Annotated in this window: 55 protein-coding genes, 4 tRNA genes and 1 pseudogene (1 of these 60 only partly in view); 25 read left to right on the top strand and 35 right to left on the bottom strand. The window is 44.9% G+C overall.

Going from position 1 to position 57,291, the window contains the following annotated elements:
* Nucleotides 1–650: the 5' portion of a glutathione S-transferase family protein gene (locus ABUE20_RS17115; protein ID WP_408621167.1), read on the bottom strand. 19 nt of this gene lie to the left of the window's left edge; 650 of the gene's 669 nt are visible here — the first part of the coding sequence; its start codon is at nt 648–650; its stop codon lies beyond the left edge, outside the window.
* Between the two features lie 285 nt (nt 651–935).
* On the opposite strand from ABUE20_RS17115, the gene ABUE20_RS17110 reads away from it, so the two are divergent.
* On the top strand, nt 936–2,279 hold the full coding sequence (locus tag ABUE20_RS17110) for a DEAD/DEAH box helicase (protein WP_408621166.1): 1,344 nt from the start codon (nt 936–938) through the stop codon (nt 2,277–2,279).
* 61 nt (nt 2,280–2,340) lie between these two features.
* Here the strand turns inward: ABUE20_RS17110 and ABUE20_RS17105 are convergent, their stop codons facing one another.
* Complete coding sequence (locus ABUE20_RS17105) at nt 2,341–3,168, bottom strand: ion transporter (RefSeq protein ID WP_408621165.1); 828 nt, start codon at nt 3,166–3,168, stop codon at nt 2,341–2,343.
* 176 nt (nt 3,169–3,344) lie between these two features.
* Between ABUE20_RS17105 and ABUE20_RS17100 the strand changes: the two genes are divergently transcribed.
* A complete protein-coding gene (locus ABUE20_RS17100; protein WP_408621190.1) occupies nt 3,345–4,994 on the top strand; it encodes a mechanosensitive ion channel family protein in 1,650 nt (549 codons plus the stop codon).
* Here ABUE20_RS17100 and ABUE20_RS17095 read toward each other — a convergent pair.
* On the bottom strand, nt 4,983–5,939 hold the full coding sequence (locus ABUE20_RS17095) for a sensor domain-containing diguanylate cyclase (protein ID WP_408621164.1): 957 nt from the start codon (nt 5,937–5,939) through the stop codon (nt 4,983–4,985). The two genes, ABUE20_RS17100 and ABUE20_RS17095, sit on opposite strands and share 12 nt — an antisense overlap.
* A gap of 332 nt (nt 5,940–6,271) precedes the next feature.
* The gene (locus tag ABUE20_RS17090) at nt 6,272–6,538 is read right to left on the bottom strand and encodes a DUF5062 family protein (RefSeq protein ID WP_408621163.1); all 267 of its coding nucleotides are present in this window, start codon (nt 6,536–6,538) and stop codon (nt 6,272–6,274) included.
* A gap of 114 nt (nt 6,539–6,652) precedes the next feature.
* Here ABUE20_RS17090 and ABUE20_RS17085 point away from each other — a divergent pair, with 114 nt between their 5' ends.
* Nucleotides 6,653–7,639: a DUF2333 family protein gene (locus ABUE20_RS17085; protein ID WP_408621162.1), complete on the top strand. Its 987-nt coding sequence runs from the start codon at nt 6,653–6,655 to the stop codon at nt 7,637–7,639.
* Nucleotides 7,632–8,150 (top strand): RNA methyltransferase, encoded by a 519-nt coding sequence (locus ABUE20_RS17080; RefSeq protein ID WP_408621161.1) that lies wholly within the window; start codon nt 7,632–7,634, stop codon nt 8,148–8,150. Before ABUE20_RS17085 ends, ABUE20_RS17080 begins: the two co-directional genes overlap by 8 nt.
* A gap of 148 nt (nt 8,151–8,298) precedes the next feature.
* Here ABUE20_RS17080 and ABUE20_RS17075 read toward each other — a convergent pair whose 3' ends face one another.
* Nucleotides 8,299–9,114, bottom strand: coding sequence for a CLCA_X family protein (locus ABUE20_RS17075; protein ID WP_408621160.1), 816 nt, complete (start codon nt 9,112–9,114; stop codon nt 8,299–8,301).
* 351 nt (nt 9,115–9,465) lie between these two features.
* Between ABUE20_RS17075 and ABUE20_RS17070 the strand changes: the two genes are divergently transcribed.
* Both ABUE20_RS17070 and ABUE20_RS17065 read left to right on the top strand, forming a co-directional pair.
* A complete protein-coding gene (locus ABUE20_RS17070) occupies nt 9,466–10,047 on the top strand; it encodes a TetR/AcrR family transcriptional regulator (protein ID WP_408621159.1) in 582 nt (193 codons plus the stop codon).
* Nucleotides 10,048–10,065: 18 nt separating this feature from the next.
* Nucleotides 10,066–10,770 (top strand): YjjG family noncanonical pyrimidine nucleotidase, encoded by a 705-nt coding sequence (locus tag ABUE20_RS17065; RefSeq protein WP_408621158.1) that lies wholly within the window; start codon nt 10,066–10,068, stop codon nt 10,768–10,770.
* Nucleotides 10,771–10,800: 30 nt separating this feature from the next.
* Here the strand turns inward: ABUE20_RS17065 and ABUE20_RS17060 are convergent, their stop codons facing one another.
* Complete coding sequence (locus ABUE20_RS17060; protein ID WP_408621157.1) at nt 10,801–11,514, bottom strand: MaoC family dehydratase; 714 nt, start codon at nt 11,512–11,514, stop codon at nt 10,801–10,803.
* Nucleotides 11,515–11,843: 329 nt separating this feature from the next.
* Between ABUE20_RS17060 and ABUE20_RS17055 the strand changes: the two genes are divergently transcribed.
* On the top strand, nt 11,844–12,338 hold the full coding sequence (locus ABUE20_RS17055; protein WP_408621156.1) for a glutathione peroxidase: 495 nt from the start codon (nt 11,844–11,846) through the stop codon (nt 12,336–12,338).
* On the opposite strand, the gene ABUE20_RS17050 is transcribed toward ABUE20_RS17055, so the two are convergent.
* Entirely contained in the window at nt 12,328–12,954 is a 627-nt protein-coding gene (locus ABUE20_RS17050) for a riboflavin synthase subunit alpha (protein WP_408621155.1), read from the bottom strand. The two genes, ABUE20_RS17055 and ABUE20_RS17050, sit on opposite strands and share 11 nt — an antisense overlap.
* A 9-nt stretch (nt 12,955–12,963) precedes the next feature.
* Nucleotides 12,964–13,419: a DUF6942 family protein gene (locus ABUE20_RS17045; protein WP_408621154.1), complete on the bottom strand. Its 456-nt coding sequence runs from the start codon at nt 13,417–13,419 to the stop codon at nt 12,964–12,966.
* Between the two features lie 438 nt (nt 13,420–13,857).
* Between ABUE20_RS17045 and ABUE20_RS17040 the strand changes: the two genes are divergently transcribed.
* Complete coding sequence (locus tag ABUE20_RS17040) at nt 13,858–14,346, top strand: Lrp/AsnC family transcriptional regulator (protein WP_408621153.1); 489 nt, start codon at nt 13,858–13,860, stop codon at nt 14,344–14,346.
* Between the two features lie 47 nt (nt 14,347–14,393).
* On the opposite strand, the gene ABUE20_RS17035 is transcribed toward ABUE20_RS17040, so the two are convergent.
* From ABUE20_RS17035 to ABUE20_RS17025, 3 genes are all read right to left on the bottom strand, one after another.
* Nucleotides 14,394–15,584, bottom strand: a complete 1,191-nt coding sequence (locus tag ABUE20_RS17035; RefSeq protein ID WP_408621152.1) for an ATP-binding cassette domain-containing protein — start codon at nt 15,582–15,584, stop codon at nt 14,394–14,396.
* Nucleotides 15,581–16,381 (bottom strand): hypothetical protein, encoded by an 801-nt coding sequence (locus tag ABUE20_RS17030; RefSeq protein ID WP_408621151.1) that lies wholly within the window; start codon nt 16,379–16,381, stop codon nt 15,581–15,583. The genes ABUE20_RS17035 and ABUE20_RS17030 overlap by 4 nt, the downstream gene beginning before the upstream one ends.
* Before the next feature lie 74 nt (nt 16,382–16,455).
* Nucleotides 16,456–16,971 carry a YbaK/EbsC family protein gene (locus tag ABUE20_RS17025; RefSeq protein ID WP_408621150.1) on the bottom strand — a complete coding sequence of 172 codons (516 nt, stop codon included), beginning with the start codon at nt 16,969–16,971 and terminating at the stop codon, nt 16,456–16,458.
* A gap of 88 nt (nt 16,972–17,059) precedes the next feature.
* On the opposite strand from ABUE20_RS17025, the gene ABUE20_RS17020 reads away from it, so the two are divergent.
* Nucleotides 17,060–18,247, top strand: coding sequence for a class I SAM-dependent rRNA methyltransferase (locus ABUE20_RS17020; RefSeq protein ID WP_408621149.1), 1,188 nt, complete (start codon nt 17,060–17,062; stop codon nt 18,245–18,247).
* Between the two features lie 61 nt (nt 18,248–18,308).
* Here ABUE20_RS17020 and ABUE20_RS17015 read toward each other — a convergent pair whose 3' ends face one another.
* The 3 genes from ABUE20_RS17015 to ABUE20_RS17005 are packed head-to-tail and all read right to left on the bottom strand — an operon-like array spanning nt 18,309 to nt 20,982.
* On the bottom strand, nt 18,309–19,610 hold the full coding sequence (locus ABUE20_RS17015) for a peptidoglycan DD-metalloendopeptidase family protein (RefSeq protein WP_408621148.1): 1,302 nt from the start codon (nt 19,608–19,610) through the stop codon (nt 18,309–18,311).
* A gap of 5 nt (nt 19,611–19,615) precedes the next feature.
* Nucleotides 19,616–20,530 carry a CobW family GTP-binding protein gene (locus ABUE20_RS17010; protein WP_408621147.1) on the bottom strand — a complete coding sequence of 305 codons (915 nt, stop codon included), beginning with the start codon at nt 20,528–20,530 and terminating at the stop codon, nt 19,616–19,618.
* Entirely contained in the window at nt 20,530–20,982 is a 453-nt protein-coding gene (locus ABUE20_RS17005; RefSeq protein ID WP_408621146.1) for a Fur family transcriptional regulator, read from the bottom strand. The genes ABUE20_RS17010 and ABUE20_RS17005 overlap by 1 nt, the downstream gene beginning before the upstream one ends.
* 224 nt (nt 20,983–21,206) lie before the next feature.
* Between ABUE20_RS17005 and ABUE20_RS17000 the strand changes: the two genes are divergently transcribed.
* The 8 genes from ABUE20_RS17000 to ABUE20_RS16965 all read left to right on the top strand — a co-directional run bounded on the left by ABUE20_RS17000 (nt 21,207) and on the right by ABUE20_RS16965 (nt 27,604).
* Nucleotides 21,207–21,282: transfer RNA gene (locus tag ABUE20_RS17000), tRNA-Phe, on the top strand.
* A 4-nt stretch (nt 21,283–21,286) separates the two neighbouring features.
* A tRNA-Asn gene (locus ABUE20_RS16995) sits at nt 21,287–21,362 on the top strand.
* A gap of 464 nt (nt 21,363–21,826) precedes the next feature.
* A tRNA-Phe gene (locus ABUE20_RS16990) sits at nt 21,827–21,902 on the top strand.
* 4 nt (nt 21,903–21,906) lie between these two features.
* Nucleotides 21,907–21,982: transfer RNA gene (locus ABUE20_RS16985), tRNA-Asn, on the top strand.
* 143 nt (nt 21,983–22,125) lie between these two features.
* Nucleotides 22,126–23,577, top strand: coding sequence for an ATP-binding cassette domain-containing protein (locus ABUE20_RS16980; protein WP_408621145.1), 1,452 nt, complete (start codon nt 22,126–22,128; stop codon nt 23,575–23,577).
* A 379-nt stretch (nt 23,578–23,956) separates the two neighbouring features.
* A complete protein-coding gene (locus ABUE20_RS16975; RefSeq protein WP_408621144.1) occupies nt 23,957–24,493 on the top strand; it encodes an AAA family ATPase in 537 nt (178 codons plus the stop codon).
* A 377-nt stretch (nt 24,494–24,870) separates the two neighbouring features.
* Nucleotides 24,871–26,019, top strand: coding sequence for an iron-containing alcohol dehydrogenase (locus ABUE20_RS16970; RefSeq protein WP_408621143.1), 1,149 nt, complete (start codon nt 24,871–24,873; stop codon nt 26,017–26,019).
* Nucleotides 26,020–26,395: 376 nt separating this feature from the next.
* Nucleotides 26,396–27,604, top strand: a complete 1,209-nt coding sequence (locus tag ABUE20_RS16965) for an MFS transporter (RefSeq protein ID WP_408621142.1) — start codon at nt 26,396–26,398, stop codon at nt 27,602–27,604.
* Nucleotides 27,605–27,721: 117 nt separating this feature from the next.
* On the opposite strand, the gene ABUE20_RS16960 is transcribed toward ABUE20_RS16965, so the two are convergent.
* From ABUE20_RS16960 to ABUE20_RS16935, 6 genes are read right to left on the bottom strand one after another with little or no spacing between them, the layout of a single operon-like run.
* Nucleotides 27,722–28,402, bottom strand: coding sequence for an HAD family hydrolase (locus ABUE20_RS16960; RefSeq protein WP_408621141.1), 681 nt, complete (start codon nt 28,400–28,402; stop codon nt 27,722–27,724).
* Between the two features lie 55 nt (nt 28,403–28,457).
* A complete protein-coding gene (locus ABUE20_RS16955) occupies nt 28,458–29,477 on the bottom strand; it encodes an ABC transporter ATP-binding protein (protein ID WP_408621140.1) in 1,020 nt (339 codons plus the stop codon).
* Between the two features lie 9 nt (nt 29,478–29,486).
* Nucleotides 29,487–30,269, bottom strand: coding sequence for an ABC transporter permease (locus ABUE20_RS16950; RefSeq protein ID WP_408621139.1), 783 nt, complete (start codon nt 30,267–30,269; stop codon nt 29,487–29,489).
* A complete protein-coding gene (locus ABUE20_RS16945) occupies nt 30,259–31,098 on the bottom strand; it encodes an ABC transporter permease (protein ID WP_408621138.1) in 840 nt (279 codons plus the stop codon). The genes ABUE20_RS16950 and ABUE20_RS16945 overlap by 11 nt, the downstream gene beginning before the upstream one ends.
* Nucleotides 31,083–31,913 carry an alkaline phosphatase family protein gene (locus tag ABUE20_RS16940; protein ID WP_408621137.1) on the bottom strand — a complete coding sequence of 277 codons (831 nt, stop codon included), beginning with the start codon at nt 31,911–31,913 and terminating at the stop codon, nt 31,083–31,085. Before ABUE20_RS16940 ends, ABUE20_RS16945 begins: the two co-directional genes overlap by 16 nt.
* A 9-nt stretch (nt 31,914–31,922) precedes the next feature.
* On the bottom strand, nt 31,923–32,960 hold the full coding sequence (locus tag ABUE20_RS16935; RefSeq protein WP_408621189.1) for an ABC transporter substrate-binding protein: 1,038 nt from the start codon (nt 32,958–32,960) through the stop codon (nt 31,923–31,925).
* Nucleotides 32,961–33,193: 233 nt separating this feature from the next.
* Between ABUE20_RS16935 and ABUE20_RS16930 the strand changes: the two genes are divergently transcribed.
* Nucleotides 33,194–33,934, top strand: a complete 741-nt coding sequence (locus ABUE20_RS16930; RefSeq protein ID WP_408621136.1) for a UTRA domain-containing protein — start codon at nt 33,194–33,196, stop codon at nt 33,932–33,934.
* A gap of 28 nt (nt 33,935–33,962) precedes the next feature.
* Here the strand turns inward: ABUE20_RS16930 and ABUE20_RS16925 are convergent, their stop codons facing one another.
* The 4 genes from ABUE20_RS16925 to ABUE20_RS16910 form a co-directional block, all read right to left on the bottom strand.
* A complete protein-coding gene (locus tag ABUE20_RS16925; protein WP_408621135.1) occupies nt 33,963–34,904 on the bottom strand; it encodes a DUF4340 domain-containing protein in 942 nt (313 codons plus the stop codon).
* A 10-nt stretch (nt 34,905–34,914) separates the two neighbouring features.
* Entirely contained in the window at nt 34,915–37,785 is a 2,871-nt protein-coding gene (locus ABUE20_RS16920; RefSeq protein WP_408621134.1) for a Gldg family protein, read from the bottom strand.
* The gene (locus tag ABUE20_RS16915; RefSeq protein WP_408621133.1) at nt 37,775–38,722 is read right to left on the bottom strand and encodes an ABC transporter ATP-binding protein; all 948 of its coding nucleotides are present in this window, start codon (nt 38,720–38,722) and stop codon (nt 37,775–37,777) included. The genes ABUE20_RS16920 and ABUE20_RS16915 overlap by 11 nt, the downstream gene beginning before the upstream one ends.
* A gap of 571 nt (nt 38,723–39,293) precedes the next feature.
* The gene (locus tag ABUE20_RS16910) at nt 39,294–40,883 is read right to left on the bottom strand and encodes a methyl-accepting chemotaxis protein (RefSeq protein ID WP_408621132.1); all 1,590 of its coding nucleotides are present in this window, start codon (nt 40,881–40,883) and stop codon (nt 39,294–39,296) included.
* 278 nt (nt 40,884–41,161) lie between these two features.
* Here ABUE20_RS16910 and ABUE20_RS16905 point away from each other — a divergent pair.
* From ABUE20_RS16905 to ABUE20_RS16890, 5 genes and pseudogenes are all read left to right on the top strand, one after another.
* Nucleotides 41,162–42,004 (top strand): annotated as a pseudogene (locus tag ABUE20_RS16905) (GTP-binding protein); the annotation flags it as partial.
* Nucleotides 42,005–42,025: 21 nt separating this feature from the next.
* Nucleotides 42,026–42,313 (top strand): EF-Tu/IF-2/RF-3 family GTPase, encoded by a 288-nt coding sequence (locus ABUE20_RS19190; RefSeq protein ID WP_498038929.1) that lies wholly within the window; start codon nt 42,026–42,028, stop codon nt 42,311–42,313.
* Nucleotides 42,314–42,693: 380 nt separating this feature from the next.
* Entirely contained in the window at nt 42,694–44,157 is a 1,464-nt protein-coding gene (locus tag ABUE20_RS16900; protein ID WP_408621130.1) for a RimK family ATP-grasp domain-containing protein, read from the top strand.
* A complete protein-coding gene (locus ABUE20_RS16895; RefSeq protein ID WP_408621129.1) occupies nt 44,154–44,642 on the top strand; it encodes a GNAT family N-acetyltransferase in 489 nt (162 codons plus the stop codon). Before ABUE20_RS16900 ends, ABUE20_RS16895 begins: the two co-directional genes overlap by 4 nt.
* A 248-nt stretch (nt 44,643–44,890) precedes the next feature.
* Complete coding sequence (locus ABUE20_RS16890; RefSeq protein WP_408621128.1) at nt 44,891–45,220, top strand: hypothetical protein; 330 nt, start codon at nt 44,891–44,893, stop codon at nt 45,218–45,220.
* Here ABUE20_RS16890 and ABUE20_RS16885 read toward each other — a convergent pair whose 3' ends face one another.
* Nucleotides 45,221–45,454: a hypothetical protein gene (locus tag ABUE20_RS16885; RefSeq protein ID WP_408621127.1), complete on the bottom strand. Its 234-nt coding sequence runs from the start codon at nt 45,452–45,454 to the stop codon at nt 45,221–45,223.
* Nucleotides 45,455–45,918: 464 nt separating this feature from the next.
* On the opposite strand from ABUE20_RS16885, the gene ABUE20_RS16880 reads away from it, so the two are divergent.
* Nucleotides 45,919–47,106, top strand: coding sequence for an MFS transporter (locus ABUE20_RS16880; protein WP_408621126.1), 1,188 nt, complete (start codon nt 45,919–45,921; stop codon nt 47,104–47,106).
* A gap of 63 nt (nt 47,107–47,169) precedes the next feature.
* Here the strand turns inward: ABUE20_RS16880 and ABUE20_RS16875 are convergent, their stop codons facing one another.
* The 9 genes from ABUE20_RS16875 to ABUE20_RS16835 all read right to left on the bottom strand — a co-directional run bounded on the left by ABUE20_RS16875 (nt 47,170) and on the right by ABUE20_RS16835 (nt 53,983).
* A complete protein-coding gene (locus ABUE20_RS16875) occupies nt 47,170–48,090 on the bottom strand; it encodes a metal ABC transporter substrate-binding protein (RefSeq protein WP_408621125.1) in 921 nt (306 codons plus the stop codon).
* 13 nt (nt 48,091–48,103) lie between these two features.
* Nucleotides 48,104–48,970, bottom strand: a complete 867-nt coding sequence (locus ABUE20_RS16870) for a metal ABC transporter permease (RefSeq protein WP_408621124.1) — start codon at nt 48,968–48,970, stop codon at nt 48,104–48,106.
* On the bottom strand, nt 48,967–49,707 hold the full coding sequence (aztA, locus tag ABUE20_RS16865; RefSeq protein WP_408621123.1) for a zinc ABC transporter ATP-binding protein AztA: 741 nt from the start codon (nt 49,705–49,707) through the stop codon (nt 48,967–48,969). The genes ABUE20_RS16870 and aztA overlap by 4 nt, the downstream gene beginning before the upstream one ends.
* Nucleotides 49,708–49,990: 283 nt before the next feature.
* A complete protein-coding gene (locus tag ABUE20_RS16860; protein WP_408621122.1) occupies nt 49,991–50,572 on the bottom strand; it encodes a PhnA domain-containing protein in 582 nt (193 codons plus the stop codon).
* A 283-nt stretch (nt 50,573–50,855) separates the two neighbouring features.
* Nucleotides 50,856–51,089: a hypothetical protein gene (locus tag ABUE20_RS16855; RefSeq protein ID WP_408621121.1), complete on the bottom strand. Its 234-nt coding sequence runs from the start codon at nt 51,087–51,089 to the stop codon at nt 50,856–50,858.
* 10 nt (nt 51,090–51,099) lie between these two features.
* On the bottom strand, nt 51,100–51,813 hold the full coding sequence (locus ABUE20_RS16850; RefSeq protein WP_408621120.1) for an HI_1241 family integral membrane domain: 714 nt from the start codon (nt 51,811–51,813) through the stop codon (nt 51,100–51,102).
* The gene (locus ABUE20_RS16845; RefSeq protein WP_408621119.1) at nt 51,810–52,478 is read right to left on the bottom strand and encodes a M15 family metallopeptidase; all 669 of its coding nucleotides are present in this window, start codon (nt 52,476–52,478) and stop codon (nt 51,810–51,812) included. The genes ABUE20_RS16850 and ABUE20_RS16845 overlap by 4 nt, the downstream gene beginning before the upstream one ends.
* On the bottom strand, nt 52,475–53,608 hold the full coding sequence (gene dapE / locus ABUE20_RS16840) for a succinyl-diaminopimelate desuccinylase (protein ID WP_408621118.1): 1,134 nt from the start codon (nt 53,606–53,608) through the stop codon (nt 52,475–52,477). Before dapE ends, ABUE20_RS16845 begins: the two co-directional genes overlap by 4 nt.
* An 18-nt stretch (nt 53,609–53,626) precedes the next feature.
* Nucleotides 53,627–53,983 carry an ArsC family reductase gene (locus ABUE20_RS16835; protein WP_498038928.1) on the bottom strand — a complete coding sequence of 119 codons (357 nt, stop codon included), beginning with the start codon at nt 53,981–53,983 and terminating at the stop codon, nt 53,627–53,629.
* A gap of 788 nt (nt 53,984–54,771) precedes the next feature.
* Here ABUE20_RS16835 and ABUE20_RS16830 point away from each other — a divergent pair.
* Entirely contained in the window at nt 54,772–55,299 is a 528-nt protein-coding gene (locus ABUE20_RS16830; protein WP_408621116.1) for an REP-associated tyrosine transposase, read from the top strand.
* Nucleotides 55,300–55,342: 43 nt separating this feature from the next.
* Here the strand turns inward: ABUE20_RS16830 and ettA are convergent, their stop codons facing one another.
* Nucleotides 55,343–57,007, bottom strand: a complete 1,665-nt coding sequence (gene ettA / locus ABUE20_RS16825) for an energy-dependent translational throttle protein EttA (protein WP_408621115.1) — start codon at nt 57,005–57,007, stop codon at nt 55,343–55,345.
* Between the last annotated feature and the right edge of the window lie 284 nt (nt 57,008–57,291).

Raw genomic sequence — 57,291 nt, 5'->3', positions numbered from 1 at the left:
AGCTGTTCCACGGATTCAATGACTTCAACTTCTTGGTAGGCATCCGCTAGCCATTCATCGACAGCCGGTGTTTTACGCAGCATATTACAATAACTTGCCAAGGGTTCTTCAATTTCAACGCCGTATGTTTGAAGTCGCAGAACCACTTGTGCATACATACAGTCGGCGATCGAAAATGCACCTAATAACCACGGGCCGCCACTCGTATCCAGAGCTTGTTGCCAGAGTTCTTCGATTCGGATAATTTCATTCGCCAAGGCTGTCGGCATATCGGGAATTGCAATTCGGGCCCGGCAATTCATTGGCATCAGGCGGCGCATCATCATAAAGCTGGAATGTATTTCTGCACACATGGAGCGGCCTAAAGCGCGTAAATAGGGACGGGCCGGCCACGCCTGACCATCCAGACACGATTCATTAATCCATTCACAAATAGCCAGTGATTCCCAAATGGGATGATTATCGGACCAGAGTACCGGTACCTGTCCTGTAGGGGACAGATCTTTGACCTGATTTTTAAAATCAGCTGAGGCTAAACTAACTTGCTGTTCGATAAACGGAATATCGAAATAGCGCAGTAACAGCCAAGGGCATAAGGACCAGGATGAATAGTTCTTATTGCCAATGACTAACCGCAAGTTTTGATTCATTTTCGTCTCCGCCAGCTATTTACGACCATAATTTGAAGTGTGTATTGAGTATAGACAATATTTATAAAAGTTACTGGTTAAGACCGGATCTCCGCCAATAGCTCGCATATGGGTTCCCGGTGTGTTGAAGCTGAACTGAGGTTGGCTTCGCATAGCTTATTTGAAACGATAAATCTGTTTTTGGGGTCAAAAGATAGGGCATTTCGGTGAGAGTGACGTGATTTTCTGTACACCTTGTGGCAACTCGCTATAATTCACACTCTGCTCATCATGAAGGTATATCTCTTGCAATTTAGTGAATTTGGTCTTGATGCTCGGATTATCCGGGCCATTCAGCATTTAGGATTTAATGAACCGACTGAGATCCAGTCTGAAGCCATTCCTGCGGCTATGGCTGGGCGGGATCTGATTGCATCTTCTAAGACCGGTTCTGGTAAAACACTTGCCTATTTGGTTCCTTTGATGCAGCGTTTGTTCCGGGTGCGGGCATTGAGTCGTCGCGATCCTCGGGCCGTGATCTTAACGCCAACCCGGGAGTTAGCCCGGCAGGTCTATGCACAGTTGCGATTATTTCTGAGCGTTGGGCAAGGGCGTGGAATTTTACTGTGTGGCGGGGAAAATTTTAATGATCAAGCCGTTGCATTGCGACGTCAGCCGCATGTGATTGTGGCTACCCCGGGACGACTGGCCGATCATCTGTTGCAGCGTCATCTGTATTTAGAAGGATTGGAACTGCTGATTTTTGATGAAGCGGATCGGATGCTTGATCTGGGATTTGCGGCGCAGCTTAAAATGATTTCTCAGGCTGCCAGTCATCGGAAACGACAGACTCTCATGTTTTCAGCAACGCTGGATAACTTAGAGCTTAATGAAATGGCGTTGGAACTTCTTAAAGAACCGGAACGGATTGCGGTAGGGATCGGTTTTGAAGGCAATACGGATATCGTCCAGCAGTTTTATTTGTCAGATCATCTGGATCATAAAGAAGCATTACTTAAAGCATTGATGGGACGGTTGCAGGATGAGCAAGCGATTGTCTTTACGGCGACCCGACAGGATACGTCCCGGCTCGCTGATTTGCTTGAACAACAGGGATTGCGCTGCGCGGCATTAAGCGGAGAGTTAAATCAGGGAACGCGTAATCGAATTATGGATCAATTTGCCCGGGGCCATCAGCAGGTGCTGGTGACGACAGATCTGGCCTCTCGAGGACTCGATATTTCGAATGTGGGGCTGGTGGTGAATTTTGATCTGCCAAAACATGCGGAAGAATATATTCACCGAGTGGGGCGGACGGGCCGAGCGGGTCGTCAAGGGCTAGCTTGTTCGCTGGTTGGACCTAAGGATTGGCCTCAATTTTTATTGTTGAAGCAGTTTTTAAATCGGGATCATATCCAGTTTTCCACTCTTGAAGGTTTAGAAGGTAAGTTCAAGGGGCTTAAGCCTAAAGCGACGCGTCACAAAGCTATTACGCAACATCGCACCTTGAAGCAGAAACCGGTGACTAAATCTTTCAAAGCGAAAGGAGAACGCAATCGGGTTTATCATGAGGGGGTTGAGATCGGTGATGCACCGATGAAACGTAAACCTAAACCCATCGTAGAAGATCCCTTAGATTCGGATGAATAACGCCGTTTAAAGATACGATGGTCTATTGTGATCGGGGGCATGCTCCGATCAGCGTTCTGCATTAAAGTTTACTTCCACAGTATTTGCAGAAACGGGCATCCGTATCGTGCCCTTCTGCACTGCAGTTAGGGCAGGCCTGAGTGGATACTTCTTTGTTTTGTTGTCGCTGTGCCTGACTCAGTTCTACGGTCACGATCCCCGTAGGTACGGCAATAATCCCGTAACCGATAATCATGATCAGGGATGCGATGATTTTCCCCAAAACGGTCATGGGAGCAATATCACCATATCCCACGGTAGTCAGTGTTACGATCGCCCAATAGACCGCTTCCGGGATATTGTTAAAGCCGTGTTCAGGCCCCTCTATTAGATACATGACACAGCCGAGAATAATAACCAGTGAAAAGACGGCTAATAGAAACACACTAATTTTGTGGCTACTGGCTGAGAGGGCCTGGCGGAGTGTTTTGGCCTCTCGCAGATACTGTGCGAGTTTAAGTATTCGAAAAATCCGGAGTAAGCGTAGGATCCGAATGCTGATCAGGTAGTGCGAGCCGACAAAGATGAATCCAATATAAGTGGGTAAAATCGAAAGTAGATCGACAATGCCGAAAAAACTGCGCATATAAAGCCAGGGTCTTTGAACACTAATCAGCCGCAGAATATATTCAATGGTGAATGCAACGGTAAATATCCACTCAAAAACATGCAGTATTGTCCCAAATTCCATACGGACTTGTTGGACACTCTCTAGCATGATAACGATGACACTGGTGATGATCCCGATGATGAGAATAATGTCGAATAGTTTTCCGGCTGGAGTATCTGCTTCGTAGATAATTTCGTGTAAATGCTTTTTCCAGGGTGTTTGTGAAGGGGTTATAGCCACAGTGTATTTCCCGAATAGCTGACTGATAGGAATAACAAAACTTATATCAGAGCATAGCAAATGAATTGGTATCTGGATTGTTTTATAAATAGATTCTTAAATAGGCATAGGGATCTGAAAAGGCCTGTGCTAGGCTGATATTCCAGTTTTAAATGGCTTATTGAGTTTAAATCGTGATGCAATCCTGGCAAAAATTTGGGTTATTCGGTCTGTTTTGTTTGATGCTTTCGATACCGGTGAGGGCTGAAGTACAACCCAGCCAGTTCGCATCGTTGTCTGAACATATTCGCTCCGAGCAGAAGGCGTTGAATGAACTGGAACAATCGTGGGAAAAAACGAAATCGACAATGACTCGGGGTATGTTGTTACAGCAAATCTTTTCGACAGTCGATTATATGGGGCAGAAAATTGAAGCGTTTGTGGAGAGTGATGAAGGGAAAAGTCATCCGGAACAAAGTCAGCAACTATTAAGACAGAATCTGCTGATTTTGGATCAGCAGGAAAAACGTTCTACCGCTTTGATTATCGATCTGTTTCATAGTTTTGAAGTCGTTTCATCGGCTAGCCAGCCATTAACTTGGGTGACCATTTCGGTGGGCATCGATTATCAAACCAGCCTTTATCTGCAAAAAAATCGCGTTTTACATTTAATTCAAGGCGATGATGCCGCTGTTCTAAAAAAACGTTATCGGTATCGTTTGGAGCAATATGCCATTGAGTTAGCTAGTTTTTTGCAGGCGAGTTTGCGGCAATCCGAACAACTTAAAGAAGAGTTGGGGGGCTTGAGTAAATCGATGCAAAGTGAGGTTGAATCCCGGTTTGTCTTGCAACAACGCATTAGCCATACATTTAGTAAAAATATTAAACGACTGATCCCGCTGCTCAAAGAACAAAATGTAGATACCAGCCACTATACGCAATTGACCTTTGAAGCAACTGGTGAATTGTCGGATTTAGTGGTGAACAGTGATAGTGTCTGGTCATTTCTGCGCAGTGTTTTTTCCAATAGTGATCAGTGGTTGATCCAGAATTTACGGATCTTACTGCCTCGGGCTCTGGTTTTTATATTACTGATGGTATTTTTTTACGGCTTGTCCCGAATGATGAAATCTTTGGTCAGTAAAATGGTTCGCTCGAAGCACTCCCGGATGTCGACTTTGGTTCAGGAATTTTTCATTGCAACATCGGGTAAAGCGGTGATGCTAATGGGGATCTTATTGGCTTGTGCCCAATTGGGACTGGATTTGGGGCCGGTGTTGGCTGGATTGGGCGTGGCCGGTATTGTGATCGGTTTTGCTCTGCAGGATACGTTGTCTAACTTTGCCTCGGGAATGATGATCCTGATTTACCGTCCGTTTGATGTGGGCGATTATGTGGAAGCCGGAGGTGTGTCTGGTAAAGTGAGTTATATGAGTTTAGTCAATACCACGATCCGAACCTTTGATAATCAGAAAATTATGGTACCCAATAATAAAATATGGGGAAGTACGATTAACAATATTACGGCGGAACGAGTTCGTCGGGTCGATATGGAATTTTCCATTAGTTATAGTGATGATATTGCCCGAGCCGAGCAAATTCTGAAAGATATTGTGAATCAGCATCCGGATGTTTTACGTGAGCCGGAACCCTTAATTAAATTAATGCGCTTGGGGGAATCATCGTTGGATTTCGTGGTGCGCCCCTGGGCTAGAACCGAAGCCTATTGGGATGTGTATTGGGATATTACCCGACAAGTGAAATTACGCTTTGATCAAGAAGGGTTATCGATCCCATTCCCTCAGCGGGATATTCATCTGTATCAACAGCCATCATCACTTGACTGAAACGCGATATTGATAGCCATTTTTGCCATTGTGTTTGACTTGATACATCCGGGTATCCGCTCTTTCAAGCAGGGTATCCAGTGTGTCTTCCACCCGTAAAGTGGCGATACCGATGCTGATCCCAACATGGATGGTTCGGCCATGAATGACGACATGGTGCTGGTTGAACTGTTGGCGGATCCGTTCGGCTAGTATTTGGAGGTCACTGATCTGTTCAAAATTAAAAACTACCAGTGCAAACTCATCGCCCCCGATCCGGTAGATCTGTTCCTGCAGGCGGGTTTGCTGAGAGAGTTTCTGGGCCAGTTGACACAATAATTGATCTCCGGCCCGATGGTTTATTTTATCATTGACTTCTTTGAAGCCATCCAAGTCTAGATAAAACAAAGCCAGAGGCTGATTGGGATGATCAGTACGATGGCGATTAAAATCATGCTGAAGTGCATAGCGATTGGGAAGTCCGGTTAACGGATCACACATGGCCATCTGGCTGAGTTGCTTCTGCTGGGCCTGCTCGTAACTGACATCCTGATAGATCCCCGCAATGGTTTTAGGATAACCTTGGGGATCTCTTTGAATCATACGTCCCCGACAATGCAACCAGCGCCAGGGATGTTCATCATTGGTTCGATAGCGAAATGTTCGCTCGAAAATAGAAATTTTACCTTGAAGATAGGATTGAAACGCTTCCGTAAATTTACCCAGATCTTCCGGATGGATATATTCCTGAATCACAGACAGTGAGCTGTTGGCGTACATGGGTTTAAAGCTTTGGTTTCTCGGGTTCCAAAATGACCAGGCATAGAGAACCTGTAAAGTGGGTACATCAAGTTCCCAATAAGCATTGTTACTGCATTCAAGGATTGTGAGTAGACGTTCTTGTGAGCCCACTCGTCCATGATATTGGTCATCAAAGAGTTGGGGTAAACTTGAGTATCCTTCCATGATATTTATACATCCACTTCATCTATCCTTATGGAGTTATTAGAGCAGGTTAAAAAATGAATAGAAATCGCTAATTATGATGAAAGAAGGGTAAAAATACTCATACTTTTGAATGTCATACCTATCCGTAAATCATGCTTTGTTGATGGTTTTAATAGTAAAAGTTACCTGAGAGATGAGCCGGGCAAAGGACTGTAGTTTATTGATTCTATTGATCGCAAATTTCAGTTTTATGGCATTCATCACATTTTAAATAGGTTTAAGTCAAAGCGGTGCCGTAGATATAACCGCTAAAAAATTGAAAAGGCGTCATTTGACGCCTCAAGAGAAGATTAATTCGCCGTGACTAAGGGATGGTCTTCCGGAAGTTGTTTGACGAGCCAGAGAACTAATTTATGGCGCATTTCAGGTCCATTGAGTTTGTCTTCTGCAAGTGGCGTGATACGCTTATCGGCAACGAGCAAGCGATAAAGTATTTCTACTTTGTCACGCTCTGAAACGCCGGCTGGAAATTTAGCGTATCCCCGTTGGATCGCATAGGCTTGACCTATGACAAGCGCTTTTTTGAGCAGTTGTGATTCATTATTGAGCTTTTTCATCGCGCTTCCTTTGGATGGATTGGGTGTCTCCAACATACCGAAGCAGTGGTAAGATGAAAAGGATTAATATAGATGTTTTCACAATAAATTTGACCTAATTAGTGGAGATAAAATATGACGTGGTCCTGGTCAAAACGTAATAAATTGATCCTTGGTGCCATTTTAATCATCGTGATTCTGTTTTATGGGATCAGTGTTTACTGGAGCCAGGAGCCTGATCCATTTGATGTCGAACGTTATTCGAAACAGGTATCAACGCAGATCAACGAACCTATCGTACCGGGATTTGTGACCACCACAACATTGATCCATATGATGCAGGTCTTATTAGATAAACCCGGAGGCTATTTGAGTAACGATGTGATGCCCCCCTCGGTGTTTATGGATAACATGCCGGCCTGGGAGTTAGGTGCACTGACTCAAATTCGCGATATGTCTTTGATTATGCGTAAAGATTTCAGCCGTAGTCAAAGCCAATCTGAAGAAGATGCTGATTTGAAGATTGCCCAGCCGAAATTTTATATTGATCATCAGAGCTGGATTTTCCCGAGTGCGGAAAGTGAATACGGCAAGGGGATCAAACTGCTGGAAAGTTACAGGCATCGGTTATCGCTGACTGGCGCGAAACAGGCCTATTTTTATGCCCGAGCGGATAATCTTGTTGATTGGTTACGGGAAGTTCAGAATCGTTTGGGGTCTCTTTCACAACAGCTCAGTGCTAGTGTTGGCCGAGCTCGGCTGAATACGTCACTCAGTGATACGCCAGATTCTCCATCCGTTGAAAATTCACAGGAGAAAACCAGCTGGTTTCAGCTCGATGATGTTTTTTATCGTTCCCGGGGGGCTTCATGGGCATTGTTGGAACTGATGAAAGCAGTTGATATTGATTTTCGGGATGTGCTGCAAAATAAAAATGCGGTGGTAAGTATGCGGCAGATTATTCGGGAATTAGAAGCAACTCAGCAGCCCATGTGGAGTCCGATGGTTTTAAACGGTAGTGGATTTGGAGTACTGGCGAATCATTCGCTGGTGATGGCTAATTACATTTCCCGGTGTAATGCGGCTGTGATTGATTTAATAGAGTTGCTGAATAATGGTTAAAGAGGTTACGCAGCAGGCAGCGAGTGCATTTGCCTGTATTGGTCTGGTTAATCCTAAGTCACCGGAAAATGTGGGCTCCGTGCTGCGGGCGGCGGGGTGTTACGGGGCGTCTTCCATCTTTTATACGGGAACTCGTTATTTTCGGGCGAGTCGCTATGTGACTGATACTAAAAAAGTTCATCAGCGGATCCCGGCGCTGGGGGTTGATGATCTACGAAGTGTTTTACCTAAAGACGCGACGCCAGTTGCGATTGAGTTAGTCCCGGGAGCAATAGCGTTGCCGGAATATCAACATCCGAAAAAAGCCTTTTATATTTTTGGGCCTGAAGATGGATCGGTGGATAAATCGTTGCTGAACTGGTGTCGCGATGTGGTTTATATTCCGACCTGGGGATGTATGAATTTGGCTGCGACGGTCAATGTGGTGTTATATGACCGATTGGTTAAATCTAGCCATTGGCAGCTGGACCCTCCTTTGCCGTCCGTTGTTACGGCTTGTCCGGTGATATAACTGGTTCGGGATATAGCTTTCTATTTGAGCTATATTCCGGTTTTGGTCGCGGCCGTTGGTTTTATCGAGTGTCTGAATGGCTTTGGGGACGGCTGACTGTTCCGGGTGAATTTAAATGCTTTAAGCGCAGATGGCTGCAAAGTTAATCTTAAAGGTCAATCCCCTTTGAGGTATGACTTTGATTGATGAGGGCTGTGCCCAGCAGTGAAAAATAATCGGTAAAGCGATGGTTGAGTAACGCTCTGAGTTTTCCTTGTGGATAAGCGCCTGCTTGTGCCAACTGAGAGCGCTTACTTCCACTGACCAGAAAGTTATTGTAAATGATAGGGCTATCTTGAATATAGGCTTCAAAAGCTCGCGCGAGAACTTCTGTGGGTTGACTGAAATAGAAGCTTCCCGCCTGCCGATCCAGTTGCATGGCATCAGCCAATAAACTGGAAGGTCCTTCCCGTGAGTCATTCAACAAAGCGTCATTCAATAGTGCCAGTAGTTTCTGATTCAATGGGTGTGAGGGGGCTTCATTGGATTCTTGCCAGGCCTGTGTGGCCAGTGTTTGAGATGAATTCGGGTAAAGATGAGGGCGAATATAATGATCGAATGCATGCCAGAATTCATGAGCGAGTGCGCCGCCTCCTGCATTTTTAGCGAGAGCCAGGGTTTTTCGGGAGGGTTGATAATGAGCTTTGGCATCGGGAGCGCCGTCACTGCCAAAAGCCAGATGCAACTGATTCCGAAGGCCAATAGTTTGAGGCGGAACATTTAAAATAAATGCTAAATCCGCTAATGCATCGAAAATTAAGTTCGCGCCCAGTTGCTGCTCTTTAGCATTGACCCACCGCCCCAATCGAATCGAGGCAAAACCAAATTGCCGTTTGATCTCACCAAATGTGACATTACTGTTGAAACGATAGTCAGGGCCTCGCCTGGAATAGCGTGTTTGCCAAGGATGAATGGGAAGGACCATGTGGCTATTTTAACCCAGTAGCTGCGGCCTTTGGAAAAAGGCATCGTGGTGGGCCATGGAGGTTGAATGATTATTTCGTTTAGACATGTTTTAACCTTTGTAGAGAGACCACCATCCTTGGTCGGTCGGACTGCGATGATACAAGGAACATGTATCAACTTATAGGGTCTGCTGATCTTTAGTATTTATGTTACGGACGATCTAAGCATGGGAAGACATGTCAATTATCTGACTCTCCTATTGAAGAATATTTTGAATAAATATTCAAGAAAATATTGAACGAACGTTCAATTATGGTTATTTTTTTCGCTCTTCGGTACACTGGAAGGATTGTTTAGAGGTCATGTTATTATGAGAACTGCTGAATTTGATCGTCATGAAGTCCTTGAAGCGGCTATGGAAGTCTTTTGTCGCAAAGGGTATGCGAATACAACGATGCAGGATTTGAAAATTGCAACAGGATTGCATCCCGGAAGTCTTTACTGTGCGTTTACCAATAAAAGGGGTATTTTATTGGCTGCTTTACAGCAGTTTATTGAAAATCGCTGGCAGCAAAGCCAACAATGTTTTCAGCATGAAAATGCTCTTGAAGGGATCCGCAGCTATTTAAAGCGACTGGTGACAAATCTTTTAGAAAAAAATAGTTATTGTTTACTGAGTCGTACGATTGCTGAATTTAGTCATATTGACGATGAAATTAGTCAAATGCTGATGGTTCCTTGGCAGCAGCTATCGGACCGATTGGCTCAGGAACTTAAACGTGCTGCTGCACAGGGACATTTGAAATCGGATTTATCCATTCAAGATACAACCCAAATGTTATTTGTGATGGTAATGGGGCTGCGTAGTTTCCCTTGTATTTTGGTTGATGAACAGGTACTGAATGCCAGTGTTGATTCTTTAATTGAACTGATTAGGGCGCCTAGAGGCTAATTAGGAGGCTTAGTGGGAATGAAGTATCAGCATATATTTTTCGATTTAGATCATACGCTATGGGATTTTGATCGCAATGCCCGGCTGGTTTTAGTATCGATGTATCAGAATTTTTTAAAAGGTCAGGGGTTTAGTCAGCAGCAGTTTATTGATGTTTATGAGCAGGTGAATCGATCCTTGTGGGATCAATTTAATCATGGCCAACTTGATAAACAGCAACTGCGGGCGATTCGTTTTTCGGAAACATTTCGTCAGCTTGGGGTGAATGAAGGACATTTTGAATTAACACCGATCGCAATGGATGAGTGGTACCTTCACCATTGCGCCGAGATGGATGGTGTTTTCCCGGGATGTTATGAATGCTTAGATATTTTGCAGCAGTATTTTCATCTGCATTTAATTACGAATGGGTTTACGGAAACCCAGTATAAAAAAATGGCCTCAGCGAAGTTAACTCATTACTTTGAACAGGTTTTTGTTTCAGATGAGGTAGGAGCCCATAAACCGGATCCGGCCATTTTTGAATATGCAATGCAGGCGGTACATACTGTACCCGAAGCCTGTTTAATGGTTGGGGATAGTTTACTAGCCGATATTGAAGGTGCGAAACGTGCCGGAATCGATCAGGTCTGGTTTAATCCTAACCATCAGCCATCATTACAGTCTATGACCTATCAGATCCAGCAATTATTAGAATTACCAACTTTACTTGGGGTGAGGTAGACCTCATCCCCTGAGGTAGCGCAACAGGTGTTAGAAATAAAGGCGAAGTACGGTTTGAGCAATGCAGGCCGGACGTCGGGTTCCTTCGATTTCAACCCGAATTTCTTTGACTAATTCTAATCCACGCTTAATAGGCGTGACTGACTTTAAAGTCGTATGGGCTCGAATACGACTATTGACCTTCACCGGGTAGAGAAAACGAACTTCATTCAGGCCATAGTTAACGGTCATTTTAGCACTAGGATAAGCCGGTTCTTCAGGATTCACACTATCCGTCAGTGTGGGTAATAGCGATAATGTCAAAAAGCCATGCGCAATGGTATTTTTAAATGGCGATTCATTTTTGGCTCGCTGAGGGTCTGTATGGATCCACTGCTGATCATCAGTGACTTGTGCAAACTGATTGATGCGTTCCTGATCGATGGTCATCCACTCACCGATATGGATTTCTTCATTAATCTGTTTAGAAAGCTGAGTCAGTAACTTTTGTGCTTCTTCAGGCAATACAATAGGTTTGGCAACGACTGTCGTTTTATTGCTACTGATTTTATTGTTACTGGAGCCTATAGATATAAACTGATGCTCACGGGCCCAGTTTACAATCTGAATATTGTTAGCTTTATTGAGAAATTCGGACCAATGGTCAAGCAATGCCGGTGGAATCCGTTCTTTCAAATCAATCAGGTCAAACTGGTGCTGAGCTAAGATTTCACTTTTTTTCTTTAAAAAATCTACAACCTTCATGTCAATTCCCTTATCGGACGGGTAAGTGAACATACTTACCTACAACAATATTAATAATAAGAATGTCTTCTAAAGTTTAAAAACGTACCGATCGTCCATGGATGAGGGAAAACCATTGCCTGAACAGCATACCTAATGGAATTCCAATCGTACCATTATGGTCTTTATCGGCTGAAAAGGCGATTTTTTAATCGTTTTCCTTTAATTTTCCTATAAGTGATACAAAAGCAATTTAACAATTACTCGATAACGGGCTTACAATGATACCTTGTGAAGCAAAGGTGACGCAAGATCACAAAATAAGCTAGTGAGGTATTTAAGGAGTGTCTATGAAAGAATTTCCAGTTGACTTGGAATTATTAACGCTCGCAAATCAGAAACAATCACTGGCCGCATATAATGATAAAGTATTATTGATTGTAAATACAGCTAGTGAGTGTGGCTTTACCGGACAATATCAGGAATTAGAAACGATTTATGAGCAGTATCGAAATCATTCATTTTCTGTGCTCGGTTTCCCATGTAATCAGTTTGCACAACAAGAGCCCGGAAGTAATTTACAGATCCAACAGTTCTGTGAACAAACCTACGGCGTGAGTTTTCCCATGTTTGATAAAGTCAATGTGAATGGGATCAATACTCATCCCTTGTTTGAGTGGCTTAAAAGTGCAGCACCCGGAGTATTAGGGAGTCAACGGATCAAGTGGAATTTTACTAAATTCTTAGTTTCCGCTGACCGCCAACGGGTACGTCGTTATAGTCCAACCACGCAACCGATGCAACTGGTGGCTGATATTGAAACCGAGTTAGGCATTACTGATTAAGTGTCGGATGCTGCGCTAGATAGCGTTCCACAGTATCTACAATAACTTGGGTTCGGCGATCAACTTCGAAGTTAAGTTGATCGCCTGTTTTAAACTGGCGAAGATTGGTCAGGCGAAGCGTTTCGGGAATGAGGTAGATCTTAAAAGTTCCTTCGCTCACGTTCCAGTCACTCACGGTCAGGCTAGCTCCATGAATAGCTAAAAATCCCTTATTAAAAACATAGTTACGAAAATTTTTCGGGACTTCTAAGGTCATCACGTAATTATGCTCGGAGTTGGTAATTTGCGTAATTGTGAGTGTTCCATCGATGTGACCGGATAATTCGTGGCCGCCGTTTTCATCACCATAATGCAACGAACGCTCGATATTGACATATTGTCCCACTTGAAGTTGAGAAAGAGTGGTTTTATCTAGCGTTTCCTGCATGGCATCAAACCATATTTCTGATTCATCTATGAGTCGTACCGTTTGGCAAACGCCATCAACGGCAATGCTGGCTCCCTGTCGCAGCGATTGCATCAAGTCGTTAGGAAACCGAACTGCAAATGACATTAGACCCGGACGCTGTTGGATTTGAGTCACCGGGTAATGTCCCTGAATAATACCACTATACATAAGTCCCCCCTACGTGGGCGTGTTGGCCTGTAAGTCTTGCCGAATGGCAGCTATCAGCCTATTTGGAAATTGCCGATAATCGGGATAGGGTACTAAACAGAACGGAGGTTGCCAATGATAATTGGGGAGTGCTAAATCAAGATGAAATCCAAATTGAAGCCAATTGGCTTTTCCCGCAATAAAATGCTGTGAAGCAGCGCTGAGTTGGCGTGAGCCGATGACAATTTGCTGTTCATTAAGTAATTGTTCATACAGATAATCTCTCCAGTGCTGATCGGGGGCACAGAGTTTCGCCCAAATGACTAAAATTTTTCTCCAGTGATTCCCGTTTTGCTTGATGAGCATCTCAATAAAATGGGCATGTGAAGGTGATTGATCAGAATACGCTGGCATTTGGGTATGAAGATATAACGCCCATTGTGGCGAAGAGGTTCCGATACTGTGCAGGGTTGTTTCGATCACCATGATGGCTTGATCACTCCGATGGATGGCGGCTGGCCGACATAGAATAAACGATTTTGGATCTGAAATAGCACCGATATCGCATCATTGTTTAAATCGCAACCTAACTCATGAGGCGATCCCAATCGGGTTGGTCATTTAAATGATATTAATTTTGAGTAGTTGTGCTAAAAAATAAAAAGAAAATGAATATATATATCCAATTATGTCTGTATTAAAGAGAATTTATGTTATTATTGACAGTTGAATGGCCATGATTCAATTGAATCTATCATGGTTAGTGAGCGGGACTTGTGTCACGATACTCAGAATAAATAGCGTTTGATAATGATGGGTGTGTGGATTTTTACCCATTTAGGTTTGTTTTTATCATGATGAACCCATGTTTCACGGGGGAATCCGGGCTGCTGCGGCACTATACTATTGAGGAATGCGATTGTCATGCTTAAATTAGATAAAACCGATCGGCTGATTTTAGAGGTCATGCAACAGAATGGCCGCATCAGTAATCTGGAATTGGCTGAACGTGTAGGTTTATCTCCATCACCTTGCTCCCGCCGCGTGAAACAGCTTGAAGATGCTGGTTTTATCCGGCGTCATGTGACGCTTTTAAATGCTAATAAACTGAATTTAAGTCTTACAGCTTATATCCATATTACGATGGATCGCCATACACCGGAGCGTTTTGAAGGCTTTGAAAAAGAAGTCGCTAAATATGAAGAAGTGATGGAATGTATGTTAGTGACCGGTAATGATGCGGATTATCAGCTGAAAGTGACGGTACCGGATATGACTTATTTTCAGAATTTCTTACTCGGTAAATTGACGCGGATCCCCGGAGTGACTGGGGTTCGGTCAAGTTTTATCCTAAGAACCGTCATCGAACATACTGAATTACCTTTAAGCCATATACAGGATTATCAGGAGTAATGGATGGCTTAAGGTATTCGGGCACAGTTTACGCTTTTTGATGTGATTTAGTCGGCTCCTGATGTGAGCGTTGACGGTGCCTCTGGGAGAATTTCTTTTTCGGCCTGATTTTCTTCTACTGAAATTCGGTAATCATGACGAGGATTGAATATTTCATTGAGTCGGGCCAAGATCTGTTTATAACGCAGTTGTCCCAAATAGCGTCCTTTATGATCAATCACGGCTAAATCTCGTTGTCTTCCTACCCCTTCAGAAAGAACTTCACTTAATGGGACAGAGGCTTCAATGGTGGGAAGTTTATCCAAATAACTAATGAGTGAGGTCGCTTTTTGTTGAACAGCGCGATTTGCTTGATATAACGAAAGCCCACCGATTAATTGACTACCCTGAACCAAATAAGCATAGCTGCGCTGTTTGCTTTGCATTGCCGATAAGGCGGCCTGAGCACTAATTTGTGCTTTCAAACACAGAGAAGGCATACTCGCCAATCCTTTGGCATTGACGGCCAGCAGTGGATTCATCTTCATGAGGAGTCGGTGCAATGGTTGGCAATCGTGGCGTAAAATCAGGGTTTGCGGTTGTCCATGTGCAATACATTCGCCTTGATCAAAGGCCAATAAATAATCAGATTGTTGGCACAGCTCAAGTAATTCGGAACTGAACAAAATGACGATACATTGGCGCTGCTGACGTAATCGTTCAAAGCGTTGATACCATCGGCCTCGAATGGCGGCCGGGAGATTATTGATTTGTTGATTGATCAGTAACAATTGAGGCTGAGCAATATAAGCGCGCCAAAGTAAAACCTGAGTACGCTCGATAATATTTAACTGTTCCGGATAACGATCAGCAATCGAGAGTAGTTGATCGGTTGCCAGTGCCTCATCCGCCTGAGCGAGTGCTTTACGACGGTTCTTGCCTTGAACTTGCAGCGCGAGTAACAGATTTTCGCGGACTGTTAAAATATCAATAAGAGGAAGTGCATCGGAAACCAACGCCACACCTTTGGCTCGCCAGGCACTGAGTGCTTTTTCACTATGCGGAATCGGTTCGCCGTTATAGCGGACTTTACCGGATAGAGGAACGCGATAACCAAATAAAACTTCTAGTAATCGCTCCGGACCACTGCCGATGTCCCCACATAAACCAACGAGTTGACCGGCTTGTAAGGTGAGATCAAGGGTGTTGACCTCACTGGATATTGATAACCGGATATTCTGTAACTGAACTTGGCTCATAGCGGGGACTCTCGATGTTGAGCTGAGGCGACTAGTGATGACAGGAATATTAGAATACAGATCAGGGCAATGACCGCAGGCGCTAACTGTTCATATTGCTGCTGATACAATGCCGAGATAAAGATCTGGCCGATCCCCGGAAATCCGATGATCCCGGCTAACATGCAAGAGAACATGGATAAAACCAATGATTCACGCAGCCAATGTCGCAGGGGTTGCTTAAGATAACGTTTGGCAACCCATTCAATGCACTGATGACGATTAGCTCCCAATTGGCTGGCTTGTTTCATGGCGGTGGTTGGCATCGCGTTGAAAATTTTCAGACGTTTGCTGAGCAGCTGTGGAATGATAGCTATCCAGCAAGCGATGGCTGCACTCCACCAAATTGGAGGGGTAATCATGGCCCATATCGAAATAATAATGATGGGCCAACTTTGCGGAAAATAGTGGCTGTAACGGCATAACTTCTCACTCTGAGAGGCAAAGCGACTAATAAAACGAATGATTAGCCAGCTGGATAACCAGATGGGTAACCAACACCCTAGCGTCATGCTGACTAAAGGCCAGCTTCCGAGTGACCAACTGACGGTAATGCTTAATAAAGCCGCCAGGCTAGACCACCAGCGACGTTGATAGGCGACAACTGCCCCTCCGAGTAACGCAATGACCCAGAAAGGTAAATTTTGCCAGAAAAGTTGATATGCATGAATGGATGAATGGGCATCAGTTAATGAAGAAAACCACGGTGTATGAATTGCAAGGGCTTGGGTCCAGGCCCCCAATGGCTCAGCTGCCATGCTTACTCCTTTAAAAGCGCACGCAAAACTTACTAATGATTCTGACTGTTATATCAGAAAATACTCTCAATTGCCTATAAATCGACAAGTTGTATGGAATGACGCGTGTATTCAATAAAACGAGTGAGATCCGGTTTAGAAATCACCCAGGTTTGCCGGTTATCCAGCGGATGACACTGGAGTCCGTTGGTTTCATGCCATAATTGTCGATCAATCCATAATTCTACTTGCTGTTCTTGATCGTAAAATAGTCCTAAAATGGAGACGCAGCCCCGTGTGGCATTCAAATAATGAGCTAAGCGTCGTTCTGAAGCAAACCCTAATCGTTTGGTCTGCTGCTCTTTGGCTAACATTTTTAAGTCGATTGGCGTCTCTGAATAAGTGATCAGTAAAAAATGGCGCTTACCGACGTTATCCTGCAGAAATAAATTTTTAATCCGAGAGCCACTGCGAATTAGACCGATTCGATCCGCTTCCTGACAGGTCATCAGCGGCGGATGGCAGTAGGATTGATATTTTATTTGCAGTGTATCCAAGCATGCTGCTAGTTGTTGCCGCTTCTGTTCTATTAATGGTTCACTATCATTCATGACATTATCTTAACGACTAAAAAGCTTGGAAGCCAAGCCAACCACTTCTATAATCATCGCCCTGTTTGCCCAACCCTGAACATGCAAGATGAAACCAGCCCTTTATTTACATCCTAAACGTGAAAAATCCTTATTTCGACGCCATCCTTGGCTGTTTTCCAATGCGGTTGAGCGTGTTGAAGGCTCTCCGGCACGAGGGGATATTGTATCGATTTATTCTTCAGCCGGACAGTGGCTTGCTTATGCTGGATATTCACCGGACTCGCAGATCCGAGCTCGTGTTTGGAGTTTCGATAAACGAACTCCGGTCACGACTGAATTTTTTATCGAAAAATTGCAGCAGGCACAAGCCGGGCGTGCTCTTTTAAGTGAATTTTCACAAACCAATAGTTATCGCTTAGTGGCCGGGGAAAATGATGGTTTACCAGGCGTCACGATTGATCGGTACGCCGATGTCTTGGTGATTCAGTTGCTCAGTGCCGGAGCGGATTGGTGTCGTTCGATGTTACTTGAGGCATTAACGACCCTGTATCCAAATTGCTGTGTATATGAGCGTTCTGATGTCGATGTCAGAAAAAAAGAAGGGCTGGAGCCGGTGACCGGATTACTCGCCGGAACCTTGCCACCACAGCCTATGGTGATTGAAGAGAATGGCCTGAAATTATGGGTGGATATTATCACGGGTCATAAAACGGGCTACTATTTGGATCAGCGTAATAACCGGCAATTGGTTGGTCAATTGGCTCGGGGACGCCGGGTTTTAAACTGCTTCAGTTATACCGGAGGGTTTGGAACGTATGCTCTGGCGGGGCAGGCGGCATCCGTTATGAATCTGGATGTTTCTCAAAATGCATTGGATATCGCGGCGGCGAATGTGAGTTTGAATCAGTTGGATGATACCCGGATTCAGCATATTAAAATCGATGTATTTCAGGCATTACGAGATTATCAGGGGGAGCTGAACTTTGATCTGATCGTGTTGGATCCGCCCAAATTTGTCGATAGTAAAGCCCATTTAAAACGCGCGAGCCGGGGCTATCAGGATATTAACCGCTTGGCGATGGGCCTTTTGGAGCCCGGCGGGTTATTAGCTACTTTTTCTTGTTCCGGGCTGATGCCCAAAGAGTTATTCCAGAAAATTGTAGCGGATGCAGCCTTGGATGCCGGTCGGCAAATCCAGTTTATTAAAGCATTGGAACAGGCCGAAGATCATCCAGTTGCCGGACCCTATCCCGAAGGTTTTTATCTGAAAGGATTTTTGTGCCGGGTCTTCTAAGCCCGTTATTGATTAAAGAGCATTCCGGGATAAAAAAGTTATGCCGGAATGCTTAACACTCCTATGATGCAGCCGGAGCATTCTCCTTCATGGTCTGAAGCATTTCTTTGACCACTTTCTTAAAGGCGGGCATATCTTTACGTGAAACCGCTGCCGCCATTGGAATTTTGGCACTCATCGGATTTACCGGGCGATTATTAATACGAAATTCGTAGTGCAAATGCGGTCCTGTGACACGTCCGGTTGCGCCTGATAATGCAATCACTTGTCCTCGTTTCACCGGTTGCCCCTGTTTAACGAAGGTTTTGCTTAAATGTAGATAACGGGTGATGTAGGTACTTCCGTGACGAATAACCACATATAATCCCGCATAAGGATGGCGGATTACTCGGGTCACGACACCATCTCCGGTAGCAATGACTGGGGTTCCACTGGCACAGGCAAAATCAGTCCCAAAATGGGGGGCGATGCGCCCGGTTACCGGATGACGGCGATGTAAATTAAACGGCGAACTGATGCGGTAGTGGCGTTTAGTTGGATACCGTAAAAAAGCCCGGGTTAAACTGTCACCGTTTTCATCATAATATTTGCCGTTATCAAACAAAAAAGCATTCAGTTCTCGGTTGCGATTCACGATCTGGACCGCTAGCAGATGGTTTTCTCCGGTCGCTTGTCCATCAATAAATTGATCTTCAAGGACCACCTGGAACAGATCGCCGGCGCGTAGTTCTCGGCTGAAATTGATTTTATCTCTGAACATCTGGCCGATCTGATCAATTTCAGCGGGAGTTAATCCAAGCTTACGGGCGGATAAATAGAGACTGCCTTCTATTTTTCCTCGGATCAGGCGACGTTTCCAAGTCCCTTCCAGCCGGATTTCTTTAGATTCGTAACTGCCATCTTCTAATAGATTAAAATCGACATAATATCCCGGATTGAAGTACACCTGAAAACGGGTCAACTGCTGTTTGTCATTGAGCCAGAAGCGTAATTTATCACCAGGATTTAGAGTATCGAGTGCCTGAGTTTGGTCATTTTCTAGGATAGTGTTCATCTGGTTATAGCTTAATCCCAGATGAGTAAAGATCTCACCTAACGTATCACCCGTTACAATTGTGTATTCACGACTGGGTTGCATACTCTGGTTTTGATCGGTGACCGGGTCACTGGCTGAAGGGAGCGTTTCTCCAGGTTGATCCTGGCTGGGTTGACTGGCCGGCAGGTTGACTTCACCTGTTAAATTTTTAGATGGGGTCCAGGCAAAAACAATGGCCAGTAAAATAATAATGAGTAACAGTCCACGGCGGTGTAGCTTAGGCAGAGCCCACCAACGTGACCAAAAATTAAACTTCTTTAAAGACATACTTCTTATCCAGTCTTAACATTTTGTAGTTCTTGTTCAATATCGGGCCAGTTCAGTCGTTCGGAATGGATGAGTTCCAATTTAGCTGTAGCGGCCGCTTTGGCCGGACAGCTGTTGATTTGACGACCAAGACCATTGATCGTTCTCCATCCTATATCTGTATGTAGATGCGCTTTGACGCGCCGTACTTGGTAACGTTGCAACAGCGCTATTAATGCCTGATGGTTAAAGCTCACCGTTTGTGGAAATTGCCAGCCACAACTCTGATATCCCTGACCCTGCTGCTCGACCCGAGAAATGTGTGTGATCACTTTGGATTCACAGGGCTGAGTACAAAGCGGGACAGGCATTGTGAAGTATTTCAGGGGGAGTTGTCCATATTCAACTGAAATCTTTTTTTGTTGCGGATAATGCTGCTGTAGCCATTCAATGGCCTGAGCGTGTATTGCTGAGGACACTTGATCTAATTTATTCAGCACAATATAAGATGCGCCGTTGAACATTTGTTGCCACAGATATTCAGACTGATATTGAGGATCCAAAACTTGTTGGATATCAACGATAACAAAGGTTGAATGATACTGAATATGAGGGTGTTGCACTAGTTGTTGAATGATCGTTCCCGGATGACCCAGCCCGGTGGGTTCAATGAGAATTCGATTTGGTTTGAAACTGATTAATTGCTCTAAAGCTAAGCGAAATGCTGCCCCTTGAGTACAACATAAACACCCCCCACTGATTTGTCGTAAGAGTACAGAATTATCCGCGATAATCAGGCGTTCATCTAATCCGAGTTCTCCAAATTCGTTGATGAGGATCCCCCAACGCTCGGATACCGGTTTTTGTCGTAATAACGCATTGAGGGTTGTGGTTTTGCCACTTCCCAAAAAACCGCTAATGAGATGGGTATCGATGGACATCAATTATGTTGCTCTTGGCAATTGTGGCAAATACCGTGTAATTCGATCGCATGGTGAATGAGATGAAATCCTCTCGATTTAGCACTCTCACACAGTTGTTTGTGCATCTCGTCACTTAATGGGATCTCTTCAACAGACCGGCATACCTGACAGACTAATAACTGGGGCTGATGCGGATGATCGAGGTGATTACAAAGTAAATATTGATTGGTTGATTCAATATTATGAATTAGCCCGGCATCCAATAAAAATTTTAAAGCCCGATAAACAGTGGGGGGCTTGATCGATTGATGCTTGGGTTTCATCGCATCGAGAATCTCATAAGCGCTCATGGGGGTATGATTGGTCGCTAAAATCGATAAAACTTCTCGGCGATTAGGGGTTAGACGTTGTTGGTTTTGCTCACAGTAATGTTCTGCTGTTTTGACTAAATGGGCCAGTTGTCGCTGCATAAGCTTAACTATTGTTTAAAAAATAAATCGTTATGTTATAACATGAATCGGATCATGGATAGTTTATTTGAGAATTTATTGGACCCTGTTCACGCTCTTTTACTGAAAATAATCGCAGAATTGCCTATAAATCATAAAAATTGGTTGTTTACTGTTCAATCGCATTTTTGAGTGAAAAATAATGTTGACTTAGGACCTTAAAAAAAGTTTAATAACGCCCCGTTGCCCAGATAGCTCAGTCGGTAGAGCAGAGGATTGAAAATCCTCGTGTCGGTGGTTCGATTCCGCCTCTGGGCACCACAATTCCTCCTTAGCTCAGTTGGTAGAGCGACGGACTGTTAATCCGCAGGTCGCTGGTTCGAGCCCAGCAGGAGGAGCCACATTCAGAAAGCCCGCTTGTTTTAAGCGGGCTTTCGTCGTTTCAGAACATGCGTTCGTGCTTTTAAAAGATATTTGAAGTCCTTGTCAAATTTGGTTGTATGATTGATGTGTTGGCATGGTGTTTATCACGTTTACATGCGGACTCGTTGAATCTAATTAAATCGATATATCGCTATCTTGTCTAAAATTATCCAGACCCTAATCATCTAAAGTGAATTTGATCCGTTTGCTCTTTTTCTTATGAAAATCGCCGAAGGAAGAAAAAATTAATAGTTATAACGGATGAGCAATGTGTGGGCGGTTATTTTGAGGGGAAAAAAGCACAGTCATATAGCCTATATGGCTTGATTTGAGTCATCTGCGATTATAAAAACATCGGATTGACGTTAAAATGCGCGGTTAGTCATTTTTTTAAAAAAATTACTTGATTTCCCTCCGGCGAAAACGTTTAATAGCCGCCGTTGCCCAGATAGCTCAGTCGGTAGAGCAGAGGATTGAAAATCCTCGTGTCGGTGGTTCGATTCCGCCTCTGGGCACCACAATTCCTCCTTAGCTCAGTTGGTAGAGCGACGGACTGTTAATCCGCAGGTCGCTGGTTCGAGCCCAGCAGGAGGAGCCACATTCAGAAAGCCCGCTTATTTTAAGCGGGCTTTCGTCGTTTATCTCTTTGAATAATTATTCTGATTCAATTCTTATTGCGATCCTAGTCGCAATTTTTAAAAGATCCGTTAGCATGGAGCTATCAAGGAGGTTGATAGAATCATGATTGAATTTGAGCAGTGCCAATTCCAAAAAGACCAACAAAGTTGTTTTATTAAATCCTGGCAAATCGCTTCAGGGCAACACACCTGTATTATTGCCGGAGATAACTCTCCATCTTTATTAGCTGACTATCTGTGTGACGAAGCAGAGTTGGTTAATGGGACTCTGAAAGGAGTTCCCGGATGTGTCGGTGTCGTGTCATTAAGTGTACAGCAGCGCTTGTTAGAACGTGAAAAAGCCAATGATGAAACTGATTTGACCAATGAAGTTGATCCGGGGTCTTCAGTGGAAGAGTTACTGACTGAAGTGTGCTTGGATCCGGAGCGGATCGAACAGGTGATGGCCGATTGTGGTTTAACGCATCTTCGCTCTCGTGGCTTTTTTATGTTATCGACCGGGGAAACCCGACGTCTGATGCTGGCTCGAGCCATTTTACAGGATCCTGAACTGCTGGTTTTAGATGAACCCTATGCCGGATTGGATAAGCAGTTCCAGCAGCAGCTTGGCCAACTTCTCGACAAATTAAGTCAGCATTATCAATTGCTGATGATTACTAGTCGTGATCAGGAGCTACCGGCTTGTTTTAGCCAAATTGCCTTATTTGATGACGGGCAGTTCCATAGCAGTTTTGAACGTGAACAGTGGCTTAGCCATCCGCTGCGTCAGCAATGGCTAGCCATGGCTTCGGAGGTTTCTTCGGCGGTCGTGGCAACTCTATCGGCTGGCACGCCTGATTTTCAGAATTTTGATCCGCTATTTGCGATTCAGTCCGGAAAAGTTGCGTATCATGACGGCGTGATCTTTCAGGATCTTGACTGGCAAATTCATGCCGGTGAACATTGGCAGGTCCGTGGGCCCAATGGCTGTGGCAAAAGTACCCTACTCAATTTAATCTTTGGCGATCATCCTCAATGTTATAGTAATCAGATTGAATTATTTGGGACGCGTCGCGGGAGTGGGGAAAGTATCTGGCAGGTCAAGCAGCGTATCGGCATGGTTTCGTCTGCCCTGCATTTACAGTATCGGGTCAATACCAGCGCATTGAATGTTGTGATCTCCGGATTTTATGATTCCATCGGTTTGTATCAGCAGCCGAGTTATGAGGAAAAAGAACAAGCACTGGCCTGGCTGAGTTTGTTAAAAATGGAACATCTGGCAAAAAAAGGGTTCCGTGAATTAAGCTATGGTCAGCAACGGTTATTGTTGATCGCCCGGGCGTTGATTAAACATCCATTGTTACTCTTGCTCGATGAACCTTGTCAGGGGCTGGATTATTTTAACCGTAAACTAGTCTTGCAAGCGTTATCACTGATTGCACAACAACAATTAACGCAGATGGTTTATGTGTCTCATCATGATGATGAAGCTATTTCCGGGATCTGTAATTTTGTTGATTTTGTCAAAGCCGGAAGTGCTAGTTATACGCCACAAATCTCTCGGAATGTGCAGTAGTGCAGTGATGCATAATATTGGACATAGTATGGTTGTATTCGATTCGGTCATATTTGGATGAAGTGGCTGAATCGTACAGTGTGCCAAGCTGGTAACCGCTTTTCAACTACGGTAGAATGGGAATGTTCCCCCTTAGATTAGATGTTTAACCCTAACGTCTAATTCTCGGCTCAATAAGAGCATTTTATCGCTCACCTTTCTGGATGTAACTCTGACATATCAGGGTATGACCTTTCGATTATTTTTAAACATTCATTTAATCAAACCAGCATATAAAGCGTCCTACTTTCCCATTTTGCATGGTCTGTGATTGGCTATCCGTTAGTCGTGACTCGAACATCATTAACAATATTTATAATCATCCCTATTGGAGGTTCCTTTGAATCATTTGATTATTTTGACCGGAGGGCCCGGAACGGGCAAAACGTCGGTTATCCATCGATTAAATAGGCTTGGCTACTTGTCTGTTCCGGAAACCGGTCGTCGTATCATCCAGCAGCAAGTTGCTTGTCGAGGGCATGCCCTGCCTTGGGATGATAAGGTCGCGTTTCGTGACGAAATGATGCGAGAAGAACTTGCTCATTATCAAGCTTATGTTAAGTCAAAAGAACTTGTTTTCTTTGACCGAAGCCTCATTGATGTTTATGGATATAGTAAGCTCGAGTGCTTACCCATTTCGAAATCTTTGCACACATATTGTCATACTCAAAAATATTGTCAGAATGTATTTATTTTTCCCCCTTGGGCATCCATTTTTATCAACGATCAAGAGCGCAAGCAGAATTTCGACGAGGCGGTTGCTACGTATCAAGAAATGGTTAAAGCGTATAACCAATTTGGCTACCGATTGATTGAAGTTCCGAAGGTGTCTGTAGGTGAGCGAGTCCAATTCATGTTACATTTTTTAAATAAATAATATATAACTATTTGAATTTGATTGATTTTTATAAATAGAGAACTATTCAATTCTATGGTTCAAGGCTGCCGTTAAACTAAATCCATTTCATAAAAGAGCTTTGTGATGAAGATGACTCGCATCATTATTTTCATTTTTAATAAAGTCATAGAAAATGAAACACTGATGAAAATAATCCACATACATAAAGCTTGATACTGACTTAAATACTACACATCAAAAAATCAAATGCTGTCGTATTGTCAGAAGAAAAAATTATTAATCAGGGCTGGGTCAGCCGTGAGTGGATTAGGCAAACATCTCAGATCATTGTTCAACTGTGACGGTTCGCTTTAGCAGTAAAATTATTCTATAGGTTCAATCGTGGAGGAATAATTATGAAGAATTTTATATCTTACAATCCGACCAGACTCGTGTTTGGACATGATACCGAAGGGACGATCGGGACATATGTTGCTGACGCAGGCATTCAAAAAGTTCTATTACTCTATGGAAGTGAACGTATTAAAAATAATGGATTATTTGATGCAGTGACCCATAGTCTTAAAGAAAAAAATATTGAATTCGTGGCTTTGGGGGGCGTGATTAGCAGCCCGGTTTTATCTAAAATTTATGAAGGGATTGAGGTCGCTCGGGAGCATAAGGTCGATGCTATCTTAGGTGTGGGTGGCGGTTCAGTGGCCGATAGCGCTAAAATCATTGCAGCCGGCGTAGTATACGATGGCGATGTATGGGATTTGTTTAATCCGAAAGCATCATTTAGTACGGCGCTACCGGTATTTACGGTCATGACCTTAGCGGCAACCGGCAGTGAAATGAACTGTGGTGCGGCGGTAACCAATGAAAAAACCAGTGAAAAATTCTTGATTAAAGATCCTTGTTTATATCCCAAAGTGTCGATCATCAATCCAGATCTGCAAAAAACGGTTACCCGAGATTATCTTGTTTATTCAGCCTCTGATGTGATTGCACATTCAATTGAAGGATATTTCACCGCATCATATTATCCAAATATCACAGCTTCTTATGTTGAAACCAATATCAGAACAGTGATTGAAACGACGGAAGTTTTGTTAAACGATCCTAATGATTACAATGCCCGAGCCGAATTTGCGTGGGCGGCGACTCAAGCGTTGAATGGATCAACCATGCCCGGAACGGCAGGGATCTCTTTGCCAAACCATATGATAGAAATGGCTATTGCGGGAATACATCATGTGCCTCATGGTGCCGGATTATCCATTGTGATGCCGTCATGGATGAGATGGTATTGTTCTCAAAACAGAACTCAATTTGAGCGCTTTGCCGCTAAGATTTTTGGTAAAGTGAGTGCTGAAGAAGGCATTAGCGCACTGGAAAATTGGTTTAACCAAATAGGGACCCCAACACGTCTTTCTCAAGTGAACATCAAAGCGTCAGATATCGATGATATTGTCGAAAAAGCACTTGGTAATGCGCCGTTTTTCGCCCTAGAGCATATTTACACCAAAGATATTATTAAAGAAATACTAACAAAAGCACTTTAATTAGACTCCATATATTTAGAAGTTTTGAGAGTACAGATGAAATAACATTCAAATTAGTTTGAATAGCTTAATTATATTTATTTAGGGTTGTTTTGACTGTATTCATCTGTTCTCAATTGTGAGTGATAAATAGAATTTGGATATCATTTTTATTTTTAACTTGGTCGACGAATAAATAATGAAGTACTGATTTATTAATCTACTGATAGTTCATTAGATTTAATTTAAATGCGTCTTAAATAGCATATATTCGATGAGCATTCATGAGTCAAACCTCAAAGGATATAACGTTTAAGGCGTTTTATTTGCACAAAATTCACCCCGGAAAGATCAACAGTCCTTAAAGGATATAGTCTCCGAAATTTAGAGAATGATGATGAAAAATGTAAACAAAAATATGGGGTTTTGGGCCTCAACATTGTCACTATTGATGACATTTGCGGCTTCGGCGACTCCGATCCCTCTTTACGAGATTTATCGTCGTTCTGAGGGGTTAAGTTATAATGATCTAGCGTTGACGGCTGTTGTGTATTTTGTCGGAGCGGTTACGGCGCTGCTGATCTTTGGGCGAATCTCCAATCATTTGGGAAGAAAACCCGTTATTTTTCTTGTTTTCTTATTGTGTATTGTCGCCGACATCATTTTGCTTAATGTGAATGGCGCGATGCCTTTGATCCTCGGGCGGTTTCTATTGGGGCTCGCCTGTGGTCTGGCCTCTAGCACCATGACCGCTTTTATTATTGATAATGCGGTCTCGTTACCCTCTTGGCTTCCGGCCGCTATTGTCAGCAATACGCCCATGGTCGGTTTGACTTTAGGTGCTATTGCTTCCGGAGCTCAGGTCGAATACGGGGCATACCCCAGAATTATCTGTTATATCGTGGTGATGTTTGGGTTGGTCATTTGCGGCTTACTGATTGCTTTTAGCAAAGAAACCGTTCGGCGCGCTCCGGGGCTTCTGGCGTCTCTTCGCCCTCGGTTTTCAATGCCTAAAGATCGGCGAGTGTATCCGATTGCGGCGTGTACATTTGTTGCCACATGGGCGGTGGGTGGCTTTTTTCAGGCCTATGGTCCAACTATCTCTGCGGGAGCGCTTGGTTCGAGTAGCACGCTGACCGGCGCCATCGTGTTCTCTTCATATATGCTTCCGAGCGCACTCGGTGGGCCTCTGTCAGCACGGCTGACACCTGCCAAAGCCCAGCGGGTGGGGATGGTGTTATTCGTATTGTTTTTAATCGGAGTCCTTGCATCGATTAAATCATCGACCATTAGTTACTTTTTAATCGCCAGTGTCTTGGCCGGGATCGCTCAGGGGATTGTACTCACCGGGAGTGTCGGTTCGTTGTTAGTTGGGGTTTCGACCAAAGAACGTACCGGCGTGTTATCCTTAATCTATGCAACGTCGTACACGGGAGCCGCTGTTCCGAATTTCATTGCGGGTCAGATGTCTCATTATATGGATCTGTTCCACGTTGCCTTAGGCTATGGCTTTTTAGCGATATTTGCGTGTGTGATTGTTTTAATCTTCGCTCGCGAACCCAGAGTTGCGAAAATGGATCAAAATGCACCAGCTGTAGAAGGATAATCAGCGTAGAATCGTCGAACGTGGGTGGTTTAATCGGGTTTAGATTAAACCACCACTTTGGCTCACGGCTCGCTCTTATCAAATCGGGCGATGGAAAGCCCATAAGAGCACAGGAATTTATTCAGCGTTTCCGAGTTGCCATTCCAGAACGGGCCATCCCCGTTTATTGGCGATATCAGCTAGAGGTTGACACGGATTGACGACATAAGGATGGTCGACCTGTTCCAATAACGGTAGATCATTGATGGAATCTGAGTAAAAATGCAGATCCTCCGGCTGTTCCGATTGTTGGGTTAGCCATTGTTGCAAGCGAATGATCTTTCCTTCCCGAAAAGACGGCGTGCCGATAATCTGAGGTGTATAGCGGCCATGTTGGCGAGCGACATTGATTGCCAAGACATCCTGAATATCGAACAGTTTGGCCACAGGTCTGACAATAAAATCGACCGTTGCTGAAATCACCAGCAATTGGTGATGCTTCTGCCGTAGCTCTGCCATTAACTTAAATGCCTGAGGATAGAGCAACGGTGTAATGGTTTGCTGAATAAATTCCTGCACCATCTGGTCGACTTGCTCGGCAGCATATGATTGCAGTGGCTCTAAACTGAAATTAAGATAAGCTTGCATATCCAGAGTGCCATTGCGATAGGCCGCTTCGTATTCCCGATCTTGAGCTAAAAACTGGTCCGAATGATCAACAAGCTGTTGTTTGACAATGTAACGATGCCATAAGGCCATGGTGTCGCCATTGAGCAGGGTGTCATCCAAGTCAAAAATTGTTAATGAATTAGTAGGCATAATAAAGTTGTCTTCCTGATAAGAACTGCATTTTTATCATCAATCGTCTGTAAAATCACGCTTTTAGGGCCCGGATTGTCGAACAATCAATCCGAAGATTCACATATGTTCCCGGTGCATACAGCCGTTCGGCTCGTCGGTTCAGTAGATCGACCGTGAGCTGGGTCTGGTGACAGTTGACCTGGTAGCGGATCACGGAACCTAATAGCTGATGATTGAGAACTGAAGCTTTCAGTGGCGTCGTAAAATGATCCGGATAGGTCCGACCAGACTCTTCAAAATAGATTGATTCAGGGCGAATGGCGACCACACCTGGGTAGTTCTGACCGGTTAATTGCGATGCCTGTTGAGGATCCAGCAAATTATATTGCCCCATGAAACTGGCGGCGAATTGATTGATCGGATCGAGATAAAGCTGTTCTGGCGCATCACACTGAATAATTTCGCCTTGATGCATCAGTGCAATGCGATCCGACAGGGTGAGAGCTTCTTCCTGATCATGAGTCACAAAGATGGTGGTCAATTTCAGTTCCTGCTGAATTGCCCTGATTTGCTCGCGCAGATGTTTGCGGATCCGGGCATCCAGTGCCGACAAAGGTTCATCCAAAAGCAGAACTTTGGGGCGCACGACCAGTGAACGCGCGAGAGCCACACGTTGCTGTTGGCCACCGGAAAGCTCTTTCGGAAATTGGTTTTGAAAGTCGGTTAATTCGACCAGCTCCAGAATTTCTTGGACCTGAGTGCGGATGGTTTGACTGTCGAGCCCCTGAAGCTTGAGTCCGAAAGCGATGTTGTCAAATACGTTAAGGTTCGGAAACAAAGCATAGCTTTGAAAGACCATCCCAATGCCTCGTTTTTGAACCGGCATATGGGTAATCGGTTGATCACCAATGTAAATTTCACCGCTATCAATAGAGGTTAATCCGGCCAGTGATCGCAGCAGGGTCGATTTACCACATCCGGAAGGACCTAGTAGCGTCAAAAATTCACCTTCGTCAATGGTCAGATTGATATCGTTGAATACGATTTTATCAGCGAAGCTTTTCTTTAAATGGCAAATAGAAACAGGATGCATCAGATAGCCCTAACGGTTAAAACGGGTCGCGGCTAAGGTGAGCAGCAACACAATGGTAAAATAAGAGATCACCAGCGCTGAAGTAAAGTGACCACTGGTTTGGCGCATGTTGTACAGATAAACCTGCAGCGTTTCATAACGGGTTCCGACCAGAAGGTTGGCAAAAACAAATTCCCCGATTAAAAAAGAGAACGACAAAAATAGCGATGACAATAAACCTTTACGAATATTCGGTAAAATAACTTTAATGAATGCTTGAATGCTATTGGCGCCCAGCAACTGGGCGGCATCCATGAGAGAGTGTAGATCTAACGCCCGCAGATTATTACGGACAGCGTGATAGATAAAAGGTAAGGCAATGGTGAAATAGCATCCGATTAAAACCCATGGAGTCCCGGTGATGGGTAAGGGGCCGTCCGCGTACAATTGGAGCAGGCCGACGGATGAAACCACCGGAGGAATGGCAAAAGGAAGCAGCGTAAAAACGGTCATCAGGGTGTTGAGTTTGGGATAGTAATAAAAAACCACAAACACGGCAGGGACAATCAATACGGCACTGATGATCAGTGTACCCAGGCAAATCAGCAGTGAGTGTCCCAATGCGATGAGAAAGCGCGGATCCTGCCAGAGCTGTTGATACCACGAAAGGGTAAATCCGGAAGGTAAAATAGTCGCTCCCCATTGTTGGCAAAGTGAATAGATCGCAGTGGCTAAAAGAGGCAGCAGTAATATGAATCCGATCAGTATCAACACGAACCGATGATAAAGTCCCCACGTGAATTTATTCGGCATGATAGCTCCTTTTCAGTAGCCATTGATTGATGCAGGCGACCAGCGTTAGCAGTATGACCAGTAGCACCGACATCGAGGCTGCCAGATTAGGTTCCAGATAGAGATCGCCGGAGACTAAACTGGCGATTCGAATCGTGACTAGATTGTAGTTCCCCGAGGTTAGCGCATAAGCGGTGGCGTAAGCGCCCATGCCATTGGCTAACAAAATGATGAAGGTTCCAAGTAGCGCGGGTGCCAGAACCGGAAGCGCAATTTTTCGCCAGTAGTAACTACGTGATGCTCCGAGTAGTCCGGCGGATTCAGCCCATTCATCTTTAAGAACATCAAATGCCGGATAGAGCAGTAAAATGGCCAGCGGGATCTGAAAGTAACTGTAGATCAGCATCAGGCCATGACTGGAATAGAGATTAAAGTCATCGATCCAACCGATACGGCGGAGGATCAACGTCATCATGCCATTGAACCCAAGAATGATAATGAAAGCAAAAGCCAATGGAACTCCGGCAAAATTGCTGGTCATATTGGTAAACGCGAGCAATAGCTGGCGCAAACGTCCTTGAGTATGTCGAAGCGAGGCACAGCCGATGGTTGCGATGATTAAACCGATCAGGCTGGAGAAGACCGAGATCCAGAGACTATGCATAAACGCTTGCCGGTAAAACGGAGAGGCAAGAATATCGTGATAGTGGATCCAGGAGAATTGAGCATCATCATCCAGCAGGCTATGAATTAAAACCCACACCAGCGGGGCTAATTGAAAGAGTGCCAGTAACATCAGCATCGGCAGCATAAACAGCGCGGGTCGCCACTGGATTATCCATCGAGGCATAAGGTCTCCTTGAGCAATGCTTTACAGATGGGTTTATGGTGATTTGCGATCCCCATGAGTGAAGCAATACAACCACAGAGTTCTTTTTGCCGTGGCACAATATCCAGGTTGTGGCTGAAGTGATCCCCGATGACAAAAAGGGGCACTTCCCGTTCGCAGGGTTGCCGACCGCCATGCATTTTATCGGCTGTCATGCCATGATCGGCGGTGATGATAATTTGGTAACCTTCAGCCATCCATTCCGGTAGATAGTGAGATAACAGTAAATCAGTTTGCCGAGCCTGATTGCGGTATTCACTGGAATCAAGACCAAAATGATGACCGGCATCATCGATATTCATCGGATGGATCAGCAGTAAATCCGGCTGGTATTGGCAGCGCAAATAGTCCGCATCCAGAAACACATGTTCATCTGGATAGTGATCCTGATGATAAAAAATCCCGTGCTGAATGGCTAACGTTGGATCATGCGTAAAACGATCCCGGCGCGCTGAATAAGGGGAGCGATTGTATAATTCGCTGAACCAGTGATAAGCCGCTGCCGCAGTTGTTTTCTGCGTCGAGCGCACCAGATCAAACAAACTGACTTGATTCGAGCGGCGCTGAACGCCATTGTGGACGATACCGCTTTCGACCGGTGTGGCACCGGTGAGCAGACACTCATATAAAGGTCGGGATAGCGAAGGCAGCTCACATTGCAGCGTGTAATAGCTGGCCTGACCGGCTTCCGTTAAGGCAAACAGATAGCCCATCTGTTGTCGGGCTACCTGATCACTTAATCCATCAATGATAATATAGATTACAGAGTTGGACATCACAGGCCTCTACTGCTGATAGATTAAGACCTGACTTTGCCATAGCTGAGGCAGATGTCGGGCGGTTTTCTGCCAGGCTTTGAAGTCATGAATCGGCTTGGCATTTTTATATTCATCATTCGGTAGTAATTTCGCTTTAACATCATCCGGTAACGCAATCTGAGTTCGAATTGGACGAGCATAGCCTCGGGCTAAGTTAATCTGACCGGCATCGCTAAAAATGTATTCGCGGGCTAGTTTGGCAGCGTTTGGATGAGGGGCATATTTATTAATGATCGTGGTATAGCCGGAGATCACCGAACCATCTGAAGGGATAAGTACCGTAAAGCGACTGCGGTCTATTTTATCGCGATAGTTCAATGCATTGAAATCCCACATCACACCTACAGCGACTTCGCCTTTTTCGAGATTGGCAATACTGGGATCATTGAGGGAGAGGCGTCCTTGTTTAGCAAGTGTTGCAAAGAGAGTTAACGCCGGTTTGATGTTGGTTTCATCGCCGCCATTGGCAATCGCTGCGGCCAAAACGGCATTATTCGCTTGTGCGGCAGAGCCGACATCACCAATGGTGACTCGATATTTTCCGTTAATTAAGTCATGCCAACTATGTGGGGGATTTTTAACCAGATTGTTGTTGATGATAAAAGCGATGGTTCCTGTATATCCTAAAGCCCAGTAGCCGTCTTTGTCCTTCGCCCAGTTGGGAATATCTTTCCAGTGGCTGGGTTTGTAGGGTTGCAAAATTCCTTTGGCTTTCGCGACCCGGGCAAATGCAAAGCCGATATCGCCGATATCCGCGGTGGCATGTTGTTTTTCCGCTGCAAATTTTGCGATCTCCTGAGCAGAGCTCATGTCGGTGTCCTGATGTTTCAGGCCATATTTACTCGCTAAATCGCGCCAGGTATCTTTCCAGTTAGCCCAGCTATCTGGCATTCCGACACTGACGACAGCGCCTTCCTGTTGGGCTTTCTGAATGAGTGGCTGAAGGTTCGTATTCGCAAAAGCGAGTTGAGTAGTGCAAAGCGACGACAGAGCGCCGAGCGTCATCATCCATTTATTCATGAGTGTCTCCTGGACTAGATCAGAAAAAAGTTTATCTAAACGTAATCTGATTAAGTGACATCTTTAATTCAAAAAAATGACACATTTATGAATATGATGGTTATTAATCATTCAATCAAGTGTTTTTTAAAGTGATTTAGCGCACTATTTTCGTTCATAAAGATTGTTTACTATAGTTTAAGCGATGATTTATTTGGTATAGACCAATTGGAGAAGGGATGTCTGATAGCCCACTGCGGATCCACCAGATCCGAGAACAACTCCGCCAGCAATTAGATGCGGGTGTGTTTGATAAGGACCATAAACTGCCATCGGAGCGCCAGCTCAGTGAGTTGTTTGCTGTCTCCCGTATGACTTTAAAAGATGCCTTGTCTGCATTGGAGGCGGAAGGGCTGATTTATCGGGAAGGGCGCCGAGGTTGGTTCGTGGCAGTGCCTCGGTTGATTTATAATCCGCTGAGTCGTAGCCATTTCCACCGGATGGTTGAAGAACAACATCGCCGCGCTGATACCGAAGTTTTAAGTATCCAAAGTGAGCTGGCATCACCTGAGCTGATGCGAGTGATGGAACTGGAACCACTGACACCGATTGAACGGTTAACTCGTCGCCGTTCTATTGATGGTCGGGCGGTGTTGCTGGTGGAAAACTGTCTGGTGAGTCGCTATTTTCCGGATATTTTAAAGGAAGATTTAACGCAATCGCTCACGGAGTTGTATCGGCAACGGTATGGTTATCGCAATAGCCGCTCCCGGTTTGATGTTCAGCCTGCTGCGGCTCCGGCATCGGTTGCGAAAGCACTGCACTTGAGCCCCGGGCAAATGGTGCTGAAAATTATCCGGGTCAACTATAATCAGGCGGGAGAATTAATTGATAGTGAGTTTGAATATTGGCGTCATGATGCCGTTTGTATTCGAATTGACAGTCAATGCCGCGTCGAAACTGAAGCGATCTTAAAGTAAAAAACCGCCCCGAAGGGCGGATTCAGATTTAATGAGCGGCTGCTACTGGCGGCGCTTTGGGACTGTTTTTGTCCTTGGTTTTTGGAAGGTGTAATAAGGTTTTTGCGTGGTAACGAGTCAGTTGCTGATACTGCGTTTGGCTGATGCTAAAGCGCTGAGTATAGTCACTGCGGGCAATCTGATAGCGCTTATCCTGATGCCAAAGCTGATAACTGAACGTTTTCCCCGCTTGTTTTACCGTGAGTTGCGCTTGAGCGGCGCCATTAATCGGTGTTGCTGCAATTTTTTGGATCATCAAATGGCTGATCGCATTGGCGAATAAACTGGCCTGTTCCTGACTCAACACCTGTTTATCAGGTGCTGGTTGTCCCTGCCATTGCCAAACCTGTTTGACTTTCTTGATCTGAAAATCCGGTCCAGTGATTTCATCAGCATGAGCTTGCAACAGGCCTTTATCTAGCCATTGCTGAGCGCTGGTCGGGAGCGGATAGACGGTTAAAGGAACTCGATAGATAGCGGTGTCTTCTTCTCGGCGCAGATGAACCTGACGAAATTCCGGTGAAGAGCCCAAATAGAGATTGGCAATGGTTCCGGTATCCGAAAGCAGTTCCAGATGACGATGAAAGTGAGATTTAGCGACCTTAAAACGCTGCTGAGCCTGTGGCGAATCGGCAACAGGCCAGGCGCTTTTCAACGTGCTTAACTGTTCCAGTAATTCCTGAACCCGAACTGCATCCGCTGGCAATTTCGATAATTCGGGAATCACCCAATGCCCCTGTTGTTTCACCAATGATAGTTTGGCGTCATCACCTTCAATAATCAGGTGGGAAACCTGTTGTGGCTTGAAGCTCAGCAGCAGATGAGCCTGCTGTTTATGGCGTAATTGGCTCTGATGCCAGAATATGGCTGCACTTATCCCTAGCTGTACGATCAAGACAATTACTAAGACAATCGTGATTTTTTTTAACATAACGAGCCTCTTAGTCGATGAATAGTTGTTGGTAACGACGCACTTTCTTAGCCTTCTGGATCCGCCGGATCAGAGCAATGATGAGCAGTGCGATAGCGGCCAGAGCGTAGTTCAGATATTCCCAGAACTGTTGCGTTTGATGATCCATAGGCAACAAGGTTCGGTCGAAATGACTGCGTGGCCGGATATTTAACAGCGCGGTATCTTCCAGCGCGTAATGCGCACTGTTATCGAGGAGTTTCAACGTGTTCAGATAACGGCTCTGATGAGCGCTACTGGTCAGGTTCAACACCTGATCTCGAGCCATCGAGGGTGAACTAAACACGATCAATCGTGCGGAGTCAGCCGACTGTTGCAATACCGAACCTATTTGTGTCGGTGCCTTTTTCACCGTTGCAGCATGTGGATCCGATGGGTGATCCGTGGCTTGCAGCAGTGGCGATGCTTTTCCGGCAAAGTATGAGTTAAATCGACCCTGAAGCATGACGCCTAAAGTCGATGCTTGGGTTGCTGAATCTGGACGGAACGGTTCCAGTTTATTTCCGGCAATTTTAGGCATGACGTTAGTTTCATCACTCAGCCAGCTCTGGTCGGAGCTATGCAGCAGTGGTGTGACCTTCATTCCTGCCGTTTTTTGGATCTGGATCGGTGAGGCCCATGAAAAAGTCGCTTGTGATAAGCCATTGGTGATCGGATTTTTGGCGTTCATCCCATTGGCTCGGACATCGACTAAATAGGGATAATCGATCATTTCATATTGCTGGATCGGAACTCCGCCGATGGTCCGGGTTACCGGAATCGGTAGCGCTGTATTCTGAGGATCCATCACCACTTTTGATGGAATCGTCACGCCCATGTGGTGTAACCATTTGAGGAATAAACCCGCGTGAGGGGCGAGATGGATCCCTTGTTGGTCAAAACTCAGTTGGTAAGGAGACGCGGCTGCAATGACGGTTCCACCTTGCATCAGGTATTGATCGATGGCAAACAACTGTTTTTGATCCAATTGCGAAGGCGCCATCACCATCAGCAGGTCGGCATCACCACTCACTTGTCCGTTTTGTAGTGATTCATGGCGGACATCAAAGCTTCGGCTGAGATAGCGCGTGAGTTGCCTAAAATGAGGCCCCTGAGCATAAGGCGACTGATTTCCCGGAGTCACCAATGCGATCGTTTTGGTAAACCCTTTAGCAAAGTGTTTGATCCCGGCCTGTAGATTCCGTTTAAAATCACTGCCTTTGATATCCCCTAACGGGATCTGAACCTGTTGCTGGCCATCGGAAAGCGTCATGTAAAAATAGAACCGCTGCTGGCTTAACAAATTCGTCGCCATGGGTTTGAAGCCATATTTTTTAGCAATTTGCTGAGCCATCTGCGGATCACTTGATGGATCCATAAAGCGGAATTTGAAGCGCCCTTTGGCCTGCTGCTGCATGTCGGTTAAGGTTTTAGTCATGATTTGCCGGTACTGCTCAAGTGGTTTCGGCAGCATGGGGCTCGCCGACAGATAACCGGTAAATGTTAGAGTTGAGGCTACGGTGTTAAATAAATTTCCCGAAGACTGATAATCATGAATGACATGACTGATTGCGGCCGTCAGATCTTTTTCCGGATTACGGAGTGCGATTTGAGGACGGTGATCAGGCCCCATTTTGGCACTAATCAGATCGCTGAAATTGAGAACCTTATATTGGTCACCATAGGAGACGACAACATTAAAATAGGAACTGACGACTGAAGACTGATAGCGGTTATCGACCTGAAACGGGACCGGGTGAATGCCATAACGGCCTACGGCTTGTTTTGCCGCTTCCGGGTTTTGGGTGGGATCTGCAAATTGTACCCGAACTTTCCCGTGGCCATGCACCGCATATTCCTGAAGCAGATTTTCCAACTGAGGCACCAATGGCGCTAACAGCGGGTGGGTTTTATGGCTAAAGTAACCTTCGATTAACAAGGGTTCATTCAGATGAGTCAAAATATGGTCGGTCGCTTTGGATAAGGTATAAATTTTCCCTTCGGTGGTATCGATCCGTAATGAGCTGAGCTGGCTAAGCCAAACATTGGTCAGTAATACATTCAGAATGAGTAATCCGGCAATTCGATTAATGAAACGGTGCCGTTTCGATGGGATCCCCAATGCCCAGCGCTCCCGCTCCAGCATGTATCCATTTAACGTTAAGAAAACAACCACCAGACTGATGTAATAATAGAGATCCCGAAAATCCAGCACGCCGCGAGTAATGGCGTCAAAACGAGAACCGCTGCCGAGAAGACGCAGCCAGTGTGCTCCCTCCGTGCTGAACAGATTGGTAATGATCGGACTTCCCAACAGATAGAAAACACCACAGATAGCACAGGAGACGATCAGGCTGACAATCTGATTATCACAGCGCGATGAGACAAATAGCCCGACGGCCAGATAACTGGCGCCCAACAGCAGTGTCGCCAAATAAGCCGACCAGACCGGTCCCCAGTCGAGTTGTCCAAGCAGAGAAACGGTGATGGGCAGAGGCAAGGTGACAATCAGTGCGATCAGCAGCAGGACTAAACATCCACCGAATTTCCCCAATACAAACCGATACAACGAGATCGGGCGAGTGAGTAGATATTCGAGTGTCCCGGAGCGGCGTTCTTCACTCCACATGCGCATGGTCAGCGTACTACAAAGAAAAATAAGCAGCAGCGGCATCCACTCGAATAAGGGTTTGAGATCGGCGATATTGCGTGCGAAAAATGCTTCTCCCCAGAAAAAAATAAAGAGCGTGATGGCTGCAAAAGCCGCTAAGAACAGGTAAGCAATCGGGGAGGCAAAAAACAACTGAACCTCTTTGCCGGCAATATGACGAAGCGATACGGTGGTCGTCGTATTAGGCTGCATGGGTATCCTCCTTGAGTGGCTGTTGGTTGACCTGACGAAACAGAGTTTCAAGGTTCATTTGCTGAGGTTGAAGAGTATATAAATCGCCATGGGCCACGACGGTTTGAGCGATATCCCGGCAGGCATGAGTAAGTTCAGCCTGAGGAGTGAGCTCAATTTGATAGTGACCATCACCACTATCTGGAAGAGGGTGGATGGCCTGAATATCGGAGAGTGTTTGAGGTAAGGATTGGATTTCGGAGTCATTGAGAGAGCAGTGGAGATGAAGCTGGTGGGTCTGGCGTAAGTCGGCTAATTGAGCATCCATCGCCAGCTCTCCCCCGCGGATGATTAGGACCCGATCACACAGCGCTTCAACCTCCTGCATAATATGCGTGGATAAGATAATCGTTGCATGATGTGAAGCTTGTCGGATCAATTGCCGCATTTGCGCCGTTTGGGTGGGGTCGAGGCCATTGGTCGGCTCATCGAGAATAAGAAATTTAGGATCGCCCAACAACGCCTGAGCCACTCCAACCCGCTGTTTGTAACCTCGGGAGAGTGTCCCGATAGAAGCGAGCAGTTTATCGGCAATGTCGGTGGCCTGAATGACTCGCCGGATGTGTTGATCGTGTTCTTTTTCCGGGATCCCTTTGATCGCAGCCGCATAGTATAAATAATCGGCGATGGACATTTCCGAATAGACGGGCAGGTTTTCTGGCAGATACCCGATCTGCTGCTGAGCTATTTTGGGGTGAGTGACGACATCAATCCCATCTAATTCGATAGTTCCGTGATGGGGCTCTAAATAGCCACTGAGCATCTTTAAAATCGTTGTTTTACCAGCGCCGTTGTGGCCTAACAGGCCGACAATCTCACCGGATTGTATTGAAAATGAGGCGTCCTTGACCGCGGTGAATCGTCCATATTTGCGCATCAACGTGCTTACTGTAAGCATGCTGAATCCTCCAGTTGCGTTTTAGATGATTCCGGGATTTTTCTAACGAGACAGAAGATTTATTCAGTCATTGAAACAGATAAAGTGGGGCCGTTTATGATAAACAAGCGTATCTGAATCTCCTGTATCGCTAAACCTGATTGTAGGTTGGTGTTAAAAGCCAACATTTTTGTAGGACATTGGCTATGTATAAAAGTTCTAAAAAATTCAAAATAAAAGTGACCAAACAAGAATAAGGCTTGAATCATTCAGATAGTGTTGGATCTATTTATAATGTGATTTATTGATGGCTACAGCTTCTAGACAACTCCGTCCGATTTGATCGGATCAGCCATCCCCGCTTGTGCGAGCCAAGACTCTGGGGGCATGGCAGAGTCACTCTTAAACGGTGCGGATATCTTTTCAAAGAGGGCTATGTGTCATGATGGTGTCCGCAAAGCCTTTTGTGCTGAAGAAGCAAAAGATCTGGATCTCTTAACGTTTATAAGGTGGACGACCTAAATAGCTGTTCCTCATTCTAGGGGAGCACTATTAGGAACAGCTATTGAAATACTACCTCATTGTCTTTCGGTTATACTCCAAAGCGCTGAATTTGTTGTTTGAGTGAGCTGACTTCGTGTTGCAGTTGATCTTTGACCGCTACGGATGCGAGCGTCAGTTTGGCATTGGCGCTGGCATCTTCAGAAATATCGGCCACGCGATGGTTCAGTTCTTCGGAGACGGAGCTTTGCTCTTCGGTGTTCGCGGTGATTTGTTGGTTTTGGTAATTAAAATCTTTGATCGACGTGATAATGTCATTAAACAAATGGATCGCATTCTGAGCTTGTTCTGAGACTTTATCGGTTAATTCTTGAGAATCACGCATCATTTTCGCAGCATTACTGGAACCGGTCTGGATCCGCTCAACCACACTTTGGATCTCAATCGTTGACTCATGGGTACGGTTGGCTAAGTTTCGTACTTCGTCGGCAACGACTGCAAATCCACGGCCGGATTCACCGGCTCGAGCCGCTTCGATTGCGGCGTTTAATGCCAATAGATTCGTTTGTTCGGCAATGCTTCGGATCACCTCCATGACAGAACCAATATTCTGGCCATCTTGTTCGAGAGTACTGATAACATCGGAGGCTTCTGCCATTGAACTAACGACTTCATTGAGTGAATTCATCGTTCCTTGTAGCGTTTGTTGACCCGATTCGGAGCGCTGTTGAACTGCCGTTGAACTGGATTGGGTTTGTTGGGCGGCGTTAGCTACTTCGACGAGAGATATCGACATCTGATGGATCGATGCGGCCACTTGCTCGGTATCTCGGTTCTGTTTGCGTGCTCGGTCGTCAATTTGTTGTAGATTATTTCCAATTTGCTCAGCCAGTTGGGTGGTGTTTTCAATGGCTTGAACTACTTGCGCAACCACTTTATAGACAACGCTAATAAATTCATTAATGTGCTGTCCGAGCTGGCCGATTTCATCAGCACTTTTCACCTCAAGGCGTGAGTTAAGATTCCCGTTTGATCCGGCCAGCTCTGCCACTCGTTGGATCATCGTATGCAGCGGGTTGATGACTAGCGAGCGGATAAAAAGGATAATGGTGATACTGATGATGAATGTAATGATTGCGATGATGATGACCAAAGATTTGATGTTGGTGATGGTTTTTTCGAGTTCCACTGCGGTTAGTTCTACCTTTTCATCTCCGGCTTCTTCTAATGCTCCGATGAAATTATGCATCGCATCGACTTGAACTAAAAGCTCGTTCAATTTACTTGGTAAATCCTCGGCAGGGGCATTCAGTAAGGCTTGTTTTTTCTGATTAAAATGGGCAAGTTGTTGATCTAATTCTTCCGTCTTGTCTTTTTCGGTCAATCCTGCGGATTTTAATCGTGCAAAGGATTCATCGCTGAGTTGGCTGGGCTCTTTTAAGGCTGCAATGGTGTCTGCTTTGGTCAACTCGCCAGAGGCATAGCGTTGCAACGTGATGATTTGTGCTTGTATCCCGATTGTTCCTTCCATTGCGCCATCTGCTGTTGACCAGGCTGGGCCTGTTACAAATTCAATCGCATGAATGAGCTTATTCATCCCCGATTGGCTCCACCACAAATTAATTGCAATCATCGCAATAAGTGCAGAAATACACAGATATAATTTTGAGCTGATTTTCATAAATGTTTCCTGTTCAAGCTATCGCTATCACTATCGACAATCACGGATGATCTTTATCAAACTGTAGAAGATTTTTGGTTTTTTTCTATCTGAATAGATAAAGATAGTTCGTGTCCCGAAAAAAGATGAATTGATAAAAGATTGAAAAATTAACAAATGGTTAACAGGCCATGCCGTCTATCAAGCCAGTAAAAATGCGGGGTGATGAAACCACTTTAACTTAATAATATAAATGTTATTATCTTGTTAAGCTTTCAGCTAACGAAAAGGTATGGGTTGTGTCTAAAGAAAATGCCGAACGCTCCAAACCATCTGTGATTGTGGGCTCGATGGGTCATGCTGGGCATGGCAAAACCACACTAATTGCTGCGATGACAACTGTTTTGGCGAAAAATTACGGTGATGCAACACAAGGCGCTGCTGTGAAACAGGTCGAATACGATACTGACATTCGCCACTATGTACACCTTGACTGTGTTGGGCACACCGACGATGTTACAAGCATGATCACTGATGTCGCTCGGATGGATGTTGCGATTTTGGTTGTTGATTCAGTTGAAGGGCCAATGGCTCAGACCCGCGAATATCTTTCGTTGGCTCGTCAGGTTGATGTGCCTTACCTCATTGTATTTATAAATAAATGTGACATGGTTGATGAAGAGCGGATCGAGAGGGTTGAGGTTGAAGTCCGAAAGCTTCTAAGTGAGTATGATTTCTCAAATGATGATATTCCTGTGATCAAGGGCTCTGCGCTGGGTGCTTTGCAAGGCGAAGTTAAATGGGAAGAAGGCATCATTAAGTTGGCTCACTCTCTGGATGATTTGATGCCAGCCTCAATACCTGCAGAGTACCAGCCTTTTTTAATGCCTATCGATGAGGTAGTTGCAATTCCCGGGCGAGGTACAGTTGTGACGGGTCTTATTCAAACAGGTATTGTCAAAGTTAACGAAGAAATAGAGGTCGTAGGTGTAGGTATTATAGGACGAAGGACAGCTCTTTGCCTCGGGATCGAAATGTCGCGTAAATTGATGAATGAAGGCCGTGCTGGTGAGTGTGTTGGTATATTGCTGGGTGGTCTTAACGGTGATGAAGTCGAACGTGGTCAGGTACTGGCTAAGCCTGTCGTGCTTCCATCATTTATAATGCCTATTAAAGAGACATTTGCGATCCCAGGCCGAGGTATGGTTGTGACGGGTCTTATTGAAAGAGGTATTGTTAAAATTAATGAAGAAATAGAAGTCGTAGGTATTAAAGAACGAAAGAAAGCTATTTGCCTCGGGATCGAAATGTCGCATAAAGTGCTGAATGAAGGCCGTGCTGGTGAGTCTGTTGGTATATTGCTTGGTGGTATTAACAGTGATGAAGTCGAACATGTTCAGGTACTGATTAAGCCAAGCAAAATTACGCCACATCCTAAAACGAAAGAGTAGGTAAAAATAACAGGCCACACACCTATAAAGTCATGTTGACTCATCCGTTCGAAATAAAATAGACAAGGTATCGGTAATCATATTGCTCTCAAAATATGTACATGATCTGAGAAAAGACCCAAGATGAAAAATGATCGGGCGTTAGGATCTTCGTTCAAAAATGTAGGTGAGAGCTTCTGTATGCGGATGATCTATTTTTATCAAAATAAAGGAAAAAATAGATTGCTGAGAGGCGGTGATAGTGATATCAAGCTGCTTGAGAATTGTTGTCGCAGAGCCGGCGCCATCCTCTTTGAGAATGACTGAAGGCCTTCTGAGCATTTGTTCGGATCCAGGTATGTTTTACCTGTAAATATCAGTTTTTTGGATGATCAAATCCCATGTATAAAACTCTGGTTGTGGTCGATAATGTCGATAGCTTTCCGGATGTAACCGATATGACAGTGATCAGCTTTGCTGATTATGTCGCGGACTACCCTAAATTAAATGAACCCCGCGTTCGAATTATTAACCTATGTGATACCAGCCGTTATTTAAGCCGTGGTTATTATTGTTCTTTGTTGGCCGAAGCGCGTCAGCATAAAATTTTACCGACGGTGAAAACCATTAATCAGGTTCGCAACCTGTCAAAGCACTTAACTGAAGCTGCGCCGATTCAGTTGACGGATGAACTGAGCCAATATGTTCATGATCAGTCCTGTGTTGATCTCATCAGTTATTTTGGTTGGACCAGTGATCCTCGTTGGCGGACATTAGCCAGTGAACTATTTAGAAATTATCCAGCTCCATTGTTACATTTGCAGATAAGTGCCAGTGCTAAGGGGCTGAAATTGCAGGTGGAACGGATGTCCTATATTCAATTGGATGCTCCGCAACAGACTGTATTTATGGAACGATTACAGCGGTTCGCCGAACATGTGTGGCGAGTCAAAACGCTTGAGCGGCGTTATCGATGGTCGATGGCATTATTGGTTGATCCTGAAGAACTATTGCCGCCCAGTGATCAGGATGCTATGAAACGCTTTATTAAAGCGGCCCGTAAGTTGGGGATTGAAGCATCTCGAATTACCGCTCAGGATCATGTCCAACTGAACCAGTTTGATGCTCTTTTTATCCGGCAGACAACAGCGATTGATCATCCGACCTATCGGTTAGCTTGTGAAGCGGAGCAGCAGGGACTGGTGGTCATTGATGATCCGACATCAATTCTTCGTTGCTGTAATAAAGTCTTTTTACATGATGCGTTTACTTATAATCAGGTCCCGTCCTTAAAAACCCGGGTAGTGATGAGTTGTGATGATGCACAGCTGGATCAGCTCGAATCGGAATTCAGTTATCCCATGGTGATTAAAAAACCGGAAGGTTCGTTTTCAGATGGCGTGTTTAAGGTGAGCACTCGGGATGAATTGCAGAAACGGCTGAGTCAGATGTTGGAAATCAGCGCGCTGATGCTGGTTCAGGAGTATCTGTATACAGAATTCGATTGGCGAATTGGTCTATTAAATGGCAAGCCTATTTTTGCCTGTCGTTATTATATGGCAAGGAATCACTGGCAGATTTATAACCATGCTTCTAAACGTTTTAGTTCGGGCGGATGGGATTCATTACCGACATTTGAAGTTCCGCGGGTTGTTCTGGAAGCGGCGATTCGGGCTGGAAAAATGATCGGCAATGGCTTATATGGTGTGGATCTGAAACAGCAAGGTCATAAAGCTTATGTGATTGAAGTCAACGATAATCCGAGTATTGATCATAAAGTAGAAGATGGTTATCTCGGCGATGAGTTGTATATGGTGATCATGCGGGAATTTGTGGATCGGTTGGAACGACGGGGACGTTCATGAGTATTCGGATCCGTCCAGCTCATGATGATGATGTGGCTTCGTTGCTGCTGATTGAGCAGCGTTGCTTTACTTCAGACCGGATCGAACGGCGGCAGATGTATTATTTGTTGCGGCGAGCTAAAGCCAGTTTTTGGGTTGCGGAGCAAGGGTGCGATATTCTAGGTTATGTGGTGGTATTACGGCCTAAATTACCACGTCGGGCGCGTATTTATTCCCTTGCGGTTTTGCCAGAGGCCCAACGTCAGGGCGTGGCAAGTACACTATTGCATCACGTTTTGGATGAGGTCGAAGCCGCGAGTTATCAAGCCATTGGATTAGAAGTTCGTTGCAGTGCGCTACGGGTTCAGGCGTTATATCAACGTTTTGGATTTCGCTGGACGCATCTGATCCGTAATTATTATGGTGATGGTGCCGATGGCTGGAAGATGGTTTGTCAGTTACCTCGTCCGGAATGGTCAGGAGAACGGTTAGTCTCTATGGCGTAACTTGCCAGAAAGATCCATGGTCTCCAGCATGATGAATTCCCCTGCGAATCTTTGTTTTTGTAGGGGGGTTCGCTATAGTCAAAAGATGATATGTATACAGGTAAATTTATTGTCACGTGATCAATAGTATCCAATTACGAATCAAACAGCTCCGTGGGTTGATAAAGATCGGGTGTTTCAGCATTCTGATCGTTGCTCTTTCCGCTTGCCAGACTGTTCCTGAAGAGCCCCATTACCGGGTTTTAACCATGAAGTATGTTTTAGATCGAGCCCGACCTTATGAATCTCGCTGTCAGACATTTCGAATGTCGCCTGCGGAGGCGGTGATTTTCTTTCAGACTGCACAGGTTATTTCTAATCCGGCTCAGTTTCGGCAACTGGCAAAACCGGCTGCCTGTTATTATCAGGGGATTATTCAGACGCACGGAAACATGCTGCAGTGGCGGATCACCGCAGCAGGCGTAGGTTATTTAACCTACGGGCCAGGTAATCCAAACAATCGGCAATTGCTATGTGGTACGGCTTGTCATCAGCAATTTGGCGAACGCTTGGATGTTTATCCCATTGATTCTAAATAATTATCGTATCATGGCATCATGTGCTCTTGCAGCACGATGAAAATGAATACAGCAATGCGGGCAGACATGTACATTGTGGAAAATTTTTTCTGCTCTCATAATGGCGGCTCGTTCATCACTAAATGAACCAACATAAATACGATGTGATCGGCTGGGAATATACTGACATTGTTCCTGATGGAGTTCATAGGCTCCGCCAGGCAAAGGTGTTTTATCAACGAAATAATGGGTCATGATGGTCACCTTCATGGCTTGGTCAAGCTTTACACAGCATAGATAATTTTTGATAAAAGCAATAGCCAGTACTGCACAAATATCCATAAAGATTGTGATCTATGCCCGATGGCTCTCGGGTATGTGATCCAGCTCCGATATTTATCGGAAAATATCATAGCTAGAATTTTCGGAATTTATTTTTCTTGTCGTCCCGGTTGCGGCCTCAATGTGGTGTGGGGAAATTCATATCTTATGGAGAAAATCGGTCATGATTGAAATTTATAGAACGGTATCTGAGCCTGCTTGATGCCGTATTGGACTGCGTCGGTGGAGCGTGTGACCCAGCCAGCCATGTTTCTTGCCTAAATCAGGCTCAGATAGCTTCAAAATAATCACGAAGGGTCAACATGCCCTAGTATCTATCTGATTACAGGCATAAAATATCCTTTATTGTTTGACTGAATTTACTGAGTGAGTAAGTCATGCCTGAGCTGTCCTCCCAACAGCGAGTCTTTCAAATTTTCTCTGTTGTGATGTTTACTTTTGTTTGTTATTTATCGGTTGCCTTGCCATTAGCTGTTTTACCCGGATATGTTCATAATGATTTGGGATTCAATTCCATCATGGCTGGGGTGGTTATTAGCGCTCAATCGCTGGCCACTTTGTTCAGCCGTCCTCAAGCCGGGCGCTATGCTGATTTATGGGGGGCGAAAAAAGTCGTCACACTGGGTTTGATCTGTTGTGCGTTAAGTGGTGTGTTTTATGGGTTTGGAATGTGGATGTCCCATTTGCCCTGGGTTTCATTGGGCCTGATTATTGTGGGTCGATTATTTTTGGGATGGGGTGAAAGTTTTACCAGTACCGGCTCTATGTTATGGGGCATGACACTGGTTGGTTCCCGACATACGGCTCAGGTGATCTCATGGAATGGCGTGGCAACTTATGGTGCGATTGCTATCGGTGCGCCATTAGGGGTTTGGATTAATCATTCAACGCATTTGTATGGACTGTCCATTTTTATTTTCGTGGTCGGATTATTAGCGATGTTGATTGCGATACGACGTCCTAATGTCACGATTGTGACCGGTAGCCGAGTTCCTTTCAGTCAGGTGTTGGGAAAAATCTGGACTTTTGGTTTAGGATTGGCGTTTGGCTCGTTGGGATTTGCTGTGGTCACAACGTTTATCACACTCTATTTTGCAGCCAATCATTGGCTTGGTGCCGCTTATACACTGACTGCATTCAGTATCGGTTTTGTAGGAATGCGATTGGTTTTGGGAACCTCGATCAACCGATATGGAGGGCTCCGGGTGTCACTGGCCTCATTCGGTGTCGAAGCTGTGGGTTTGTTGCTAATTTGTCTGGCACCTAATGCTTGGGTCGCGGGATTCGGCGCGCTGTTAACCGGAACTGGATTCTCGCTGATCTTCCCAGGGCTTGGCGTTGAAGCTGTTAAATATGTCCCAGAGCAAAATCAAGGGACTGCATTAGGTACTTATTCGGCTTTTTTTGATTTGGCTCTGACCATCGCAGGTCCCATGGCCGGTTTAGCGATTACCTATACTGGGCTCGCTTCTATTTATTTATATGCGGCTATTCTTGTGATTGTTGCTGCACTGATGGTTCGCCAGATGGTGGTGCGCCGAGCTCGGCTGATGTTGCCACATTAATTAGAATCAACAATCTATGTGATATAAATGGCTAAATCAGTTTATTAGCCATTTATATATTGTTTATTGTGCTGAAGCCGTTAGGGCTTTGGCAATGGTAGTGACGTTATGGCGCATCATCTCAATGTAAGTCGGGGCATTTTTCGATAAAGCATCAGAATATAATTCGCCCCCGATTTTGGCATGAGTTTCACGGCTTATCTGTGTAATCAACCGGGGATCACTGATATTCTCAATAAAAACTGCGGTAATTTTTTCAGCTTTGATCTGTTTTATAATGCTAGCGACATCGTACGCTGAGGCTTCTGCGGCAGTATTGGTGCCTTGAGGCGCAATAAATTGCAGATGATAGGCATGGGCCAGATAACCGAATGCATCATGTGAGGTAATGATTTTACGCTGTGTGTGCGGGATGGCATTGAATGTTGACTGAATAAACTGTTTCAGTTGAGTCAACTTTTGAATGTAAGCGCGCGCGTTTGCAGCGTAGAGTGTTTGATGAGCCGGATCTTGCTCACTTAAGGCTCGCTCGATGTTATGTACATAAATAATGACGTTATCGACATCGTGCCAGACGTGAGGATCGTATTTGCCGTGATGTTCATGTTCATGAATCTCGATGTCACCCTGTTCATCCGCTAATGCCAGTGGCTGGATTCCCTGACTGGCAATCACCATTTTTCCTTTGAAACCGGATGATTGTTGCAGTCTGGCCATCCAACCTTCTAACCCTAAACCGCTCATGATTAGTAAATCAGCTTGTGCGACCCGCCGAATATCGCTAGGTCTTGGACTATAGACATGCACATCGCTATCGTTTCCTACTAATGTGTAAAGATCGATGGCGTTTCCTCCGACTTGGTGGACCACATCACCTAAGACGCTAAAACTGGCGACAACTTTTAATTTACCGGCAGCATGACCTAATGGAATAAATCCGATTAGGAGCATAGCAACAGCCAACCACGATATTCGTTTCTTCATAAAATGCTCGCGACTAAGTTGTTAAATGACGACGGGGGATCAGTTTGATTAAGAGACCTCCACGTCGGCCTAATAACATTGAGACCACATAGATACATCCCAGAACCAGAATAATAGCTGGGCTCGTTGACCAGCCGAAGTAAAAAGAGGTGAGTAATCCGGTAAAGCAGCTAAAGATATCAATCAACACGGCCAGAATAAGCAACCAGCCTAACTTATCACTCCAGAAACGGGCGGATGTTGCCGGTAAAATCATGAGCCCAACGGACATCAGTGTGCCTAATGCATGGAATCCGGCCACCAAGTTTAAGACGACCAGTACCAGAAAACATAAATGAGTGGGCGTGCTCAATCGGCTGACACTTTTGAGAAAAGCTGGATCAAGGCATTCCATTACCAAAGGGCGATAACAAATGGCTAACAGGATCAGGCTAATAGTTGCAATTCCGGCCAATAAATAAAGAGCCATATCATTAAGGGCTAGTGCGCTACCAAACAGGACATGCAATAAGTCAACATTGCTGCCATGTTGGGAGATGATCAGGACGCCAAGGGCTAGCGAGATCAGATAAAATGCAGCCATACTGGCATCTTCGCCAGAATTAGTGGCTCGAGCAATAGCGCCAGAGAGGATGGCGACCAGCGCTCCGGCGATCAGTCCACCGATCGTCATGGCTGGGATGGAAAGACCTGCCAACAAAAAACCGATCGCAGCGCCGGGAAGAATGGCGTGGGCCATGGCATCACCGGTTAGGCTCATACGGCGGAGCATCAGGAAAACACCTACGGGAGCAGAACTCAACGAAAGTGCAGTACACCCCACCAGCGCCCGACGCATAAATTCAAAGTCGCTAAATGGGCTGAAGAGTAAATCGATCAAGTCGGTTCTCCCGGTAAATTACACACCTTGGCATGTTCGTCGAATACGGCATTGGAGGCTCTGGCTTCTGCTAGATTTTCATCGGTCATGACCGCGGCTGTATCGCCGATACTAATAAGTTTTCGTGAGAGTAATAGGGCTTTGGGAAAATAGTGCCGCACCTGCTGAAAATCGTGTAATACGGCGATAATCGTTTTCCCTTGTTGATTCCACTGGCGGATGAGCGTGAGTAGATCATCGCAAGTGCGGGTATCAATGGCATTAAAAGGTTCATCGAGCAAGATTAATTTAGCATCCTGAACTAATAGTCTGGCAAATAATACTCGCTGCATTTGTCCTCCGGAGAGAGAGGCAATGGAACGTTTTTGGTAGCCTTTTAATCCAACTTGTTCAATAGCATCTTGTACTTTGATCCGATCGGATTGCCGAATACGCCCAAAAGCGCCTCGATGGCGCCAGCACCCCATCGCGACGACTTGTTCAACACTAATGGGAAATTGACGATCTAACTGGTTTAACTGAGGAAGATAGGCGATATCTTCAGCCCGGTTACCATCGAATCGTATGTCTCCCCCCAGCGGCCGCAATTGGCCCATAATGCCTTTGAGTAACGTCGATTTTCCGGCACCATTAGGTCCAACTAACGCCAGTAAATCACCGGTTTCAATTTTGCAACTCAGGTGATGAACAGCCGGATGGCGATCATAGCCTAAAGTTAAATTAGAAAATTGCAGCATAGATGACCTTAAGCCTGGGCCCAGAAGATGGCCAGCCAGATAGCACTGCAGAGGATCAGTGCGATTCCCAAACGTTGAAGTATTCCAGTTTCGAGCATAATCTGTCTTTTATTGTTAAAATTGAGTGTCGTTGCATCATACAAAACGGCCAAATATGTTATAACGTAACAAATTATAAGGCAACCCTGTTGTCACTGATCTTTAGTGGGCAAGTTTTTCAAAGTCTCTGATGGTGTGTCGAGCGAAAAAGGTAAAACCACAGCATTGCGCTGTGGTTTGAATATTAGTTCGATTTTTTTAAGAATTTAGTGAGAAGAACGATTCGGGTGCCGTTGACACGTCCCTCAATTTGCTCCGGATTATCGGTCAAGGCTATATTTCGTACTGCTGTGCCTCGTTTAGCGGTAAATCCGGCCCCTTTAACAACTAGATCTTTAATTAAATGGACGGTATCTCCGGCCTGTAATTCCGTACCGTTACTATCAACGGCTTTAAGCTGAGGCTCATCAGAAGAGGCGGTTGTGAGTCCGGCATCTGCCCAGATTTTGAGTTCATCTTCAAGATAGAGCATATCCAGTAAATCCTGAGCCCAGGATTCCGATTTAAGCTGGTGGAGCTGACGGTAAGCCAGAACCTGAATCGAACTAACCGGGCTCCACATGCTGTCGCTTAAACAGCGCCAGTGGTTAGTATCGATTTGCTTTGGATCCTGAAGCTGCTGAACACAATTTTCACATAACAGAGCATGGCTGTCCGCTGAGTCATCAGGACTTTCGGGGACGGCAAAAATTGTTAGTGATTGTTCACTCTTGCATAGTTCACATTGATGTTGTGCTCGTTGATGAAGGATCTGTTCAATAGACATCTCGGGCCTTTTCAGTTGAGGAGTTGTTTAAAAGCTACTCTGTTGGTTAATATCTGCTCAAAATAAGCAATGAAAGGGCGGTATTATGCCTAAATATGCATAGATTGCCAGTCTGGATATGAATTATTCGAGGTCGTTTTAGATACTGTTACCACCGGGGGAGAATTTTATTTAAATTTTAAAGGGTTTATCCCCGATTCAGTATTGAAGAGGCAAGCTACAGTTCATCCGACTTACTTGGTGCTGAGGGCTATAAAAAGCTAGTTCGAAAAATATGCTTCATTTATGCCTCTGGAGTAGGTGGGTCGTCATCCGTAGATGTTTGGGGCGTATTTTTATTTGACTTGGTTTTTGTTGATTCTGATGCTTCTTGTTGCTGATATTTTTTTTCTAATTCAGTGAGTTCTTCCTGGCGTCGTTTAGCATAAGCATTGGTACTTCGCAGCATATCTTTAATGGTATTAATAAATACGCCGAGGATGAAAATTAGAATAGCGACGATAATCCAGGTTTTCATGGGGGCTCCGTTAACCTAATAAATAGAGAAGTCGGGTCGTTATCACGGCTGCAATCACCAAACATAAATTTGTGGCCGCCAACTGTCCTGCGGTGGGTTGCATACTTCGGAATAAAGGAAGTAACCAGATGAATAATCCAGCCAGAGCAAAGCTGACCATCTGAATAAATATGGTTGTCAGTTGCGGGAGCAATGGTTGATGGCCATAGTGCCAGATTTGAAATGCATGCAGGCACACAAATAAGGCCAATATGATGATCCCGATCATGGGTAAAATTCGATCAAAGGCATGGAGTCGATGTCCCCCTCGAACGAGTAACCAATGGGTTAGGGCACTGCCACTCAGTAGGCCAATTAAAGATATAGCGGGCCAGTGATAAAGGATGAATAAGCTGGCTAGTATCAATGGAGTCCCAGCAATCCACCAGTAGTGTTCCGTGAGTGAGCGTTTACCTGCCAGACGAAATTGTTTAATGCTTAGAGACCAGCCGACAATGACTGAAAGCAAGATGAGATAGGTTGATAGTTGTTGGAACTGGTGGTCGGCGATAGCGCTGAGAGCGCCCAGAGTTGTTAAACTCCAAAGCGTCGCAAATTGTTGACTCAGGCGGCTGCGCTGGCCTGCACAGATTTGTCCACGGTATAAAATGACCATTAATAGTATGAATCCTATGGCACCGGATACCGGTAAAATAATGGCAAGGGATTGATATAAAGTGCTCATAGTGGCTCACAAATTTGGATAAAGTAATCGTGATAGATATCTGAAAGGTGCTTGAGAACGGTATTTTTGCCTTTGATTTCAGATTGTTCCAAAAGAGTTGTTAGTGATGTAAGTTGGTGCTCACTTTTAAATTTCTGCGCTAATGGCGCATAACTTAAGTGCCAGGGTTCCGGATGAGTCCCCCCAAGATCGCGACAATAGGGAAAGAAAAAATGAAATTGTTGCGCATGCGTTGAGAGCCACTGCCAGAGTGGATAGAGCATGCCTCCGGGTTGATAGGTCGCTGGGCACAACTCAAATCGACCTTCTATTAAAGGTAATGAATAAATATCAATATCCGTGCCCCAGTGATGTCGGCTGGCTCCCGGCAAGGCACTCCAGCGTAAAATGGCTTTGAGTTTTTGGATCTCTGTGAGTGAGTGAATAGCGATAGGTCGGTTGTTATCGTCCATGATCGCGCGTTGCCCGGACCACTTTTCATTCCATATTGTTAACTGCGTGTTAAAACTGCGATAACTGCTATACAACGACAACTGAATGCCTTCAGCAGCTGCGGCTTGTTGCATCTGCAAAAAAGCTGCGGCCGCCTGTGGATGCAGTCGTTGTCCTGATTCGACTTCGGTTAGAGGAAAAAATTGCTGGCCATAAAGGAGCGGATAGCTCATGCCAACAACTCTCGCAGGATCTGATAGTACATGTCAGCTAGTTTTTCTAAATCGGCTACATTGACACATTCATTGATTTTATGAATTGTGGCATTGACTGGGCCAAGTTCGACTACCTGAGCACCCGTTTTGGCGATAAAACGACCATCGGATGTCCCACCGGTTGTGAGCAGTTGTGGAGCTTTGCCATTCACGGATGAAATCGCTTGATTGACGGCTTCGACCAGTTCACCGCGTTCGGTTAAGAAGGGTTGCCCATTATAGGTCCAGTTGAGTTCCCAATTAAGCTGATGTTTATCCAGTAATGCTTCAACCTGAGAGACCAGTTGTTGATCGGTCACTTCTGTGGAGTAGCGAAAATTAAACTGGACATCCAGTTCTCCGGGAATGACGTTTGAGGCTCCGGTTCCGGCATGGATGTTGGCAATCTGAAAGCTGGTGGGTGGGAAAAAGTCATTTCCTTGATCCCAGTGTTGTTCTACCAACTCAGTTAAAGCCGGAGCAGCTCGGTGTACTGGATTATCACCTAAGTGAGGATAGGCCACATGCCCCTGGATCCCTTTGACTTTTAGATCTCCGGTTAGCGAACCTCTCCGGCCGTTTTTCACAACATCACCGACGTTTTCTGTGGATGAAGGTTCTCCGACAATACAGTAATCGATCCGCTCATTACGCGCCGTTAAGGTATCGATGACTTTGGTAGTGCCATTGATAAAAGGCCCCTCTTCGTCCGATGTAATCAAAAATGCAATCGAACCGCGATGATTGGGGTAATCACTGACAAAACGGCGGGTTGCAACTAACATAGCCGCTAATGAGCCCTTCATATCCGCTGCGCCCCGACCATACAAATAGCCATCTTTGATCGTCGGCTCAAAAGGCGGAGTCTGCCAGTGCTGCTCCGGGCCAGAAGGCACGACATCAGTATGACCGGCAAAACAAAAGACTGGGCCTTGGTTGCCGCGTCGAGCCCACATATTGGTGGTATCGGCAAAGACCATTGATTCGATGCTAAAATCGCTGTCGACCAAATAATCGGCCATCATGGTTTGGCAGCCAAAGTCTTCAGGAGTCACCGAAGGGCGACGGATTAAATCACAGGCCAGTTCAATAACTGAAGGGTTAGACATTCGTTTTCCTGACTTTTATTAAGCAAAAAATTGTTGGTAACTTGCAGGGCTGAATCCAAGTAAATAGCGTCCTTGAACGACTAATAGCGGACGCTTGATCATGGCTGGATACTCTAACATGAGAGCAAGTGCTTGATCACGATCCAAGGATTGTTTCTGGGCATCGCTGAGTTGCCGATAAGTGGTCCCACGTTTGTTGAGTAGTGCCTGCCAGCCCAGTTCTTGTTCGAATTGAGTTAGCATTTCCAGCGTCAATCCATCTTTACGGTAATCATGAAACTGATAATCAATTTGCTGTTCATCCAGATAACGACGAGCCTTTTTGATGGTATCACAGTTAGGTATCCCATAGAGGGTTACTGGCTGTTGAGTCACGTTGTAACATTCCCGAATCATATTGAATTGGTACCAAGGATATCAATCTTAACCTGAGTTGGGTAGCGTTGTGTCATGGTTATGAAGGGCGTGGTGTCGATGTATACAAGAGGCCGGGGGAAAATTTTTTAAAAGCCCGGGATTATGCTATATCAATGAAATTGATAAATATTATATAAAGAGTCAATATAAATTTATATTGACTTATTAGTTAGTTGTGAATAGAAATAGTAGCCAACTGAGTTTTAAAATAATGATGATTGATGAATTTATACTTTTAACATACATCTATAGGGTGATAGTTTAAGATTTAAAAGTGATCAGGCGAAATCAGTGTTGTTTTTTAAGTAGGGCTAGAAATTGAATGAAATTCAAGCGCTCCGATGGCAAGTGCACCATGATGGATGGTTATTATTTACTGAAGGGCAAATAAAGTTGTAATGGTAAAGACTTAGCGATAGATTAATACCTTTTTTACCATAGAAAACATAACGTTATATTATATCAGTATAATACTGGATAGGATTGTATAAAGAAACATCATTCTGGTATTCATTTTAAAGTATTGAGAGTACCCAGGGGCTGTAGGGCTTCGCTGAAAAGCGGTGCTCAGGGTTGGGTTTGGACAGGGAAACGGTGTGAATGTACGTGCATCGTTGAATACTGGATAAGTCAAACATGGGCATTACCCGGTTGGTTTATTGAATCGAACCCGGTTTAATCACCAAAGGTTTATCGATCTTTGGCCAATGGGTGCTGTCGCAGTTTATTTTACCCAAGGAATGGATATGGCTTCATATCGACGAACTTTCTCTTCCAATGGAAGTTATTTTTATACGCTGAAAAAGAATCCGCAACATATCGGAACTTTAACAGAGTCGGTTCAGCTATTGGAGAAAGCTCTTCGCCAAGCGCTTATGTTTTATCCGGGCATCGTTCAGGCCATGGTGGTTCTCCCCGATCACTTGCATATGATGCTGACGTTTCCAAAAGATGTTTCTTATCAGGAAGCTTTTATTCGATCTTTTAAAAAAAGCTTTACGCAATTATTAGCTAATTTGGGACTGGTTCGGGCTTTAACACCGAATCATCCGAATTATGTTTGGCGAGCTGATTATTGGCAGGTTTATCTGAGTGATGAGCAAGATTGGCTGAAACATTTGCAATATTTACATTTTAATCCTGTTTATCATGGTTTAGTGAAACAGGTTAAAGATTGGCCGTATTCAACATTCCATCAATATGTTGAAGATGGTTTAGCTGATATGGATTGGAGTTTGTCAGAGCTTATTACAGGTGAATTTGGTGAGCCATAGCTCTTTAGAAATCCCGGACTGGAGTACAGTCCGGGAATAGTGGTTAACTGATTTTGCGATATTTGATCCGATGGGGCTGAGCTGCTTCTGTTCCTAATGTTTTTTTCAGCCACTCTTCATAGTCGGTAAAGTTGCCTTCGTAGAAATTCACTTGGCCTTCATCCCGATAATCCAGAATGTGTGTGGCTATTCGATCGAGGAACCAACGGTCATGCGAGATCACCATTGCGCAACCTGCGAAGTCGAGTAATGCATCTTCCAGAGCCCGCAGGGTTTCGACGTCCAGATCATTGGTTGGTTCATCCAGCAGCAGTACGTTTCCTCCGGCCTGTAATAGTTTGGCCAGGTGAAGGCGTCCCCGTTCCCCACCGGAAAGTTCACCTACACGTTTTTGCTGATCAGAGCCTTTAAAATTGAAGCGTCCGACATAAGCTCGGCTCGGGATATCAATATTACCAATCTTCAAAATGTCACTACCGCCAGAGACTTCTTCCCAAACAGTTTTGTTGTTATCCATTGCATCACGGAACTGATCGACCGCGGCAATTTGTACAGTTTCCCCAATACTCACAGTGCCTGAATCCGGCTGCTCATGACCGGTTAACATTTTAAATAGTGTTGATTTTCCAGCCCCATTGGGACCAATAATCCCCACGATAGCGCCTTTAGGAATGCTGAATGACAAATCATTAATTAGCACTCGACCATCAAATGATTTGGTCAGATTTTCGACATCGATAACCTTATCACCGAGTCGTTGTGCGGTTGGAATAAAGAGCTCGTTGGTCTCATTGCGTTTGGTGTAATCCTGATTATTTAGTTCTTCAAACCGGGCCATACGGGATTTGCTTTTAGCCTGACGACCTTTAGGATTTGAACGCACCCATTCCAATTCTTTCTGGATCGATTTCATGCGAGCTTTTTCAGCGGCGGCTTCGTGTTCCAGTCGTGCTTCTTTTTGTTCCAGCCAAGATGAATAATTGCCTTCCCAAGGGATCCCTTCACCACGGTCCAGCTCCAGAATCCAACCCGCCACATTATCCAGAAAATAACGGTCATGGGTGATCGCTACAACTGTTCCTTCATAATCTTTTAGGAAGCGTTCCAGCCAGGCGACGGATTCTGCATCCAAATGGTTGGTCGGTTCATCTAACAAAAGCATATCTGGTTTTTCGAGCAATAGACGACAAATCGCCACCCGTCGGCGTTCACCGCCCGATAGATGTTTAATCTTCGCGTCCCAAGGTGGAAGGCGCAGAGCATCTGCCGCTCGTTCGAGCTGATTTTCCAAATTATGACCGTCGGCTGTTGCAACAATCGCTTCCAATTCTTGCTGGCGTTGAGCCAATTTATCAAAATCCGCATCCGGATCGGCATAGGCTGCATAGACTTCGTCTAACTCTTTCTGTGCGTTGATGACTAGTGAAAGGGCTTCTTCGACAGTCTCCCGGACGTTTTTTTCCAGATCCAATTGAGGTTCCTGAGGAAGATAGCCGATACGGGTTCCTGGATTTGCTCTGGCTTCCCCTTCATGTTCGGTATCTACGCCAGCCATAATCCGTAGCAAAGTTGATTTACCGGCACCGTTTAACCCCAAGACTCCAATTTTAGCGCCTGGGAAAAAGCTGAGTGAGATGTCTTTTAGAATATGACGTTTAGGGGGGACGATTTTACCAACACGGTTCATGGTGTAGATAAATTGAGCCATAAGAGCAAATCCTTTAATTTGAAAATGGACCAGCAGCCTAAAGGCTACTGACGGTAGAACATATTGCGTTTAAGTATACATGGAAAGCAGGATGGAGGTGTAGAGGAGAGGTGTTTGAGTTGTTCTTCAAGAAATATTTTCCCGGATTCCGCAAGCTGCATCCGGGCTACGAAAGTGTTAATCGGCCAGTAATATGTAGCCCGGATGCAACGTAGTGAAATCCGGGATATTTTGAATTAGCACTCTTTTTTCTCAGGGAAAACTCGCACTGATTTATTTTCCCC

Source organism: Celerinatantimonas marina (assembly GCF_046054165.1).
Lineage (GTDB): Bacteria > Pseudomonadota > Gammaproteobacteria > Enterobacterales > Celerinatantimonadaceae > Celerinatantimonas.
The sequence above is the reverse complement of the archived record's forward strand: the minus strand, read 5'-3'. Positions and strand labels throughout refer to the sequence as shown.

Coding starts and splice junctions, on each gene's coding strand:
- ABUE20_RS17100 (WP_408621190.1), top strand. CDS start 3,345: ATGCAATCCTGGCAAAAATTTGGGTTATTCGGTCTGTTTTGTTTGATG.
- ABUE20_RS17095 (WP_408621164.1), bottom strand. CDS start 5,939: ATGGAAGGATACTCAAGTTTACCCCAACTCTTTGATGACCAATATCAT.
- ABUE20_RS17090 (WP_408621163.1), bottom strand. CDS start 6,538: ATGAAAAAGCTCAATAATGAATCACAACTGCTCAAAAAAGCGCTTGTC.
- ABUE20_RS17085 (WP_408621162.1), top strand. CDS start 6,653: ATGACGTGGTCCTGGTCAAAACGTAATAAATTGATCCTTGGTGCCATT.
- ABUE20_RS17080 (WP_408621161.1), top strand. CDS start 7,632: ATGGTTAAAGAGGTTACGCAGCAGGCAGCGAGTGCATTTGCCTGTATT.
- ABUE20_RS17075 (WP_408621160.1), bottom strand. CDS start 9,114: ATGGTCCTTCCCATTCATCCTTGGCAAACACGCTATTCCAGGCGAGGC.
- ABUE20_RS17070 (WP_408621159.1), top strand. CDS start 9,466: ATGAGAACTGCTGAATTTGATCGTCATGAAGTCCTTGAAGCGGCTATG.
- ABUE20_RS17065 (WP_408621158.1), top strand. CDS start 10,066: ATGAAGTATCAGCATATATTTTTCGATTTAGATCATACGCTATGGGAT.
- ABUE20_RS17060 (WP_408621157.1), bottom strand. CDS start 11,514: ATGAAGGTTGTAGATTTTTTAAAGAAAAAAAGTGAAATCTTAGCTCAG.
- ABUE20_RS17055 (WP_408621156.1), top strand. CDS start 11,844: ATGAAAGAATTTCCAGTTGACTTGGAATTATTAACGCTCGCAAATCAG.
- ABUE20_RS17050 (WP_408621155.1), bottom strand. CDS start 12,954: ATGTATAGTGGTATTATTCAGGGACATTACCCGGTGACTCAAATCCAA.
- ABUE20_RS17045 (WP_408621154.1), bottom strand. CDS start 13,419: ATGGTGATCGAAACAACCCTGCACAGTATCGGAACCTCTTCGCCACAA.
- ABUE20_RS17040 (WP_408621153.1), top strand. CDS start 13,858: ATGCTTAAATTAGATAAAACCGATCGGCTGATTTTAGAGGTCATGCAA.
- ABUE20_RS17035 (WP_408621152.1), bottom strand. CDS start 15,584: ATGAGCCAAGTTCAGTTACAGAATATCCGGTTATCAATATCCAGTGAG.
- ABUE20_RS17030 (WP_408621151.1), bottom strand. CDS start 16,381: ATGGCAGCTGAGCCATTGGGGGCCTGGACCCAAGCCCTTGCAATTCAT.
- ABUE20_RS17025 (WP_408621150.1), bottom strand. CDS start 16,971: ATGAATGATAGTGAACCATTAATAGAACAGAAGCGGCAACAACTAGCA.
- ABUE20_RS17020 (WP_408621149.1), top strand. CDS start 17,060: ATGAAACCAGCCCTTTATTTACATCCTAAACGTGAAAAATCCTTATTT.
- ABUE20_RS17015 (WP_408621148.1), bottom strand. CDS start 19,610: ATGTCTTTAAAGAAGTTTAATTTTTGGTCACGTTGGTGGGCTCTGCCT.
- ABUE20_RS17010 (WP_408621147.1), bottom strand. CDS start 20,530: ATGTCCATCGATACCCATCTCATTAGCGGTTTTTTGGGAAGTGGCAAA.
- ABUE20_RS17005 (WP_408621146.1), bottom strand. CDS start 20,982: ATGCAGCGACAACTGGCCCATTTAGTCAAAACAGCAGAACATTACTGT.
- ABUE20_RS16980 (WP_408621145.1), top strand. CDS start 22,126: ATGATTGAATTTGAGCAGTGCCAATTCCAAAAAGACCAACAAAGTTGT.
- ABUE20_RS16970 (WP_408621143.1), top strand. CDS start 24,871: ATGAAGAATTTTATATCTTACAATCCGACCAGACTCGTGTTTGGACAT.
- ABUE20_RS16965 (WP_408621142.1), top strand. CDS start 26,396: ATGAAAAATGTAAACAAAAATATGGGGTTTTGGGCCTCAACATTGTCA.
- ABUE20_RS16960 (WP_408621141.1), bottom strand. CDS start 28,402: ATGCCTACTAATTCATTAACAATTTTTGACTTGGATGACACCCTGCTC.
- ABUE20_RS16955 (WP_408621140.1), bottom strand. CDS start 29,477: ATGCATCCTGTTTCTATTTGCCATTTAAAGAAAAGCTTCGCTGATAAA.
- ABUE20_RS16950 (WP_408621139.1), bottom strand. CDS start 30,269: ATGCCGAATAAATTCACGTGGGGACTTTATCATCGGTTCGTGTTGATA.
- ABUE20_RS16945 (WP_408621138.1), bottom strand. CDS start 31,098: ATGCCTCGATGGATAATCCAGTGGCGACCCGCGCTGTTTATGCTGCCG.
- ABUE20_RS16940 (WP_408621137.1), bottom strand. CDS start 31,913: ATGTCCAACTCTGTAATCTATATTATCATTGATGGATTAAGTGATCAG.
- ABUE20_RS16935 (WP_408621189.1), bottom strand. CDS start 32,960: ATGACGCTCGGCGCTCTGTCGTCGCTTTGCACTACTCAACTCGCTTTT.
- ABUE20_RS16930 (WP_408621136.1), top strand. CDS start 33,194: ATGTCTGATAGCCCACTGCGGATCCACCAGATCCGAGAACAACTCCGC.
- ABUE20_RS16925 (WP_408621135.1), bottom strand. CDS start 34,904: ATGTTAAAAAAAATCACGATTGTCTTAGTAATTGTCTTGATCGTACAG.
- ABUE20_RS16920 (WP_408621134.1), bottom strand. CDS start 37,785: ATGCAGCCTAATACGACGACCACCGTATCGCTTCGTCATATTGCCGGC.
- ABUE20_RS16915 (WP_408621133.1), bottom strand. CDS start 38,722: ATGCTTACAGTAAGCACGTTGATGCGCAAATATGGACGATTCACCGCG.
- ABUE20_RS16910 (WP_408621132.1), bottom strand. CDS start 40,883: ATGAAAATCAGCTCAAAATTATATCTGTGTATTTCTGCACTTATTGCG.
- ABUE20_RS19190 (WP_498038929.1), top strand. CDS start 42,026: ATGCCTATTAAAGAGACATTTGCGATCCCAGGCCGAGGTATGGTTGTG.
- ABUE20_RS16900 (WP_408621130.1), top strand. CDS start 42,694: ATGTATAAAACTCTGGTTGTGGTCGATAATGTCGATAGCTTTCCGGAT.
- ABUE20_RS16895 (WP_408621129.1), top strand. CDS start 44,154: ATGAGTATTCGGATCCGTCCAGCTCATGATGATGATGTGGCTTCGTTG.
- ABUE20_RS16890 (WP_408621128.1), top strand. CDS start 44,891: ATGAAGTATGTTTTAGATCGAGCCCGACCTTATGAATCTCGCTGTCAG.
- ABUE20_RS16885 (WP_408621127.1), bottom strand. CDS start 45,454: ATGACCCATTATTTCGTTGATAAAACACCTTTGCCTGGCGGAGCCTAT.
- ABUE20_RS16880 (WP_408621126.1), top strand. CDS start 45,919: ATGCCTGAGCTGTCCTCCCAACAGCGAGTCTTTCAAATTTTCTCTGTT.
- ABUE20_RS16875 (WP_408621125.1), bottom strand. CDS start 48,090: ATGAAGAAACGAATATCGTGGTTGGCTGTTGCTATGCTCCTAATCGGA.
- aztA (WP_408621123.1), bottom strand. CDS start 49,707: ATGCTGCAATTTTCTAATTTAACTTTAGGCTATGATCGCCATCCGGCT.
- ABUE20_RS16860 (WP_408621122.1), bottom strand. CDS start 50,572: ATGTCTATTGAACAGATCCTTCATCAACGAGCACAACATCAATGTGAA.
- ABUE20_RS16855 (WP_408621121.1), bottom strand. CDS start 51,089: ATGAAAACCTGGATTATCGTCGCTATTCTAATTTTCATCCTCGGCGTA.
- ABUE20_RS16850 (WP_408621120.1), bottom strand. CDS start 51,813: ATGAGCACTTTATATCAATCCCTTGCCATTATTTTACCGGTATCCGGT.
- ABUE20_RS16845 (WP_408621119.1), bottom strand. CDS start 52,478: ATGAGCTATCCGCTCCTTTATGGCCAGCAATTTTTTCCTCTAACCGAA.
- dapE (WP_408621118.1), bottom strand. CDS start 53,608: ATGTCTAACCCTTCAGTTATTGAACTGGCCTGTGATTTAATCCGTCGC.
- ABUE20_RS16830 (WP_408621116.1), top strand. CDS start 54,772: ATGGCTTCATATCGACGAACTTTCTCTTCCAATGGAAGTTATTTTTAT.
- ettA (WP_408621115.1), bottom strand. CDS start 57,007: ATGGCTCAATTTATCTACACCATGAACCGTGTTGGTAAAATCGTCCCC.